This is a genomic window from Halodurantibacterium daqingense (genome assembly GCF_042666235.1).
Classification (GTDB): Bacteria; Pseudomonadota; Alphaproteobacteria; order Rhodobacterales; family Rhodobacteraceae; genus Halodurantibacterium; species Halodurantibacterium daqingensis.
Genome location: NZ_JBHTFQ010000012.1, coordinates 1 through 55,719, shown reverse-complemented (window position 1 = coordinate 55,719; position 55,719 = coordinate 1). Strand labels below are relative to the sequence as shown.

Genomic DNA, 55,719 nt, shown 5'->3' with positions numbered 1-55,719 from the left:
CGGGCCGAGCAAGACGAAGAAAAGGGTGACCGGCGCCAGCCAGAGCACAAGGAACACTGCCGAGATACGGAAAGCGTAGCCCCGGCTGACCTCGGTATGCTCGGGCGACTCCTCGCCAAGCAGCGTGTCGGCATCATCGACCTGGACCTTGCCGACCTTGCCGTGTCCGCCGCCCCCATGGAACGTGGGCAAGCCGGCGCGGGCGCCGAAGAACCCGATCAAACCAGCGATCAGGATGATGAGCGGAAACGGCACCGCGAAACCGAAGATCGCCACGAACGATGCGGCGGCGATGGCAATCATCGCGCCGTTCTTCAGCGCGCGCGAGCCTATGCGGATGACCGCCTGCACCACGATCGCCAGCACCGCGGCCTTGAGCCCGAAGAACAGCGCCTCGACAGGTCCGACATTGCCATAGAGCGCATAGATCCAGCTCAAGCCCATGATGGCGATGACGCCGGGCAACACGAACAGGACGCCCGCGATGATCCCGCCCAGCGTGCGATGCATCAGCCAGCCGATATAGACGGCCAGCTGCATCGCCTCCGGGCCGGGTAGCAGCATGCAGTAGTTCAGCGCGTGCAGGAACCGCTTCTCGCCCAGCCAGCGTTGTTCCTCGACAAGTATGCGATGCATCAGCGCGATCTGTCCGGCGGGGCCACCGAAGCTCAGAAGGCCGATGCGGGCCCAGATGCGCGTGGCCTCGGCCAAGGTGGGATAAGCGCGGTCCTGCATCAGTCTGCCTTCGGCTTGTTGGTGGGCCAGGTGTGGGTCTCGTCGGTTGCGTCCCGCGCCCATCGGTAGAAGGCGTCATAGAGCAGCATCCCGGCCTCCAGCTGCTCCAGATCGTCGGAGAACATGCGCGACAAGCCAAGCGAGGCCGCCAGCAGCCCCGCCGCCTCGGGCGCGAGGTCGAGCCGGGCGGTATCGGCGCTGCGCACGATAGTCGCGAGGCGGGCGAGCGCGGGAATGCTGAGGCCGAACTCCGCCAGCATCACGTCGAAGGTGCAGAGTTCGCCCCTATGGCTCCAGAACACGCCTTCGATGTCGAAGGGCGCGGCGTTGTAGCGTTCGGCGACGCCGATAACCTCGGCGGGCGCCACGAACAGGATGATGGCGCGGGGATCCAGAAACCGCCGGATCAGCCAGGGGCATGCGATGCGGTCGATCTTGGGGCGCGAGCGCGTGACCCAGGTGGTTCGGCCCTGCGCATCGCGCGCGGGCAGCTTCGCTGGATCGATCAGCGGCAGCCCGGCCGTTCGCCAGGCTTCGAACCCACCCTCGAGATACTCCGAAGGGCAGCTTTCGGCGCGCAGGATCGCGGCTGTGCCTTGGCTGCGCCGATGGCCGGCCTGACAAACGGCGATGGACGTCTGCCCGCCAAGCTGCACGGCAAGTGCAGCAAGATCCCGGTCGTCAGTCCTTATGGATCCGGGTAACAGGCGCGGATCGGTGGCGAAGTCTTCCTCGGACCGCACATCCAGCAAGAGCGGCGCGCGAGGTGTTCCAATGATGCGGGCAAGTTTCTCGGATGAAATAGCGTTAGGCGCAGGCATCTGCGTTCCTCCTCAGGTCAGGATATGCGGGAACGCGATCTTCGGCTGGCGCCTCGTGGGGCGGTCGCAAACCCCATGAACGGAAAATCCAATTTCAGGACAGGATTGTCAACCAAGGTCGCCAGGGGAGGAGGCGCGCGCCCGTGCGGCACATCGAAACAATCGCAAGAGGTTAACGCCGATGCGAAAGCCGACATCAGCCGGGCAAACTGCGCCGGACTGCCCGTTGCCTGCCCCGCGGCCCGGAATCGATTGCACCAGTGCGTTTCTCCAGCCTGTTGGACTCCTCTTCGGGCGCCTCCAGCTCCTTAAGGATAGGGCAATCAGGACGATCGTTGCCGTGGCAGCAGTCAGCGAGGTTTTCGAGGGTAGCGGCCATGTCCTGAAGCTCGGCAATCTTCAGGCGCAGGTCCGCGACATGGGCCAGAGCCAGACGTTTGACGTCTGCACTTTGCCGCGCGCGATCGCGCCAGAGGCCCAGCAACTCGCCGATGCCCTCGACGCTGAAACCCAGATCCCGCGCACGGCGAATGAAGCGCAGCATGTGCACGTCCTGATCCGAATAGATCCGATAGCCCGAAGCTGTCCGCGCAGCAGGTGGGATCAGCCCCGTTTCCTCGTAATACCGGATCATCTTGGCAGAGACGCCCGAGGCGCTGGCCGCATCGCCGATGTTCATGCCGTGCCCTCCTGCACCGGGGGTGTCCAACGCCTGAGCCGCAGCGCATTACCAAGCACAAAGACTGACGACAGTGCCATCGCCCCCGCCGCAAAGATTGGCGACAGAAGGATGCCGAATGCTGGCCACAAGAGCCCCGCCGCCACCGGGATCAGCGCGGTGTTGTACGCGAAGGCCCAGAACAGGTTCTGCCGGATGTTGCCGATCGTTGCCTTTGACAGCGCGATCGCAGCTGGCACACCCTTGAGCGAGCCCGACATCAGCACCACATCGGCGGCTTCGATGGCGACATCGGTGCCGGTGCCGATGGCGATGCCCACGTCAGCCTCGGCCAGCGCGGGTGCGTCGTTGATCCCGTCACCGACAAAGGCCAGTCGGCCATGTGCGGCCTTCAACTCGCGCACAGCTTCCACCTTGCCATCGGGCAGGACCTCGGCCACCACGGCGTCGATGCCCAGCTTGCGCGCGATGGCCTGTGCGGTGCGGGCGTTATCGCCCGTCACCATAGCCACGCGCAGGCCAAGCCCGTGCAGGGCGCGGATCGCGGCGGGGGTGGTTTCCTTGATCGGGTCAGCCACGGCGATGATCGCGGCGAGATTGCCGTCGATGGCGGCATAGAGTGGGGTCTTCCCCTCGTCCCCCAGCCGTTCGGCCGCAGCAGTGAAGGCCGCGACATCGAGGCCCAGCCGCGCCATGTAGCGGTCCGCGCCGATCTGGATGTGGGAGCCCCCGGCCTCGGCCGCGACGCCGAAGCCGGTCAGCCCCTCGAACTCCGTCACCGGGGGTAGAGATAGACCCTCTTCCAGCGCCGCCCTGTGAATAGCCTGCGCGATGGGGTGCTCGGACTTGCACTCGACCGCCGCGACAAGGGCCAGCACCTCGGCCCGTTCGAACCCCGGCGCAAGCTCCAGATCGGTCAGGCGCGGCTTGCCCTCGGTCAGGGTGCCGGTCTTGTCAAAGGCCACGACCCGGGTGCCCGACAAGAGTTGCAGCGCCTCACCCTTGCGAAACAGCACCCCCATTTCAGCCCCGCGCCCGGTGCCAACCATGATCGAGGTCGGCGTAGCCAGCCCCATCGCGCAGGGGCAGGCGATGATCAGCACCGCCACGGCATTGACCAGCCCGAAGGTCAGCGCCGGTTCGGGGCCGAAGGCGAACCAGATGGCAAAGGTCAGCAGCGCCACCCCGATGACGGCGGGGACGAACCACATCGTCACCTTGTCGACCAGCGCCTGGATCGGCAGCTTGCCGCCCTGCGCGGCCTCGACCATGCGGATGATCTGCGCCAGCATCGTGTCGGCCCCGACCGCGGTGGCACGAAAGGCCAGCGCGCCGGTCTGGTTGACGGTGCCGCCGACGACCACCGCGCCGACGCGCTTTTCCACCGGGACCGGCTCGCCGGTGATCATCGACTCATCGACCCAGCTCTCGCCCTCGATCACCTCGCCATCCACCGGCACCCGCTCGCCGGGGCGCAGTTCGACCAGATCGCCGGGCAGCACCTGATCGACCGCGATTTCCTGTGTGACCCCGTCCCGTCGTACCCGCGCGGTCTTCGCCTGCAGCCCGACCAGGCGCCCGATCGCCTGCGACGTGCGGCCTTTGGCGCGGGCCTCCAGATAGCGGCCCAGCAGGATCAGGGTGACGATCACCGCCGCAGCCTCGTAATACACGTTCACCGTGCCCGGCGGCAGCAGGCCGGGGGCGAAGGTCGCGACCATGGAATAGGCATAGGCGGCCATTGTGCCGACCGCGACCAGGCTGTTCATGTCTGGCGCCCCGCGCGCCAGCGCCGGAAAGCCGAGGGCGTAGAAGCGGATGCCGGGAAAGGCCAGGACCAGCGTGGTCAGGGCGAACTGGATCAGCCAGTTTGCCTGCATGCCGATGGTGGCCATGATCAGATGGTGCACGGGCGGGAAAAGATGCGCGCCCATCTCCAACACGAAGACCGGCAGGGTCAGCGCCCCGGCGATCAGCACATCGCGGCGCAGCCCCTGCGCCTCGGCCTCGCGCCGCTCGGCGGCACTGCCGTCGCTGGCCGCCTGCCGCTGGCGGGCGGTGTAACCAGCGCCCTCGACCGCTGCGATCAGGGCGGCGATGTCGGCGGTGCCGGTGACATTCGCGCGTTCGGTGGCAAGGTTGACCTGCGCTTCGGTCACGCCCGGCACGGCGGCCAGCGCGCGCTCGACCCGGCCGACGCAGGAGGCGCAGGTCATCCCCTCGATGGCCAGTTCCACCCGCGCGGCGGGCACGTCATAGCCCGCCCCCTCGATCACCTTGACCAGATCGGCGCGGCTCACAGGGGAGGACAGCCTGACCTCGGCCTTTTCAATGGCGAGGTTCACATTGGCCTCCGCGACACCCGGGACAGCCAGCAAAGCACGCTCTACTCGCCCGACGCAGGAAGCGCAGGTCATCCCTTCGATATCCAGAACTTGCGTTGGAAGCGGTCTCAGGGCGGTGTTCATGGGGTTCTCGCAGCAGCAGGGAAGGTGTCAGCGCCCAAGATGAGCCTTCCAACAATGGGAAGGTCAAGCCCTGTGTCAGAAAAGCTGAAACTTGCTTCTGCGCCCTTGACCTTCCAACGGTGGGAAGCCCTATCTGCCTTTTCATCAACCAGATAAAAGGTGCGCCTTATGCAGTTTCATATCGAGAACATGACCTGCGGCGGATGCGTTCGGGGCGTCGCCCGGGCCATTCAGACCGTGGATCCGACCGCGACCGTCGACGCCGATCCTGCCTCGCGCAGGGTCACGGTCCAGTCCAGCCAGCCCAGTACCGCCTTCCTGCCCGCCCTTGAAGCGGCCGGGTTTTCGGCAACGATCCAATAAGGAGAAACCTGATGAAAAAACTGTCCTTCGCATTTCTGCTTGGTGCCGCGATTGCGGCCGGCGGCTTGACCTACGCGCAGTCACAGATGAGCCAGGGTGGCCACGGGGCCATGAACCACGGCGCCATGGATCATGGAGCGCACGGCGCCCAGGTCGCGACCAGCGACAATCCGGTCATCGCCGCCTACATGGCCGCCAATGACCGGATGCACGCCGATATGGCCATCGAGTTCACCGGCGATGCCGATGTGGATTTCGTTCGCGGCATGATCCCCCACCACCAGGGCGCCATCGACATGGCCCGCGTGGTGCTGGAACATGGCTCCGACCCCGAGATCCGGGCCCTCGCCGAAGAGGTTATCGGTGCCCAGGAAGGCGAGATCGCCATGATGCGCGCATGGTTGGCCGCCCGTGGCTTGCAGTGAACGCTACGCGCCCGGCATTGGAGCGCCGGGCGCTGCCTTCGTCCTTATGGCCCTGCTCGGCACCATGGTCCTGGTGTCTCCGGTCAGCGCAGACGAGATTGCTGAAGGCCGAGCGCTCTACGTTGAACATTGTGCGGCCTGCCATGGTGTAAATCTCGAAGGTGCCCCCGACTGGCAAAGCCGTGGACCGGATGGCCGCTTTCCCGCCCCGCCGCATGACGAGACCGGCCACACCTGGCATCATGGCGACGCAATGCTGTTCGACTACACGCGCCGCGGCGGGCAGGCTTTTCTCGACGACCTGGGGGTGAGGTTCGATTCCGGCATGCCCGCCTTCGACGACGTACTGAGTGACGCCGAGATCGAGGCGATCTTGGCCTATATCAGGTCAACCTGGCCCGAGCGGATGCGCGCGTTTCAGGCAGAGCGCACCGCAGCGGAGGGCGCAGATTAGGTAAGGCACCGATTACGAGCCGAGGGGCCGCCCGACGCAGGAGAAAACGACGTGGCAACCAAGCCGCAATCTGCTGTGCTCGCCTGGCTCGACCGGCATTTCTCGGTCGAGCTGCCATTCCTGCGATTTGCCCGGAATGTCGTTCTGCTCTCGCTCGCCGGCCTCGCGCCGACCCTCGCGCTCTACATCGCGCTGTCGCCAGGACTGTGGCCGCATCTGCTGGCCACAGACGCGGCACTACCGCGCTTCGTGCGGCAGATCGCCACCAATGGCCTGCCGGTTGTCCTTGTCGTCAATGCCTTCGGTCTGATCCTCTTTGCGCAACTTCGGAGCCGCCGGCTGAGCCCGGCGCGCGCACTTGCCATCGACCTTCCTGCCCGCATCGGCGCCTTCATCGCGCTGCATGTGGTGATCTATCCGGCTTCGGCGCTCATGTTCGGCTCGTTCGGCGGCGACCCGGTGCAAGGGCTTCGCGTCGTCGGGCCGACGCTGACCCAGTCAGCCGCCTTCGCGAATCTCTCAGGCGTCTATCTCTATGCCACGCTCATCAGTGCCCTCCCGCTGCATATGGCGATGGTTGGCGGGGCGATGCAGGCGCGTGCCCTGTCGACGCCAACCATGCCGCTGCTGATCGCGCTGGCGCTGGCGATCTTCGGGCTGCAGGCGCTGCTGCTTACGGGGTTCTCGGCACTGCTGGCTGGGTATTTCTGATCCGGCACCATGCTGCCTGGCACAGACGAGATCATGCTGCCCGCAGACGGGAATGGGTGAAACTCAACGCAAGACTGAAAGTCGCCAGCATCGGCAACATGAAAAGGGCCGGCCAGATCCCATAACCCATGCGTAGTCCGAACAGGCCATGCCCTGCCAGGAGGAAGAACCCCGTGCTCATCGCGCCCCAGGCAATGAGCGCGAAACCGAGACCCTTTGCCCAGAAACTCCCGCCGGGGAGATGGGGGTGCAGCCGGGCATAGAGGAACCCCCAGATCATCGCGCCGGTCAGATAGGGCACGAGGCTTCCCAGCTGCGCACCCGCCCAGCCCCCCAGCAGGCGCTGGAAATCGTCGTAGGGCTGAAAGCCCGGCAGAATGCCAAAGGCGTCCTTGACCAGCATCAGCGTGCTGTGCACCGCCAACCCGGCAAGCCCGGCGAGGACTGCGGTGACCAGCGGTCGCAGCAGGCCCAAGGCTGGCGGCAGATCACCATGGTTCATGCATTGCCTTCCCGGATCGCTCGCGCCCCCAGCAGGTGCCGGCGGGTCAGCCAGATCACGAGCGGCGGGAGGATCAGCCATTGCATGAGCGGGCTGAATCCGGTGCCGAAGGGCGGCACCAGCGGCATCGCGTCCGAATAGGTCCAGCGCAGGCTGACGTTGGTGTAATAGTATTCGAACCCGACCGTCAGGGCGATGCCGATACCTATAAAGATCACGATGGGTAGCCTCGCCGGTCCAAAGAGCCAGTCCCGGCTGCGCGCCGCGAGGCTTGCGATCCAGAAAGCCGTCAGGGCGAAACCGACATCACCAAAGGTTGCCGACATGCAGAGCTTGATCGCCTCCCAATGCGCCATCTCGGCCATGTCTGCGAAGACCGGCACCTGCACGAACTCCCAGACGAAGTGCAGCAGGAAGGAAAAGAAAGCGACCGGCAATTCCGGCGCCTCCCAAAGACCGGCCGGGCGCGCGCCGGTGCCAGTAGCCTCGGCGCGCGCCGCGTTTCTGGAACCCGTGCCCATCAGGCGGCCTCGACCGCCTCGACCAGCATCTGCCGCACTTCGTCGGCAATCCTTTGCAGGTCCTTGTTGTCGATGGCCTGCATCGAGGCGACGGGGTCGATGGCGCTGATCTCCACGCCACCCTTCACTGCGCGCAGAATCACATTGCACGGCAGCATCGCGCCAACCCGCGGTTCGACCTGAATGGCCTTGTAGGCCATGGCCGGGCTGCAGGCGCCGAGGATGCGGTAATCATCGACCTCGGTGCCGATCTTGGCCTTCAGGGTGGCCTTGACGTCGATCTCGGTCAGCACGCCGAAGCCCTGCTCGCTCAGCGCCTTGCGGATGCGCGCGTCCACTGCGTCGATCGAAGCATCCGTGATCGTCCGGTCATGCGTGTAGCTCATGGTCCGTTCCTTTCATTTCATCAGATACTTGATCAGCGCCGCGATCGCGAGGCCGACAAGGATCAGGATCATCCAGATCCCGCCGAACCCCATTCCCCATCCGTTCATCATGGCAGTCTCCTTTCGGGTTGGTGCTACTGTTGGCCCTTGGCCGGGCAGGCCCGCGTCAGTCGATCTGCCGGAACAGGCCCGGATATCGGTTGAAGGCGAGGCGCTGGACGAGCGAGCCGTCCACCGTGACGATCTCGGCGATGATGCTGCCATCCTCGGCCTCGGTGATCTCGCCGATCTCGAGGCGCGGGTTGCCGTGGCGCTCGAGAAGATGCGCGAGGTACGTCTCGACGCGGGCCGGCGTCATCTCGCTGGGCGCACTGTGGTGCATGCCATAGAGCGCGCCGGGGCCGAGGGCGTGGCCGCCCATCTGCCCATGGAGGCCGTGCATCATCGGGCCCATCGGCATGCCGTGCATCCCCATCATGCCTTGGCCCATCATGCCGCGGCCCGGCATTCCCTCGGCCATCGGGCCGCCGCGCATGCCACCCATCATCCCGGGCATCCCGCCCTCGCCCATCATGCGCATCATCATCTGCATCATCTCGGGCGTCATCATGCCCATCATGCCAGGCATCCCGGAGGCGTCGGCAGGTCCCGCATCCCCCTCGGGCGCCGTCGCCTCGACCTCGGGGTGGTGGGCCGCATGGTCGTCATCAGTGGTCTGCGCCGTGGCGCTCATGCTCATCGCAAACAGGGCGGCGCCAGCGAGAAGGCCGGTCAGTGCGGTTCTGGTCGTCATGGTCTCTCTCCATTCATCGGGGTTGGTCTTGGAAGTCGCGCACGGATGAGGACCGCGCGCGGCGGGGTTATTCGATGCCCAGTCGGCGCCAGCTGCGTCCGCCATCCTCGGAAGCCAGCAATTCGCCGTGCTGGGTTGCCGCGAAGACGCGTTCCGGTGTCAGCGGATCGGCGGCGAAATAAAGCAGGAACCGATCCTGGAAGCCGGGGTGGAGGCTCTCCCAAGCCGTTTCATCCTCGGCCCGGCGCACGAGGCCCTCGCCTAGGATGAAGGCATGAAGGATGCCATCGGCCGTCACCTCGACAAAGCTCACCGGCGCCTGTGCGGGATGGGCGCGCTGCCAGTTCCGTGCATCGCCGGCGCTGACCCAGAGCCCGCCCTCGGTCGCAGCATAGAGCCGTTCCGGGTCGCGTGCCGAAGCGGCGATGTCGATCAGCCCGGTCGGCGCATCGGCCACCCGCTCCCAGGTCGCACCGCCGTCGCGGCTGCGCTGGAGCCCGCCATGGTTGCCCCAGACCACGGCCGGATCGGCCTTGCTGATGTCCATCTGGTGGAAATCCACCGGCCCGTTCACGCCGGCCGAAATCTGCACCCAGCGCTCGCCGCCGTCCGAACTGGCGATGACCCCCAGATTGCCGCCGCGCGCGGGATGGCCGCTGGCGAGGAAGGCACCGGGCTCCACGGGGTGGGCGACAAAACCCATCAGGTCGTCGCGGTGATCGGAGACCTGCATGGTCAACCCGCTGTCGATATCGAGCGCGTGCAGCCCGTGATGCGTGGCGATCAGCAGGCGGTGCGGGTCCTGCCGGTCGACCGCCAGCCCATGGACATGCGTGCGCGAAAGCAAAGTGGCAAGCGGTGTTTCGGCACGGGCAGGTGCACCGAAGCCGAGAGCAAATGCCCCGCCAAGACCAAGTGCGCCCAGACCCGAGGCCATGAGCATGCTGCGGCGGGTGATCTTGATATTGGTTCTCATTTGGTCATTCTCCGTCTTCCTAATTCGCCGCGGCGGTGTCATCGGCCGCCGCCGCCATGGCCGCGATGCATGAAGACATGCATCGCGAGGCAAATCCCAAGCGGCAGCATCAGTGGCAGGCTAGCCATCAGATGCACGCGATGCTCGAAAGCCAGTGCCAGCCCCAGCCCGGCCAGCACCACACAGGCGGCAACCACAGGTGGCGAGCTGTGCCAGCCCGGCTTCGGGGAGGCATCACCGGATTTCTGCTCTGAGGGATCCATCATTTGCCCACCCCGATTCTGGCTCGCCGCAAGAGCAGCGAATTGCCGATCACCGAGAGCGAGCTTGCGGTCATGGCGATGACGCCGATCATCGGATGCAGGAGGCCGAGCGCGGCGACAGGTATCGCCGCGAGATTGTAGAACCAGGCCCAGAAGAGGTTCTCAACGATCTTGCGGAACGTGGCTTTCGAAAGCTGGATTGCCTCGACCACCTTGGTCAGTTCGCCGGTGACCAGGGTGACATCGGCCGCCTCGATCGCCACATCGGCGCCTGCGCCGATCGCGATGCCGACATTGGCCTGCTTGAGCGCCGGGGCATCGTTGATCCCGTCACCGACCATGGCGACCTTCTCGCCATGCTGGGCCTGCAATGCGCGGATCGCCTCGACCTTGCCCTCGGGCAGAACACCGGCCTTGACCTCGTCCAGACCCACCTGCGCCGCGACATGACGCGCGGTGCGCTCGTTGTCGCCGGTGACCATGACAACGTGGATGCCAAGCGCCTGCATCGCGGCGATGGCGGCCTTGGAGTCTTCCTTGATCGTGTCGGCCACCGCCACCAGCCCCGCCGGCCGGTCGCCGATCGCGACCAGCATCGCGGTCTTGCCCTCGGTCTCCAGTATGACCAGCCGGCTCTCCAGCGCCTCGGGTGGGATGCCAGCCTCGGTCAGCAGCCGTCGGCTTCCAACGCAAACCATGCCGCCCTCGACCTCGCCCTGAACCCCGCGCGCGGTGATGGATCGGAACTTCGCAACCTCCGGAATGTCCAGCCCGCGTTCTCGCGCGCCCGCGACGATGGCCTGCGCAAGCGGGTGTTCGGACCCGGCCTCGACCGAGGCTGCAGAGCGCAGCACCTGTGCCTCGTCAAAGCCTTCCAGCGCGTGGACATCGGTCAGCGCGGGCTTGCCCTTGGTGACGGTGCCGGTCTTGTCGAGCACCACCACCTTGATGTCCTTCAGAGTCTGGATTGCCTCGCCCGAGCGGATCAGCACACCGCGCTCGGCCCCCATGCCGGAGCCCACCATCAAGGCCGTCGGCGTTGCCAGTCCCAGCGCGCAGGGACAGGCAATGACCAGCACCGCGACGCCCGAAAGAACCCCCACCATCAACGGCGCAAGGTCCGGATTGACCCAGGGCAGGAACCCCGCCCCCCAGCCGAGCACCGGCCGCAGGCTCTCACCGAGAACCAGCCACATGGCGAAGCTGGCAAGGCTGATGATGAGCACTGCCGGCACGAACTTGCCGGTCAACCAGTCGGCGAACTCCTGGATCGGCACCTTCGATCCCTGTGCTTCCTCGACCAGCCGGATGACCTGCGCAAGGAAGGTATCGGCACCGACGCGCGTGGCGCGCACCCTCAAAAGCCCCTCCTTGTTGATCGTGGCGCCGATCACGGCATCGCCCGGGCCCTTTTCGACAGGCACGGATTCACCCGTGGCGATGGATTCGTCCAGATGGCTGTTGCCCTCCACGATCTCGCCATCGGTGGGCACCTTGGCACCGGGGCGCACCACCATCACATCGCCGGGCTGCAATTCGGCCACCGGTAGCTCGACCTCCTGACCGTCGCGCAGCACCGAGGCGGTCTTGGCGCCCATGGTGATCAGCCGCTTGATCGCCTGGCTGGCGCGGCCCTTGGCGCGGGTTTCCAGATAGCGGCCCAGCAAGTGGAAAGTCATGATCGTCGCCGCCATCTCGATGAACGAGGTCATCGGATAGACGAAGCCGATCAACCCGATCAGATAGGGCGGCAGGCTGCCCATCGAGATCAGGACGTCCATATTGGCGGTGCGGTTGGTCAGTGACCGCCAGGCCGAGACATGTGTGGCCCAGCCACCGCGCAGGAAGACGACCGGAAAGGCCAGCACCGCGACGATCAGCAGATACCCCGGGATCTTCGCCCAGAACATGTGCGGGACCATGATCAGCATGATCAGCGTGGCCGGAACGGCGGCAAAGACCAGCCGGTTCCAGGCCTGCGACAGGTAGCGATCTTCGGACTCGGCGGCTCCCGCTGGCGACCGGCTTTCTGCGGTTTCGATCGCATCGACCTCATACCCAGCGCGCTCGACGGCGACCCGCATCGCGGCGGCATCGACCTTGCCCGGATCGTGGGACACCTCGACACGGTGGCTGGCAATGCTTGTCCGAACCGCGCCGATGCCATCCAGACGGCTGAGCGAGGTCTTGACGATTCCGGCACAATGATCGCTGCCCATACCGGGCACGGTGAGTGTGACGGTTGCACTGTGGGCGGTGGGTTTGGCTTGATCGGTCATGATCTGCCCTCCACTTTGAGATGGGCGGCGGATGCTCTCCGCAACGCCAACCCCAGTCCGAGGAACAGCGCCGCACCGAAGCCCCAGACCCAGGCATAGCCGATCATGCCCGACCAGGGCGCCAGCGCATAGGCCAGCGCCAGAACCGCCCAGACTGCTGCGACGGTGAAGATGAGCGTGATGTCGAATTTCATATCCTTGTCCTTTCCATCAATGGCCATGGGCGCCGCCCGCTGCCTCGATCGGCAGCGCGCGCATCAGTTCGAACCCGGTAGCGGTTGCGGCATACATGCCGATCACGATCACCAGCACTGCCAGCGGCCCGACCAGCGCGGCGGCACCGGGGCGCGGCGTGATGGCCGCATCCCAATGCGGCAAGGGGGGCACCGTCGCGCGCCCGGGCAGCAATGTCGCTGCAACCGAGAGCGAAAAAGCGGCCAAGGCCAGGGCCATCAGCAGCCCGCCCCCGGCGACCCAGCCCATCAGCGCGGGCCAGAGCGCGGGCGCGTCCCCGCCATAGCCGGCATCAATCACGCGCCGCGGCACACCCATGTCGCCCGCCGCCACCCCGGCCCCGCCAAAGGCCACAAGTCCCAAGGTCGCCAGATGCGGGGTGAAGCGCGCCAGCCCCGGCACGGCCAGACCGCGCCCGGTCAGCGCGGGCAGGATCAGTGCCAGTGCGGCCAGAAAACTCAGCGAAACCGTGCCGACGGTGAAGAAGTGGAAATAACCCGGCACCAAGAACGTATCCGACAGAAGCGGCGCCAGGTCCGCCTGGATCAGCACGAAGGCCAGCACGATCCCGAAGGCCATGTTGACCACTGCAAACCCCGCCGCCGCCATCGCTGGTTCCCGCCAGGGCAACGCCCGGATCCAGCCGAACAGGCCCCGGCCACCGCGCGTGCGGGCATGCACCTCAAGCGAGGCGACGATGATCAGGAAGGCGGTCAGCGTCGGCACGCTGACAAAGAGCGACAGGAGCGAGCCGGCGATACGCACCGCGCCCGGCAGGTCGGGCTCCAGGAACATGTGGTAAAGCGAGGTCGGTGGCACGAAGACCAGGTAAGCGGCGAAGACGAGCTTGGAGAACCGTGCGCCGAAGACTGACTTCACACCGATCAGTTCCTGCATCAGCACATACCAGACGATGACCGTGGCCATCAGCGGCAGGTAATGCATGTTGTGAAAGACGATGTGCCAGTTGGTGCTGTGATTGGCGGGCATCCCGCCCAGCCCCAGCGCCCAGAGGAGCCCCGGCGCGAAGACATAGACCAGCGCAAAGCCCGTCACCATCAGGAACCCCGCCCAGGCGAAGAGCGCGAAGCCGACCGCCGAGAATTCCCCCGCCCGCCGCACCGCAGCCAGGAGCGTCGCCACCCCGGTCGCCGGCAGCACGATCAACCCGAGTCCCAGCAGGATATAGCCGGCATTGAAGACGCCAAGCCGACCCAACTCGTATTCGGCAAGTTCGGGGTTGCCATTATAGAGAAGCGGCGTGCCGCCCGAAATCGCGCCCAGCGACAGCGCCATCCCGCCCAGCATCAGCGCAAATCCGCCCCAGGCCAAGCCGCGTGCGGCAAGCCCCCGCCCGGCCTCAATCGCGGCAAGCGCCAGCAGGATGGCGCCTTGCACAAGGTAAAGCCAGTAGAAGAATATCCCGACCCCGTGCAGGGTCAGAAGCCGGAAGCCCGTTTCAGGGATGAGGTCGATCCAGCCGGCACGCGCCAGCGCCACACCGGTGCCACCGACGATACCGGTGAGGAGCGCGAGGATGGCCAGACCAGAGAGCGCGATCAGCAGTCTGCGGTCGCCGGGAGAAAGATGGTCCAGCCGGTCACGAAGCGAGGCGGTCATGCCACACCCCCTTCCGTCACGCTGAGGCGCGCCTGCATCACGTCATGGGCTGCGCCGCAATAGTAGGTGCAATAGATCAGGAACTCGCCCGGCCGGTGCAGGGTGATGTCGGTCTCGACTAGTTGCCCCGGTCGCAGCCGGATCATCCGCCCGCCGCGGCCGAAATGGATCGAGGCTCCGTGTGACACATCGGTTGCCATCATGCGAAACCTGTAGGCTTGATGCGTTTCAAGCCGCAGATGTGCGGGCTCGAAGAAGAACTGGCCGGCCCGCAGCCAGATGTCGATCGGCGCGCTCGGGTCGTGGCGATGCGCGTCCGTAACGGGCTGGGGGGCATGCGCTGCCGCACCATGGCCGCCGTGGTCACCGTGGCCGCTATGGCCAACATGCCCCGTCCCCGTATGCGCCGCATGATCCGCCGTCTGGCCATCATGCGCGCCCTCGGCCATGGCGGAGCCTGAAACATCAGGATGACGCGGCCGCACGCTGCCGTCAGCCTCGCCGAAGCGGGCAACGAAGTCCTGCACCTGCGCCTCGAACTCCTGGCGTGTCAGCGACTGGCCCTCGGGCGCCGAATGGGCCGCATGATCATCATGGCCCCCTGCGTCCTCGGCATGCGTTGCGCCAAAGAGCGCCAACGGGCCGGGCGCTGCGCCATAGCCGACCCAGAGGGCATAAAGTGCCGTGCCGCCGAAGCCGGTCGCCGCGATAAAGCCGCGCCTGGTGGTTAAATGGGAAGTGTCGTGCATTGATGGAAACCTTCATCGCTGAGGGTTCCGGGTATCGCGGCAGCGTGGAATCCTGATCTCGGGCTGGGCTGCCTGCGTCACCGGAACGGCATTGCCGGACCGCAAGGGGCCTCACTGCACGCAGTGAACCGGAATGCGGTCGCTTTGCTCACGAAGCAGGTCGAGGTGCCGGATAGGCTCTACTGCCCGCTCGTGCGGCAGGAGCGCGATGCAACGCGACCGTGCTCCTGTCAGACCGTTCAGGCAGATTTCGGAGGGCGTCCGGCCGGATCCGAGGTCAAGCCCGCAGGCAGGACGATAAGGCGCGGGTCAGGACGTGCCTCGGGCGACAAGGCTGGCGCGAGTGTTCCCGCTGTCGAAGTCGCGCAGGCAACGCAATGTCCGGAAGTTGCGCAGGCACCTGCTGCATGCCCGGGATCCGCATCGTCACAGCACTCCGGGCTGCCAGGCGCGACATCGGACAAGGCTGTCGTCAAACCATGATCGGAATGATGCTGGACGGGATGGGCATCTGCCATCTGGATCGTCGCAAGTCCGAGGGACAGGAGGATCAACGACACCATGAACCAACGCAGCCAGCGCCAGCTCCATGCCCCCGTCTCGCTGTTGATCCGAACCCCTGTCATGCTGTCTCGTCCGAAAGTATGATCGCCCAGTACACCTCCCCGGCCTGGTCTTGCCTTGATCAAGATCAAACGCGCTGATTTCGCGGTCCCGATACGGACGGCCCTTCAATTTGCCATAAGGGCATGGCCTGCCTGAGAAGGGGCCGGCTGCAGCGCTTGCCAGCCAGCGGGGTTCACGCTCTTGTTGAAGCTGAGACAAGCATCCCTGCTGGACGGAGCAAGGGCACGCGCTTATCGTCGTCCTATGAACGATCGTTGTACGTACAGTTTCTGGCGGCCCTGGATCGCGGCAATCTTCGTCGCGATGTTGGTTTTTTCGCCGATCCTGCAGGGTCATGCCCTGGCAGCGCATCCGAATAACTTCGACGTTCAACTGCAACAAGAACATGCCGACACGCAGCGCGCAAACTGCTGTGTTGATGGCGAGAACCCGGACCACGCTCTGGATGCTGAGTGCAGCTCTTGCATCCTCCCTTGTATGTCAACGCTGCATTCGCTGCTACCGGACCCGACCTCGATAACGGTCTTCGCGTCCGTGCCTTACCTCCTCTCCGGCGGACAAATCATGGGCGGTCTTGCGGCCGCACCCGATCTCAGACCTCCCAAAACGCGCTCCTGAAACATCGCCCTCCGGTCGCATGGCCGGGACAAGTGATCGCCGACAAATCCGTCGGCAAACAGGAGCTTATCTGATGACCACTCGTTACACCCGTCGCCGGTTCATGGCGACAAGTGCTGCCTCGATGGCCGCGCTCTCGCTGCCTGTCGTTTTGCGCGCGCAGACCGCAGCACCCCAGCACCTGCTTCGCGCCGCAAGCCGTGTGCTGGACATCGGCGGTCGGGCCGCGAACGTCTTCGGGCTGGAAAACGCCCGGGGCGGGCAGGGGCTGATCCTCGATCCCGGCGAGCGGTTCAGCGTCCGGCTGGAAAACGCGCTCGATATCGAGACGATGATCCACTGGCACGGGCAGATCCCGCCCAATGATCAGGATGGCGTGCCCGACGCCCCCATGCCCGCCCTGCGGCCGGGCGAGGCGCGGGACTATGACTTTGCGCCGCTGGCGGGCACTCACTGGATGCACAGCCACATGCCCGTTCAGGAAATGCAGCTGCTCGCCGCGCCGCTCATCGTCCGCTCAGACGAAGATCTCGCTGAGGACCGGCAAGAAGTCGTCCTGATCCTGCAGGATTTCTCCTTCACATCTCCCGATGAACTGATGGCGAATATTGATCACGGGCCGGGGCATGGTGCCATGGATCACGGCGCGATGGGTGGCGGCATGATGAGCCGGATGATGGGAGGTGATCACGGCGGCATGGCCGGAATGAATGGCATGGAGATGGATCTCAACGATATCGACTTCGATGCCTATCTGGCCAACGACAGAACGCTTTCCGACCCCGAAATCGTCAGGGTCGAGCGGGGCGGCCGCGTCAAGCTGCGCATCATCAACGCAGCCTCGGCAACCGTGTTCTGGATCGATACGGGCGGTATCGAAGGGCGTCTGGTTGCTGTGGACGGCCATGCCGTCGAGCCGCTCTCCGGCCGTCGGTTCGGCTTTGCTATGGGGCAGCGGCTGGATATCGAACTCGATCTCCCCGCAGAGGAAGGTGCCTGGCCAATCCTTGCCCTGCGCGAAGGTGAGCGCGAGCGGACCGGGATCATCCTTGCCACCCCCTCGGCTCAGGTCTCGCACGTCGCCGAACTGGGCGACGAGGCCGCGCCGGCCTTTGACTACGACCTCGCACAGGAAGCCAGCCTGCAAGCCGCTGATGCGATGCCCCAGCGTGCCAAGGCACACAGCGAGATGGTCATGCTGGGCGGCACCATGTCCCCCTATCGCTGGACGATCAACGACCGGATCTGGGGCGAGCATGTGCCGATCCAGGTGCGCTCGGGCGGACGCGTCGAGCTAATGTTCCACAACATGTCGATGATGGCCCATCCGATGCATCTGCACGGTCATGTCTTCCAGGTGGTCGGCATCGGCGGGCCCGGCATCGGCATGCGGCGCATCAACGGCGCGATGCGCGACACGGTGCATATCCCGCCGATGTCGATGGTCACCATCGCCTTCGATGCGGGCGAGGCGGCGCGCTGGATGCTGCACTGCCACCACATGCCACATCTCATCACGGGCATGATGACCGAACTGGTCGTTTCGGCTTGAGACTCGCCGCGGCGGCAGTGATGCCGCTGCGGTCTTCCCGTCCTTGAAACTTCAATACGACAGCAAGTCATCAGGGGCGGGCAGGAAAGGAGATTTCCATGAAACAATCGACTCTGCGCTTCATTTTCGCGGTCATCTTTGGCGTGATGGGTGTCATCGCCTTGAACCTGTGGAACAATGGAAACGAAACCTCGCTTTCGGTTTCGGATTTACCCGATCTGCCGACAGAGCTTGCCCCGGCTCCCATAGTCGAAGTTGTCGTTCCGGCCAGCCTTTCCGAAACGGAAGCCATGGGCGAACGCGCCTTCGCGACCTTCTGCGCCGCGTGCCACGGAACGAATGCGGCCGGCCGGGAGGATATTGCGCCGCCGCTGGTGCACCGCATCTATCACCCGGGGCATCACTCCGATGAAGCCTTCCACATTGCCGTGCTGAACGGCGTTCGCGCGCATCACTGGCGATTTGGCAATATGCCCCCGATCGAAGGCGTCACGCGCGCCGAAGTGAACACCATCATCGCCTATATCCGCACGCTTCAGCGCGCGAACGGGATCGAGTGACACGCAAAGTGAAACCTGATCGAGCAATCACATCCAGCACCAAGTAGGAGAAACCGAATGAAAAAAGTCATGTTCAACCGCCGCCAGTTGCTGACGTTGGCAGGAAGCGGCCTTGTTTCGCTGAGCGCAAGCGCCTCTCTCGCTCAAAGCCTCGTCGGCGAGATCGAAGCCGACAGCACCCCCCGCGCCCGCCGCAACTCCATGGGCTTCCGAACCGTGCAATGGCGTGATCATTTCGATAGTCTGCGGCATGGTGCTATCATCTGCGACAGCGCTTCGCGCGCCGTCCATTACTGGTCCGAGGACGAGAGCACCTATCTGGTTTATCCCTGCTCGGTGCCGATGACCGAGGAATTCACCCGCCGCGGCCGCACTGAAATCGTTCTGAAGCGCATGAACCCAACCTGGATCCCGACTCCGAGCATGCGCGAACGCGACCCGACGCTGCCTGCAATTGTCCACCCGGGGCCGAACAACCCGCTTGGCACTCGAGCGCTGAACCTTTCCTGGCAATATTACCGGATCCATGGGATTGACGATGAACGAAAAATCGGGCGCCGAGCATCGAACGGTTGCTTCGGTCTGTTCAATCACCATGTCGAACAGCTTTATGATCTGGTCCGCATTGGAACCCAGGTTGTGGTTCTTTAGGCCATGAGGCTTTTTCGCACAGGGTTGATCGCGGTCCCGCTCGTGCTGGTCGCCGGGACCGTTGGGGCGTTCATGATCTTCGGTCTAACTGCAAACCGGGACCATATCGGCTCTCCGAATGCTGCCGAGACATTCGTTGCGGGGGATGTCGCCGGCGGTCGCCTTCTTGTCGCAGTGGAGGATGGTCAGGCATATGCCTTCGATATCACCGTATGGTTCGAAAGCAACGACGGCAGTAACGACGCGACGCTCATTCCACCAAGTGTATCAATGACCATGGTCGGCCACGACATGGGGCGCACGCCGGTGCAAATGTTCCGCCGATCCGACGGCACCTGGAGGGGAACCGGCAGCTTTCCCATGGGAGGGCGATGGCGCTTCCAGATCGCCCTCGACGGCGAAATCGTCCGGTTGGACCATACTGCTCGATAAGGAAATGTAATGTCGGTTAAAGAATCGATCTGGTTCTGGCCGCAAGTATGGCACCCGTTCCTGCGCGGTTGGTTGGGCGCAGTGCTTGTGTTCGCTTCGATGGGAACGGTTTCTGCTGTCTGGGCTAACCCGCTCTTCGTCCGGATGACGCCCGTCGGTGCGTGGGAATTTCCATCCCTGGTACTGCTCGCCGCATTGACAGGAACCTTCGTCGCTCTTCCGAGCGCCTGCGGGCTTCGGCGCGCCGCAGCAGGAGGAACGGTGGGTTTCGTCGGGATTGCCTGTCCGACCTGCAACAAGATCCTCATGCTGATCTTCGGCGGCGAAGCCCTGATGATCTGGTTCGATCCGATGCGGCCTTACCTCACCGCCGGCGGAATCGTTGTCTTGTCCATCGCCGTATGGCGGAGATGGCGCTCATTTCACACGCGAAGAATAAACTTCCCGAACGAGGCTTCTCAATGACCACTGCCATCAACTCGCCCATTACACCGTCACCATCATCTGCGAACCGGTGGCGGACACTCATGCGTCATGTCGTCGTTGTCATAACTGCCGCAGCGCTCGTGTATGCCTTCTCGCTCGTGCATGGTCAGTGGAGCCCGATGCATCGATGGAACCGCGCTTTCGGTGATGCGGCGGTCCTGCTGCTTGCCCTGACGATGACACTTGGTGCCGCACCACGTATTTTTCGCGTATGCGCGAGATGGCTTCCTTGGCGGCGGGAACTCGGAATTTACTCGGTCGCTCTGGCCATGGTACACACGGTGATCATTCTCGACGGTTGGGTGGAATGGAACCTCATTCGCCTGTTCGGTTTCGAATATCATCCGTTCGACTTGCGATACGTGATGCTGCAGCACGGATTCGGGCTCGCCAATGCCATTGGCATCCTCGCGCTCGGTATCGGCTTCATCCTTCTGATCACGTCCAATGATCGCGCAGTGCGCACCCTCGGCGCGGCGTCCTGGAAGACCGTCCAGATGACGGCGCTGGTCTTCTGGGCGCTGGTCGTCGCGCATACGGCCTACTTCCTCTACGCGCATTTCCTGAGCTTTCATCGGGCGACACCTGACCCGAACCCGTTGCGGCTCCCCTTCGCAATTCTGGTCCTCGGAGTTGTAGCACTCCGGGTCTCCGCCTTCGCCAGTACGACCCGCCATCGCCTGCGCAGGGAACCCAACTGATTAACCACTGGCAGTTCCCTTCCGTGCTCCTTTACAGCAAGCAAACGTGGGATGCTCGAGATTGCGCTTCGAATTGGCTTTGCCCACGCAATCCCCACACCAGACACGTGCGGATTTCGGACGCTATTCCTGGGCGCGCTGGAACTGCCCGTACTGTTCAGTAACCTCTCGTGCTTCAACAAACGCCCTTGCGCGTTCCTCGTCAAGGCAGCGGAAATAGGTCTGGACCTCGGCGATATAGGTCTCGAAGTCCGCGCGCAGCAGATCGGCGTAGAGGCGCATGTCCTCGCGCGACTGGGGCAGGAAGGGGCGTTCTGGTGCGATACAGGGCGCAGCCACAGCGTCTTGCGCTTGTGCCACCACGATCAGAGTCGCGAGGATAGCGTTGCGCGCACATGACATGTGCAGGGCAAAACTCCTTTTGCGCCTTTCATGTTGCAATCTCGTCCTGTAGCACCGTTATCAGAGCAAGGCGATTTTCGTCAAGTCGTTATTATTGTCTTGCTATCGTTCATGTTGTCTCGTATCGACCGCGGTGTTACGACCCCGCGGGCCGATGCTGCACCTCAGGCAGGAAAGGACCCGAAGCGGATGGCCCATATAGAAGAAGCCCCGAATGTGGTTACAGAAGACGGACTGCGAAGCCTGCTTGCCGATGGCTACCTCCTCGAGGTGGTCTGCAAGGAAGCTGGCGAAAAACGGCACAACAGCTGGTACGGCACATGGGTTGCGCGCGCCGTCGCGGAAGACGGTCGGGCCGACAAGATGCTTGTCACCAGCCGCAGTTACCTCAAGGTGCGCGAGTTCAAGACCATCGTCGGTCTTGTCAGCTTCCTCGCCGAAATGGGCTGCACAACCGCCAGCATTCCCCTTGAAGAAGGCGGACGCGAGCGTCACGCCGCCCCCGGCCGCGTGGCACAGCCGCGGACTGGCCCGGTTCTGGTCAAGGACGACTGACCGCGCGTTCGCGCTCGTCGTTGCATTGGGTACAGGTGTTTGTTCCGCACCCTTGGCCCTCGCCGACGGTTTCATCTTCCAGGTCAGCCCCGATGGGCAGCTGATCGATATCGCGAACGGCACGCAGTCGCTGCGGGCGTTCGACACCTCGGACGCCGCCCCGGATGGGACGCAGACGGACCGCCTCTTTCTTTTCGCAAGACCGCAACAGCCGGACGCAGGTCAGCCAGTGGCTCAGGTTGCGGCCGCTGCCGTGACACCGCTTGCTGTCCGCGCCTCCCCCGAAATCCTCCACGCCATCGAGACCACCGCGCTGCGCTACGGCAGCCATGACGCCCTGCGTCAGGCTGGTCTGTCGGTCACCGATTGGACGCTGTTCTACCGCGCCAATATCGAAGTCGAGAGTGCCTATAACCCGCGCGCGCTGAGCCCTGTTGGGGCCATCGGGCTTGGCCAGCTCATGCCCGGAACCGCGCGTGATCTTGGCGTCGATCCCCATGACATCGCGCATAACCTCGACGGCTCGGCCCGGTACCTTCTGATGATGCTCGAGCGCTTCGGCGATCCTGCGCTGGCGTTGGCCGCCTACAATGCCGGGCCCGAGGCGGTCACCCGCCATGGCGGCATTCCCCCTTTTCGCGAAACCCAGGGCCATGTGGCCCGTGTGACTGCCGTGTTCCAACGGCTCAGAGGAGATCTCTCGTGACATCCAGACTTTCCCCCGTTGCCGCCCGCGCGGTGACTTGCGCGCTCATGGGCGCAATGGCGCTCATCATGCTCGCAGATCCCGCACTGGCGCAGAGCATCGATCTCTCGCCGGTCCAGACCTTGCTGCAGGGCATCGTGAACGCCATCACCGGCCCCTTGGGCATCGTGATCGGCACGCTGGCGCTGATCGGCGTGTTCCTCTCCTGGCTCTTCGGCATCCTCGATTTCCGCCAAGCGCTCTGGGTCGTGGTCGCGATCGCGGGCATCGCCGCAGCCCCCACCATCGTTGCCGCCATCTGGACGACTTGAGCCAGAGCTTCCGGAGGTCTCGGCCATGTCCGACCAGTCCCGCGTGTTCATCGGCCTTCTGAGGCCACCCAAGCTTATGGGCTTGCCGATCATGTACGCCATGGTCTGGCTCTTCGGCTCGACGCTTCTGTTCCTCTGGGTGCAGAGCTGGGTGGTAGCCGTCTTCGCGGGGCTGGCCTGGCCGGCGCTTTGGAAAGCCGCGGATTGGGATCCGAACTTCCTCGACGTCCTGGTCATTACCTTGCAGGAAACCCCGCCGACCTCGAACCGCAAGCTCCACGGGGGCGACAGCTATGCCCCGTGACGGTGTTGCCGATGACGTCGCAGACGCCCTCGATCCGCTGACCGCGCTGCCCGCATGGGTCAAGGGCGAGAAGCGGCTCTCGTCCATGCTGCCTTACGTCAGCCTCGTGACCGACCGAACGATCCGGACGCGCGGCAACGAGCTGATGCAGTGCATCCGGCTCGAAGGGGTGAACAGCATCACGAGCGAGGACGCCCATCTCGACCGGATCGGCGGGCTCCTGGCAGGCATCGTCGCGCAGGTGGGGACCGAGTTCTCCTTCTACCTGCATAAGGTGTCGAAAGCGGTCGATGTGACCCTACCGCCCATCCCGGGCGAGGGGTTCACCGCCGCCGTCGATCAGCGCTGGCGGGCGCATCTGGGTCAATCTGGCCTGCGCGACAAGACACTGACCTTGACCGTGCTGAAGCGCCCGGAGGCGGGCAGCCGTCTGCCCTTCGGTCTGGGCGCGTCGCGTGCGCGTCATGCAGCGGACACAACACGCCGCTTGCGCAAGCTGGACGAGGTCGTGGGGTTTCTCCTGTCGTCCTTCGATGAGCTGAAGCCCCGCCTGCTTGCTGCCAGCACCGGCGAGCTTCTGGGCTTCGTTGGCTCGCTCAACACGGGCGAAGAGCACCCGCTCTTCCCGCGCTCGCGCCTGGGCGTGATCGCCGAGGATGTTGCCAACACCCGCGTCACCTTCCGCGGCACGACCATCGCGCTGTCAGACGGCGCCGTGGGCGACAAGCTCGGCACGATCTTCGCGGTCAAGAACTACCCTGCCAAGACCGACAGCCTGATGCTCGACGAACTGAACCTGCCCGTCGACATGGTGGTCACCCATTCCTTCGTGCCGATCAACGCCAACATCATGGCAGGCCGGATCAAGCGGCAGCTGCGGCTGATGCAGGCCGCCAATGACGGTGCCGTCAGCCTCGCGCAGGAACTCGAACTCGCACAGGACGATCTGGAGTCGAAACGCCTGATCTTCGGCGAGCATCACATGACGGTGGCGGTCTATGCCCGCACCCAGGCTGCCCTCGACGACATCGCGGCCGAAATCCGCAACATCTCCGCCACCTCCGGCATCAACCTGATCTCGGAAGCCTTCGGCGCGCGGGCGCATTTCATGGCGCAGCATCCCGGGAACACAGGGGCGCGCAGCCGCAAGGCCGCGATCACGAACCACAATTTCGCCGATCTCGCCACTTTCCACCGCACCCCGCTCGGCAAGACTGGCCGGGAAGTGCCCTGGGGCGTGCCGATCACTCTCTTCCCGACGCCCGAGCGCAGCGGGTTTCGCTTCAACTTCCACGAACAGGGCGCACCGGATCGCGAGCCTACCGGTGGCCACACGCTGATCCTGGGCCGCCCCGGGTCGGGCAAATCCGTGCTGGCGGCGTTCCTCATGACCATGGCAAGGCGCGCAGGCGCGCGGCTTTTCGTCTTCGATTATCGTGCCGGCATGGAAATGGCCGTCCGCGCGCTTGGCGGCAGCTATTCGACGGTGCGGGCGGGGCGGCCCACGGGCCTCAATCCCCTGCAGACCGAGATCGACCCGCGCGGTCAGGCGTGGCTGGCCGACTGGCTCGCAAGCCTTCTCGAGCGCCGGGACCGACCCCTGACCCCGGTGCAGACCAACCGTCTGCAGGAGGTCGTGCGCCAAAACGCCAGCGCCGGAAACGCAGGCCTCAGGAACTGGTCGGACTTCGCCTCGCTCCTCGTCTCGACCGATGATGAGGGCGATCTTTTCGAGCGGATGCAGGAATGGACGGCGGAGGGCCGCTATGGCTGGATCTTCGGGGCCAATGCCGAGGACAGCTTCAGCATCGACGGGGACGTCGCGGGCTTCGATCTGACCGGTATCCTCGATTCCGAGAGCGAGCGCGAACGCATGGCGGTCCTGTCCTACCTCTTCCGCCGCGTCGAGCGGGTGATCGAGGACCGCAAGCCCACGATCATCGTGATCGACGAGGCCTGGAAGGCGCTCGACAACGCGTATTTCGCGGAGCGGCTCTCGAACTGGCTGGTGACCGCCCGCAAGCAGAACGCCGTCGTCGTGATGATGACGCAATATGCCAGCCAGCTCGAGCGCACCCGGACCGGCAAGACCATCGTCGAAGCCGTGCCGACCCAGGTGCTCCTGCCCAACATCCGCGCATCGGCTGCGGATTACGCGATGCTCGGCCTCAGCGAGAAGGAACTCGACGTGCTTTTGGGCGTCGGCTCGGCCTCGCGGCTCGCGCTTGTACGCGACGACCGTGGCTCGGTCGTGATCGATGCCGATCTGAGCGCGCTCGGCCCCCTCGTGACCATCCTCGGCGGCATGGAGAAGGGCGAGGCCCTTGTCGGCCCCGGCTACCGTGACCGCCCCGATTTCTGGAGAGTGACATGACCCGTATCCTCACCCGCAGCGCCGTGCTGCTCGGCCTCGGCCTGACCCTGACAGCCTGCGCCCAGCATAACCCCGCGCAGGCCAACTGCTTCAACTTCCGTGACGCGCCCGCGCGCTCCGCCTCCGCGGTGACGGTCTCGACCAGCGGCGAGATCGCGACCCGGCGCGATACATCCTGCGATTTCGTGCTGCTGGGGGCGGGCGGCTGATCCGATGACCGCCGCCTGCATCCGAAACCTGGCCAGCACTGCATTCCTCTCGAGTGTGATTGCCGGCGCCTGCAGCGTCTGGCTCGGGGCCCCGGCCAACGCACAGGGCGTGCCGACCTTCGATCTGCGCCTTTTCGCGGGCCGGCAGGCGATCATCGACCAGCGTGAACAGGATCTGGCGCTGCAGCAAGATCGCCTGACCCGCGAGGAGGAACTGGCCGAAATCGAGCGCCAGCAACTCGCGGCCCTGAACGGGATCATGGATGCGATGACCCTGCGCGCGGGCGATGTCGCAGGCACGGTCGCGGGGCTTGAGGCAGGGCAGGGTGATGCCGGTGGCGTCAGCACGGCCGCGGCCAGCCTCTATGCGCCCGAGGACAACAACCCGGCGGCAGCACGGATGTTCGGCGATGCCCGGGAAGGGGTGGAGGAGTTGATCATCCGCGCTGCACGCCACACCCATAGCCTGCCCGGGGTGAGCCGCGCAGGCCTCACGCTCGTGCAATGGCGCTGCCTGTTGCAGGCGCTGATCTGGCAGGAAAGCCGGTTCCAGGTGGGGGCGCGCTCGCCCGTGGGGGCGTTTGGTCTCACTCAGATCATGCCCGGTACGGCGGGCGATCTCGGGATTTACCCGGCTTATTACGACGACCCCTGGCTGCAGGTCACGGGCGGCGCACGCTACCTCGCGCAGATGCTGAACATGTTCGATGGCAACATCATCCACGCGCTCGCGGCCTATAACGCGGGCCCTGGACGGGTGCAGCAATATGGCGGCGTGCCCCCTTTCGCGGAGACCCAGCACTACGTCGTGGTGATCCCGCAGCAATACAACCGCTACCTCGCCGCGGTCGGCGGCATCGATGCCTTGGGCACCATTGATCCGGCCCTTCTGGCGAATGCGAGCTTCAGCCTCTCGGCCCATGGCGCGGGCGTCTATGGCGACTATTCGCTGGTCTCCGTCCAAGCGGCCGCGCTGCGGGTCCAGGACATCATCCGCCGCGTCAGTGAGACCGAAGACATCCACGAGGCCATCGCGCTCAATACCTATGCGCGCGCCGAACTGGCCCGGCTGGTCGCGATCCGCACCCGTATCAAGGCCGCCCACACCCAGCCGCTGAGCGAGGAGCAACTCGCCATGGCCGCAGCCCAAGCCGCCGAGCGGCAGTTCATGAATTTCACCCTGGAGAGTTTGCGATGATCAGGCGCTTGTCCCGTTCCCTTGCCAGCGGTGCGGCAACGCTCGCGCTGGCCACCGCCCTTGCGGGTCCTGTGAGCGCACAAGGCGTGCCGACGGTCGACACCCAGAACATCGCCCAGGAAATCCGCCAGCTTCAGCAGATGCTGCAGGATTTCGGGATCCAGACTGACCTGCTCGACAACGCGCTCGAGCAGCTCGAGGTCGTCCAGAACCAGCTCGACCAGTTGCAAGAGATGTATGCTTCGCTCACCGGGCCGCGCAGCATCCTCGGCATGGTGATGGGCGACGGCCTCGACGGTCTGCTCGAGGCCAAGTTCCGCGATCTGCCTGGCCTGATCCGGGGCATCCAGACAGGGGACTGGAGCAACCTTCTGGGCATCACTGCGGGCCCCATGCGCACGCAGATGGAGCAGGTGCTCGCGCGCGCAGGCTTTGACGAGAACTCGCTGCGCGAGATCGCAACCAGCGGCAATCCTGGCGCGGAAGGGGTTGCCACGCGCGCCACGACCGGGGCCGTCATGTCGGCCGCGGCGCAGAACAGTCATGCCGAAGCCGCGCAATCCCTCGAACGCGTCGAGCGGCTCGTCACGATGATCCCCCAGATGGAGGATCTCAAGGCCGCGATGGACCACAATACCCGTGTCACCGCAGAACTCGCCATCGCCATGACGCGGATGTGGGAGCTTGAAGCGATCCAGACGCTCGGCGCGGGCAATGCGGGCGTGGTCGATGCCGCGACCATCGCCGAGGAGCGTCGCTACATGGACTTCACCCTGCCGAGCTTGCGACCATGACCGGGGTGCCTGACATGACCACTGGCCTGAGTACCCGCGAACTCGTCGAGGAGGAGCTGATCCACGGCGCGCTGCGCCGCGAGCGGCTCTGGCAGATGATCGGGATCGGCGGCGCGGGGTTCGGCGTGATCGGCTGTCTTGCCGCCGCCGCCGTCGCCCTGATGATCGAGATCCCGCCCCCCGTGGTCGTACCCTATGACCCGGAAACCGGCATGGCGCTCCCGAATGCCACGGTCGCAGCCGTCTCGCTCGCCGAGCGGCCCGCCGTGATCGAGGCACAGATCTACCGCTACATCCTCGACCGCGAAGCCTATAACCAGCTCGACAACGACTTGCGCGTGCGCCGCGTGCTGGCCCAGTCCACCGGAGCGGCCGAGGCCAGCATGCGCGCCATGTGGACCTCGGGCCAGGAGAGCTATCCGCCGACGCGCTACGGCCCTTCGGCGGAGATGGCCGTCGAGATCGCCTCGATCACGCTGATCGGCGACAACCGCGCCCAGGTTCGCTTGCGCAAGCGCCTGACCAGCCCGCAGGGCGCGCAGGCGGGCATGTTCACCGCCACGCTGATGTTTGCCTTCCGCCCCGAACGGACCCGCTCGATCGATGATGTCTGGCAGAACCCCTTCGGCTTCACCGTCACCCAATATGCCATCCGATCGGACCGTTCCGAATGACCCGTGCTCTTTTGCCCGTCGTGCTCATCGCCAGCGCGATTTCAGCCTCCGCAGCCTTCGCCGAAGTGACCCCGCGCCCCGGCCCTCATGACAACCGCGTCCGGATCGCCACCTGGACCGAGGGGCAGGTCTACCGCGTGGTGACCAGCCTTACCCGCGTGACCACGGTCGAGTTCGGCGAGGGCGAGACCATCCGTTCGATCATCGCGGGCGACACGGTGGGCTTCCAGTTCGACGGTGTGCCCGGCGGACGCGCCTTCGCGATCAAGCCTGCCGCCTCGGGCGTGGCCACCAACATCACGGTCTATACGAACCGCCGCTCCTACTACTTCCACGTCGTCGAGGCGCGCGAGACGCCGCATTACGTCGTGCAGTTCCGCTACCCCGAGGCCCGAGTCCAGCCCGCGCGCGCCGTGGCGGCCGATGCCCCGAACGCCAACTATGCCGTCAGCAGCAGCCGCGAGTTCACGCCCACGGCCATCTGGGATGACGGCACCTTCACCTATTTCCGCTTTGCGCGGAACGCGCCGGTCCCCGCGATCTTCCGCTACACCAATGGCGGTGAGCGGGCGGTCAACAGCACGGTCCTCAGCGATGGCGTCATCCGTGTCTCCGGCGTCAACCGCCAATGGGTTCTGCGCTTGGGCGATGACGAGGTCTGTGTGCAGGACATGCGGGCGCCAACGTCATGAGCCAGGACACCGAAGACCTCGCCACCCGCCTTGCAGCCCTCGAAAGTGCGACCGGCAAGCGCCGCGCGCGCGGCAGTGCCAGCGTTCTGACGGCCCTTCTCGGGGTCGGCGGGATCGCCACGCTTGGCGGGGTAATGTGGATCGCGCTGCAGCCCAAGCCCGAGGCCATGCTGGTGACCGCTGCCCCGGATGAGTTCCAGACCCTGGGCTCAGGCTTTGGCGATCTGGCACCGATGCGCCAGCCCGATCCGCCTGCCGCCCCGGACCCGGTCGAGACTGGCCCGTCCAGCGCCGAGCTTGCCCTGATGGAGAGCCTCGCAACCCTGCGGGCCGAGCTTGAGGAGCTGCGTGCGCGTCCGACCGAGGTGCCCGATGATCGCACCGAGGCCGCGATTGCCGATCTGACCGCCCAGATCGCGGCACTCCAATCGGCATCGACCGAGGCGCAGCGCGCGCTGGAACGACAGTTGACCGAACGCGACCGCCAGCTTGATCAGTTGCGCATGGAGCTTGAGGTCGCGCGCCTGACGCCGCCCACCCCCGCCCGGATCGGACCGGACGAGGAGGAACTGCGTCTGGCCGAACTCGAGCGCCGTCGCCTGGCCGAGCTTGAGGCGCAGGCCGCCCGCGTGGCCTCGCCGATGATCGCCTGGTCCGGGGCCGGACAGGCCGCTGATCGCGGCGATGCGCAGGAGCAGGCGCGGCTCAGTGCGGACGAGGCTTTCGTGCGCGCCGGCGCAAGGCCGGCACCGGTCACACGGGCCGAGGTGATCGTGAACCCGTCGCACACGGTGGTGCAGGGTACGATGATCCAGGCTGTGACGGAAACAGCCCTCGACAGCACGCTGCCCGGCGCGATCCGGGCCATTGTCTCGGAGGATGTGCATTCCTTCGACGGCAGCCGCGTCCTGATCCCGCGCGGGGCACGGCTGATCGGGCGCTACCGCTCAGATGTCGCGCTGGCACAGTCGCGCGTCATGGTGGCCTGGGACCGGATCGTCCTGCCCGACAACCAGACCGTGGAGATCAGTGCCTTTGGCGGGGACGAGCTCGGCCGCACCGGCACCACCGGCTTTGTCGACACCCGCTTCGCGCAGCGGTTTGGCTCGGCCGCGCTCATCTCGCTCATCGGCGCGTTGCCTTCGGTCGCGGCAGGCCAGATCGAGGATACAACAACTGCGGGTGCTGCGCGCGATGTCTCGGGCGATCTGCGCGATGCGACCCAAGGCGTGATGCAGGACTATCTCGCGATCCGCCCCGTGATCCATGTCGAGCAGGGCACGCGCATCACGGTCATGGTCGACCGCGATCTGGAGATCTTGTGACATGACGGCGAGCTATCTCGAAGCCTCGCTCGACCGCCTTGGCGCAACCGTGCAGCGCGATGACACGATCGAGGTCTGCATCAACCCCGATGGGCAGGTCTGGGGCGAGTTTCAGGGCGATCATTTCATGCGCGGCCTCGGCACCCCGCTGACCCAGACCGAGATCAAGGACCTCGGCAACCAGATCGCTTCGGCCGCCTCGACCACGCTCAGCACCAAGAAGCCCATCGTCTCGGTCTCGATCCTCTATCGCGATCGTCCGATCCGGGCGCAGGTGATCCAACCGCCGGCCGTGGAAGGGGGGGTTTCCATATCGCTGCGGTTCTTTTCCTCTCTGCCGCTGGAGACGATCAAGCTTGGCTTCCTCTATGGCAAGGAGCGCAGCCTCGAAGGCCTCCGCCGTGAACGGAACGCCGCCCTGCGCGATGTGGTGGCCTCCGGCGATATCGACGCAGCCCTGCGGTTTTGCGTCGAGAACAAGCTCAACATGATCGTCTCGGGGGGCACCTCGACCGGCAAGACGGTGGCGGCGCGCAAGATCCTCTCGCTGATCCCACCCGAGGAGCGGATCATCACCATCGAGGAGGCAGCAGAACTGCGCCCTGAGCAGCCGAATGCCGTGACACTGATCGCCGACCGGGACACCGAGGCCCGTAGCGCCGATGTGCTTCTGGCATCGACGCTACGCATGCGGCCCGACCGGATCGTCCTGGGCGAGGTCCGGGGACGCGAGGCCATGACTTTCCTCGAAGCGATCAACACCGGGCATGGCGGCTCGCTGACCACCCTGCATGCCGAGACCCCGCAGCTCGCCGTCCGCCGCCTCGCCATCGCTGCGCTCAAGACCGATGTGCCGATGACCTATGCGGACATGGTCGATTACATCGAGGGCTCCATCGACGTGATCATCCAGGCTGGGCGCCACGATGGCGCGCGCGGCATCACCGAGTTCTTCCTGCCGGGGCAGGCAAGGCATCCAGACCAGAACACGGGTCAGACAGAGGGTGCTGCGCGCCCCGCTGTCGCGGCCGAATGAACCGAAAGGAACTTCCCATGCGCAAGATCACCCTCGCCGCAGCTGTCACCCTGCTGGCCGCGCCCCTCGCGGCACAGACCTCGCCGCAGGTCACGAATGATCTCACCGTGACCATCACGCCCCAGCAGTACCGGATCTGCAACGACCGGCCCGCACGGCCGACTTGGATGGACGAGGTTCACCCGCGCGAGGCCTACAAGGCGCTGACGCTGATGGACCTATATGAACTGCGGGCATGGGAACAGATCGTCGAGACAAGCAACTGCGGCTGCGACGTCCGCTTCCCGGCATGGGAAGATGCCTCAGAAGAGTTTGATGAACGGTACCTTCTGGCCTCAGCTGCGGAACACACAGCTGCGCAGCGGGACATCAGACGGCAGCGCAATGATCTGCGCGACACAGTTCATGATGTCTGCGAAGCTCAGGGCAACTGGTAATGAGTGTCGTCAGTTGGATGGTCGAAACCGCTGACGGTTTCCTGGCCGATGCAGCCCAGTCCCAGTTCGGGGCGGTGGCCAGCAATACCGGCACGATTGTCCTGCTGATGGTCACGCTCTCGCTGATCGGCGTCTGCATCAACATGGCCTTCCAGTTCCGCAGCATGGATGGCGCGAGCTTCTTCTGGTATCTAATCAAGCTGACGCTGATCGGGCTCTTCGCCTTCAACTGGGCCAACTTTAACGCAGTGGCCAGTGCCGTGATCGGCGGCCTCGACTATGTCGCCGGTGCGCTGGTTTCGTCCGTCGGTGGAGGAGGGGCAGGGGCCAGCCACTTCGCGGGCGAGTTCGACAATCTGATCGAGCGCTTCGCCACATACCTCAACGCAATTGGAAGCAACCTTAACTGGATGACGGGCGCCATCCTTGGCGGCATCGGCTTGATCCTCCTCAGCCTGCTCGGGTTCATGACCGGCATCGTCCTCATCTTCGCCAAGATGATGCTGACCCTGATGCTGGGCCTCGCGCCGATCATGATCGCGCTTTCGCTCTTCGATTCGACCAAGGACTTCTTTCACAGATGGGTCTCGACGACGATCAGCTACGCCTTCTACCCAATCGTCATTGCCGCCATGTTCTCGACCGTCGTCGGCATGGCGAACTCGCTGCTGGCCCAGCTCGGCGACCCGAACTCGGCCACCAACATCGGCTCGCTGGTGCCGTTCTTCGTGATGGTGTTCCTAGCGAAGGGGTTCGTCGCAGCCACGCCGTTGATCGTGCGGGGGATCTCGGGGAACCTGATGGTGGCTGCAGCACCTGCAATCGTCAGCGGGTCAGCAGGGGTGTTGCGGGGGCTAATGAACACCTCGGGTGTGCAGGGCCGGGCGAGGATCGGCGCACTGACGACGGGTGAGGCGATCGGGCGGGGTGCGGTGCAGACGCCTGGCGCCGTGCGGAGCGCCGCGGCAACCGCAAGCGCGCAGGTGGTACGGATGGCCGAGAGGGCGAAGCGGCTGGGGGGGTGAGGTCATACAGTTCTTTCACGATGAACAAGGTTTTTTGGTCGTTCAATCATCATGTTGAGTGACGCGGCCACGCACCGTTGAAGAAGGACGAAAAGAACACACCATGAACAATCCGGGGGCTTACCCCGGATTGCTTTGGGCAAAATTCCCGGATAATGTGGTGCCATGCGTTACACTCAGAGCCAGATCCGTGAACTCCTGTCCATTTCTGTGGACGCCTTTCGATCGTGGCGGGAAGCCATCCCGGCGTTGGCTGCGCACAGAGGTCATGCGCCGAGCTTCACACCCGGTGAAGTCGTTTGTTTGGCGATCATGGCTGAGTTGATCAGGGATTTCGGTATGCGTGTGGGAACAGCGAGCGACCGTTTCGATCAACTCTTCACGGAATGCCGAGGAAAGTCTTGGCTCTCGCTTGAAGACTGTGTGTGCTTGATTGATGCCGATAGCTTCTCCTTAGTCAACGTAAGTTCTGTCCAAGGCCGCCTATGGGACGTGTCAACAATCTGTGTTCCATGTGGACCCATCATTGCGCGTCTGCGCGTGACGCTTACGGCAACTGAAGTCGATCAAGTCCAAGGCAATCTGAAGTTTCCGCCGACTTCATTGCCCATGAGGCCGGAACGCAGCGGTAAACGAGCATGACAGATATCGTGCGATCCACGTTGGCACCGGAGTGGAAGGATCGTTTGGGGCTGACACGCCGACGCGCACCCGAACTCTACGAGTCAGCCGAGAGCGTCAGCGACGTGCCGCATGCGGCGGCCATCCGCGCCGCCCTGACCGAAATGGGCGTATCTGCAGTTTTCTGCGTCCAAGGTGTCCCAACTGTCGCGATCCTCGAAGCCGATCAATACGACCGTGCGAGGATAATCGACCTTCACGGCGCACTGTGGAATCAGGGACTGGCGAGCCTCTTGTTGGTCATTGCCGAGAATAAGCTCAGAGCGTTTTCGCTCGCCCGTACTCCGTTGAGCGATCCCGGTGATGCCTTCGAGACGCGCTGTCTTGTCGACAGTCTGAGCTTGACCACAGAAACACTTAGATTTCAAAATCTCATCTACGGTGCAGAGTCTGGGCGTCTCTGGAAGGACTTCTGCGAGTTTTTCCCGCAAAAAGAACGCATCGATCAGGTCTTGCTCGACAATCTGAATGAGTCCCACAATCTCCTGCAGAAAGCAGCGCTTGCCCCCGACGCAGCACAAGCGCTGCTCATACAGGCGATGTTTATCGCCTATCTTGAAGACCGGGACATCGTAACGCCTGCCTATTTTGGAGCCGTCTCTGCCAATAGAGTCGAGAGTTTTTCGGCGCTGTTGGAAAGCGGTGACGTCGATCTCTTCCGGTCTTTCTTTCGAACGCTCCATGCGGATTTCAACGGCGATCTGTTCGTCGCGCCATGCTCTTTTGAGCCCAAGGACGAGGCACCAGAAGTCACGTCCGACCATTTAAAGATTCTGGCTGTCTTCCGATCAGGCCGCGAAGAGATAGCGAATTCCGGCCAGCAGCGGTTCTGGGGCTATGATTTCCGCTATATCCCGATAGAACTGGTCAGCGCCGTCTATGATCGCTTTCTAGGTGAGCGCGAGGCCGAACGCCGCGCCAACGGCGCGTTCTACACACCCATGTTCCTTGCCGACACCGTCATTTCCCAAGTCTGGGAGATGTTGCCGGATTCAACTAGGACGACCGGGAACTTCCTTGACCCTGCCTGCGGGTCTGGCGTGTTCCTCGTTCGCTCGTTTCAGAGGATGTGTGAGAATTGGCGGGCTAAACACAAAACGCAGACGATTTCATGGAAGACTTTGCTATCGCTGCTGAGCCAAATCCATGGCTGGGACTTGAACAGCGGCGCAGTTCGGGTCGCTGTATTCTCGCTCTACGTTGCCCTCCTCGAGGAGGTGTCGCCACGCGACATCCGAAAACTCATCACCCGCGGAAAGCTCCTCCCGGAACTCTGGGGCAAGACACTTGTTTGCCGTGACTTTTTTGAAGTGTCGCCGGACAGCGACCGGTACGAGGTCATCATCGGCAATCCACCGTGGACTAGTCGGCGCGGTCAGGCACGTTCGTCCGTGAAGTGGACCAAGAAAGCAGGGTACCCGATGCCGGGTGGCGAGGACGCTTGGGCATTCAGTTGGAAAGCCCTCTCGCATCTTGCCGACGGTGGACTGGTTGCGTTCCTCCTGCCGGCGATGGGGTTTTTGCACAACCATGCAAAAAACACTGTTGAAGCACGTGATGCATTTTTCCGGAAATCCCGAGTCCGTCGCGTCGTCAACTTTGCCGACCTTCGCTTTCAGCTTTTCGAGAAAGCCCATCGCCCTACGGCTCTGATCATCTATGGCAGCGCGAATGCGGGTGATTTCCCGTATCGCTTCGACTACTGGGCGCCGAAGGCAGACCTCAACCTGCGCATCAAGCGTGTCATCACTCTGAGCAGCGCAGACAAGGCCTCGCTCGGGGTAGGTGCGGTGCTCGACAATCCGCTGATCTTCAAGCAGCGCCTTTGGATGCGCGAACCGGACGCCAAGCTTTTCGGCTATCTCTCACGGCTTCCCAAGTTAGAGGACTTCATCAATGATTTTGGTAGCCTAAGCCGTCGGCGCGAAGAGCCGGGCGATCGCTGGGTGATAGGGCAAGGCTATCAACCTTTCAATGACGACAGCGATAGCGATGCGCCGCCACTAGAAAGCGCGTATGTGGGCCGACTGCCGGACCTACCCATCGCGGCCTACTCACGCCTAGCTCAGACAGTGGAAGGCTTGATTCCGGCCGCATCGTCGACGGTTCGCCGTCGCGGATTCGAGGCCGGGTTCAATGGCCCGCGGATCCTTATCCCGCGTGGGGTCGAGACATCGCAGAACCGTCTTCGCGCCGCCTATTGTGATCAGCCTCTGTCCTTCCAGCATATCTTTCAGGCGATCGTGGTGCCGGACGGCGAGAGCGACCGTGCCAAGCTCCTGACCGCGATACTCAATAGTCGCATCGCGGTTTGGTACGCTTTTCATGGCACTGCATCATTCGGGTCAGATCGACCCGAGGTTCAGCAGGCCGACCTACTCCGCTTGCCATTCCCATCACCTGACGATGTCCCAGATCGAGCCGGAGCAGCCCGAGCGGCGTTGGAGCTGATCGCAATCGTGGACGATGCACGAAAACGTTCCAACGAGCCGTTTTCAGTTCAGGTCGATGACATCGAGATCCTTCGGACGATCGACCGGCTTGCATACCAATATTTTTGCTTGTCTCCTGATGAAATCGTTCTGATTGACGATACCGTCGAGGCGATCCTTCCTGCGCTTCAGCCCCATGAAGGCCACTTCCCGAAGCTCTGGGGCGCGCCTGACGAACTGCAACGCGCTCAATATGCGCACACATTGTCGGCGAGCCTCGCGGAATGGTTCAAAGGCAAGAAGATCGATGCGCGCCTTGTCGCGCGCGGCGCTGACCTCGCGATCCTGCGCCTGCACCTTGGCGGTCATGAAGATTATGCCGAAGACGCGGCAGGCGAGCTCAGCGACGTGCTAGAGCAACTTGCCGCCCACATTCACAGGCCCCTCAACGGCAATTTCCAGCTCATGCCAGAACTGCGCGTTTTCGTCGGTAACTGCCTCTACCTCATAAAGCCTATGCAGATGCGCTTCTGGCTACGCTCCACGGCGCTCGCCGACGCCGATGGAATAGCGCTCGACCTTCAGCAAGCCGCCGCCGCGCCCCAGCAGCGGGGCGCGGATTGATGTTGATCGGTGATGTGCAGGGATGGGTCGACAATTTCGTTTCGTTTGACGATCGCTTCATGGAGAGGATCGTGGCGGTGTGGCCAGAGTGCATGGCTGTTCTTCCTGAACAACCAGGGGAAGATGACATCACCATCAACCTCGTCGACCGACTCGCCAAGGACGTCGTAGTGCGTCGGCTATGCCATTGGGTTGAGTATCAGTTCGAGCCGTTCGGCCTAGCGGCTGACGGGTCGAAATACAGCAAGGGTATCATCGACATCGCCGTGCTCTTCGACTGGGATCGGGAGCGATACTTGGCCTATGAGTGCAAGCGGCTCAACGTGATCAATGGCGGAAACCGCAGTTCCTTGGCTACTGTGTACGTCACGCAGGGCATGATGCGTTTTCTCACCGAACAGTACGCCGAGCAACTACCTGTAGGGTGCATGGTGGGTTATGTGATCGACGGCGACGTACACTTCGCACTTTCGCGTATTGCAGACGCAATCAGCGGCCATCGCCCTCTTGAACTCGCTGAGGGGCCTACACCCCTTGCCGCCATCCAAACGATAGAACGTTTCCGCACAGTGCACACTCGCCCATCTGGGTCGAAAATCGAACTTCGACACGCGCTGCTTTCGAAGATATCAGCGGCGGCGGAAAAATGCTAACGGGGTTAGCTGCAAGCAACTCGAACTACAGCTTGCCGGAGTGCTGCGCGGCTGCTTGCCGAACGCACTACCAGTTGGTTTGGGTTGATCACGCGAACTCCGCGATGATCGCCCGCGTCGTCTGAACCGCTGCAGCCAGCTCGGTCCTGTCAGCCCCATTTAGCCCCAGCCCTCCCAGATCGAGCGACAGTTGACCTGACCCACCGCCACCAGCCGCAGCTCGTGCTGCACGGCCGCGCGCCCGACCGGATAGCGCCGGCTGCGGATTTTGCGTCTCCATTGCAGGTGTCTTAATCGTATTCGACGAAAATGCAGTCCCAGACCCCTGCGCGCCCGCGGCCGCCCTCACCTCCTGCAGTTCCAGCTTCAGCTTCTCCACCGTCTCCCGCGTCTCGTTCATCTGCCGATCCCGCCTCAGCCCGTCCTCATCGGGGTACGGAAAACTCCCAGCCTGACCGGCGTGAAGCACCTTCAGCGCCGGGTCCTCGAAGTATTTGATCCGCCTTGCTCGGATCGGCATCTGCGCGTCGATGACGAGGATCACCTCGTCGAGGTCCATGCGCCGGGCCTGGTCCTCGGTCAGGAGCGGCGTGTCCTCTGTCCGCTCGGAAACGCTGCGCCCCTCGAACGGGTTGCGGCCGACCGCGCGGGAGCGGGTGATCACGCGCTTGGTGGTCTTGCCCACGGCCTGGCTCAGCTCCTCGATGGTCTTTTGCTCGGACGGGGTGAGGTAGAGCTTCACGCCCGCGCCACCCTGAAGCGACCGGCGGGTGTTCTCGCCATAGATCTCGTCCAGCGCCGGTATGGTCTGGGTGACAATGGCCAGATTTCCGCCGAAGGATCGCAGCGTCTTGATGCTTTCAGCGACGATCGGCATCTTCCCCAACCTGTCGAACTCGTCGAGCATGATCATCACGGGCCAAGGCTCGTCGTCCCTCGGTTCTTGCGCCTGCAGCGAGGCGATCAGGTCCGAGAAAAAGAGCCGGATCAGCGGGGCCAGCGGGCGGATCATCTCGGACTCGACCACGAGATAGATTGCGTGGGGACGCCGCCGGATGTCCCGGAAGGAGAAGTGCGAGGTCGCGGTGGCCGCGTCGATCGCGCGGTTGTCCCAGGTGTCGAGACCCGAGGTCATCAGGAGCGACAGGTAAGAGGTCAGGGTGTCGTTGTTGGTCGAAGCCATGCGCTCGAAGATCAGCTTGGCCGAGGTGTTCTTCACCTCCTGCGAGCGTTTCAGGTATTCCTTCTGCTTGTCGCCACCCGAGGCGGTGATGCGATAGATCTCGCCGATGGTCGGCACGCCGCGCTCGAAGGCCAGAAGACCGGCCGCCACGAACAGATCGATGCCGCCTGCCAGAAGTCCGCTCAGCTTTTCGTTGTCGGTCTGCAGGAAGAGCTTCGCAGTGAGCTTCAGTTCCATCTGTTGCCGGTCGGGATTGGTCATCGCCGCGATACGCGCCAGCGGGTTATAGCGATGCGTCGGGCGGTCCCAGTCGGTCGGCGCGAACCGGAACACCTTGTCGCCCATGCTGGCGCGGAAGCGCGATGTCTCGCGGAAGTTCTCTCCCTTCACGTCAAGCACCACGGCCGAGCCCTTGTAGGTGAGCAGGTTCGGAATCACGAAGCCTACGCCCTTGCCCCGACCCGTGGGTGCCACAATCAGTGCGTGTGGGAAGGTCTTGGAGACGAGGAAGGGACGCTTCGATTTCGGGGGGCCGAGCTTGCCCAGAAGGAAGCCGCCGCCCGGCTTGGCGAAGAAGCCATTGCGCTTCATCTCGCCCCGGGTTTGCCAATGCGTCGTGCCGAAGCGGGTCAGCGCCTCACCCAGAAGCGTGATGCTGAGCAGAAACGCCGCCAGACCAAACACAGCAAAGATCAGGTTTACCCAGACAAAGTCGCGCGGGGCGCTGGACCCCAGTGCGCGGTATTCCCGTGCGAGCAAGGTGAAATCGATGCGCTCGGTCGACAACCCATAGCGCAGGATGAGATACCCCGTGGCCACGACATAGCCGATGGCAAGGCCAATCAGGGTCAGGCTCAGGATGCCACCCGCGATCTTGCCCTTATCCATGGGTGATCCCCTTTTCGCCGTGGGCCACGGCATGGCGGGCACGCTGTGCCTCGATCTGTTCATCGGCCAGGGCATCCAGCACCCGCTCCATGGCTGGGCCATGCGCAGTCACCTCGCTGCTCTCCAGATAGGCTTTGGCAAGCTCCAGCTGCCGCAGCGGATGCTCGGTGAACTTTTCCAGCACATCAGCATGGCCAGCACGCAAGGCAGTCACCGCGTTCGGCGTGAGGTTGCGGTCGATCTGGGCGGCGAGGCGCTGCCCATCCGTCTCGGTGAGCGGCTTCGCGTCCTCGGCCTCGGCCCGCTGCAGGTAGGTCAGCACATCCGGGGCAGTCTCGACCATGAAGCGCCGTTCGGCATAATCCTGCCGGGCCTTGTCCTCGATGTCGAAGCTCCGCTCGCTGATATAGGCGCGTGAGGCGCCCATGGCGCGCAGCTGGTTGATCTCTTTCTGCACGGCTGCCCCGAACTCGTCATCCGGCATTTCCGCGCGGTAGCGGGCGAGGGTGCGCGCGTCTTCCGTGATGGGCCTAAGATCATCCGAAGGATGGCGCAGGGCCAGGTCCATATCTCCCGCGTGGAGCCTGCGGTCCTTTTCATCGACGGCAAACTCCTGCGGTTTGCGGCTGTCGGTGATCTTGTCCCAGGCCATCGAAGCCAGCTCGGCATGATCGGGCGATCGCTGCGCGAAGGCGTTGAAGGCGGCGCGGGCTTCTTCCACCTCGACGGCACCGGCCCGGCGCACGGAAGGGTCGTCCGAGAAGGGGTGGTCGAAATCCGTCCGGCGGAACTGGGCGACGAGGTCTTGGAAATCCCGGCGCTCGGACGCGGCGAAGATGTCAGGTTCGCCCGCCGCGCGCTCGCGCTCAGGCAGTGTCACCCGTTCGGCCAGGGCAACCGGGTCATCCTTGGTGTCGTCCACCTCATCAACGGCCCGCAAGATGCGCGCATTGGTCAGGGTGTCGCCCAGACGGACATGGACGGCTTCCAGCCGGTCCAGTGCTTCCTCGCGGTCCTCGCCCTTTTCCAGATCGAGATCGCCTGCCTTGGCGATGGCGCGCAGATCCTGCGCCAGCCATTGCCGTTCGAGCGCGGCATTGCCGGCACCCTCGCGCATGCGGGCGGCCACGGCTTCGGGATCGATGCCCGTGCCCTGCAGCGCCTCGGTGAGGCGTGCCTTGACCGCATCGTCGTCGAGACGATCCATCTGATCCTCGCGCATGTTGGCCCGCGCGTAGACGCCGTCGCGGGAGGGCGCATCAAGCAGAGCGGCCGAGCGGTCCCCGAGCGGATTGAGATGCGCGACCGATGCCAGCACATCGGTGAGCTTGCGCTCGATCTCCGGCCGCTCCGCCGCAGGCGCTCGGTCAATCGCCGCCTCGATCTGACGGATGTTCTGGGAAAACTCGGTGATCAGCGTGTCGAACGCTGTTTCGTCTTGGGACATGTAGATGGCTCCGTCAGATTGGATCTGACCGCCACTGGCAAGGATGGTGCTGGCCCGCTCAAGCGCCTCGGCCACGTCATCGAAGTTCGACCGGGATGCCTCGGCCGCCAGACCCCGATAGGTCAGCGCATTGCGCGCCACCGTCTCCAGGGCTGCGGTGAGATCAGCGCCTGTGCGCTGGCGCTCGACGGGCGCTCGGCCTTCGTCACGGGCCTTATAGACCTCGTCGATCTCGGCGCGGTAGGTCGTGACCCCCCGGTCAAGACGCCGTGTCGCCTCGAGCCGGATCCCGTGGACCTGCGCCGCGTCAACCATCGCCGCCCGGAAGGCGTCGTAGTTGAAGTGGTGATCCTTCCCGAGAAAGAACATTTCGCCATCCTTACTGCGGCGGTTCAGAACGATATGCGCATGTGGATGCGCGCGATCTTGGTGTATTGCAGCAATGTAGTCGAATTGCGACCCCTCACCTTGAAAGAACCGCTCGCACACCGCCTCGGCGATCGCGCGCACCTCTTCGCCGCTGGTGCCCACGGGAAACGCCATCAGAAGATGCGAGGTATGGCCGAGCTTCGGGCTGTGCCGCTCGCCCCACTGGTTCTCGAAGCGGCGTACGACCCGGTTGATCTCGGCCTCGGTCAGGGTCTTTTTGCCGTCATGGGTGCCGCGGCTGTCGAGGATATGGCTCGACTTGGTTGTGAGATAGGTAAGCTGGGCCTTCAGCTGCGCGCCCGTGTGGCACCCGCCTTTCGAGATCGGCTTGAAGATGGCCGGCGAATAGCCCCGCGCTGCCCGGACCATCTGGGCATTCCTGGCCAGCCCCTGCCAGCTGCCCGAGACCCGGCTCCAGTCGCGATCGAAGAGGGCGGGGCTGACACCGCGCGCTTCACTCCGCGCCATGCTCGGCTCCCTGCCGTGCCAGACCGGCAAGGGCCTTGGTGACCTCGAGGTCCAGGACGCGGCGCCGACCGCGGAACATCTCCTGAATCTGGTCGGCCATGTCGAAGACGAGCACCGCGAGGTCACGGATCTCGGCATGGCTCGCGGGGGTGTAGGGCAGACGCTCCCCCTTGAGCTTTGCCTCGTTCAGACGGCGTGCGACCTGGTTCACGTTGTTGCCGACCCGATTCAGCGCCGCGCTCAGCCCTCTGAGCTCATCCGTCATGCCCTCATCCGGGCGCAGGAGATCGTCGGCGGCCAAGATAAGACAGCGCAGAGCATCCGAGCGATGGACGACACCGTGGCTCGCAAGGGCATCGTCGAAGCGCTGTAGCTCCTTCGGGCTGACGCGCACGCCAATCACCTTCGGTCGACTGCCGTTCGCCGTCTGGCGATCTGCAGCGTGGTTGGCCGCGTTGTAGACGGACTTGAGACTGACCCCGTAGCGGGTGGCGAGATCGCCAGCGGCAACGCCCTGCAATCGCTCTTGGGCGATGTTCAGGCGCTCGGTCTCGGTCAGTCTGCGGCCGCGTGACATTTTGAAGTTAACGTTCCTATTTCTTGCCAACTTCGTACAAGCCCGCCTTCTCCCAGCACAAGCGGAGAAGGCACCAAGGGCTTGTACTCAATGTAGAAAATCGGCCCAGGGGGCCGATTTGACGTCTTCTGTCAAATGCATCGCGCAGGGCGCTCATTGCATCGCGTTTCGCGTCTTCCGCACTGCGTTTCCCGCGCATTGCACCGCGCATCGCGTCCTTTGCAACGCGTCTTCCGCGCCCCGCTTCGCGTCGTCTGGCAAGTGGCAAATGGCCTGCGCATCCCGCATCGCGCAGCGTGGCCTTTGCATCCCGTCCCACGTCTTGCGTCCCGCGTTCCCTGCATCGCGCCCTCTGGAGGGTGGGAACTGGAGCACGCTTGCTGCAGCCCGCCTCGTGTTCCGTGTCTCGCGTCCGCTGTTTCATGGATCGCGTCGTCTGGATTCCGCTCATTGGCCGGGCGCATCACGTCTTCCGCTTGACGCGCGCAACTCAACCGTCTAGCGACGATCACGCATTATCGTTTTGCTCCACCATCCTTGCTGAAAGCCTCCGCCCCATGCCGAACGACAATCTCGTGGTCATCGCCACGATGGCCCGGAAAGGGGGGAGTGGCAAAACCACACTCTCGCGCGCCTTGATCAGTGCTGCTGTTGCCGCCGGCCGTCGGGTTCTGCTGATCGACACCGATAGCACCGGAGTGCTTGGCGCCTGGCACGAACGAGCCGAAGCGGCGGGTCTGGGGTCGCCTCTGCTGCGGTCAATCTCGGTCGAGAGTGTAGGAGCCGTCGATCGCAAGATCGAGCAGGTCTATGATGCGGACTCGGCGGATTTCGTCTTCATCGACACGGCAGGCGTCGGCGCGGAATGGTCGGACGGAATCGCGGTTCTCGCCGATCACATCGTAACGCCGGTCATGCTCTCGACCTCGGATCTTGATGTGGGTGCGCAGACCGCCGACTGGTTCGAGCGGTTGCGCGCGCGCGTCGATGACCCGGCGAGCTTGCCGCGCCACCATGTCGTTCTGAACATGGTTGACCCGAAAGCCACGCGCGCGGATGCCGCCTTGATCGAAGCAGCGATCGCCCGGTTTCCCGTGGTTGAGACGGTGATGATGCGCCGCAACGTCTACAAGGAGATGGACGAGAAAGGCCTGCTCCACGCCATCGCGCTGCAAAAGCAGGCCGATCCAAACCCACTCATGCGCCCGCATGTCCGTCATGTCGTCGAGGCCCTTGAGGAGGCCACCGACATCCTCAACAACATCCTGGCCGCGTGAGGGCGGGGCGTTGAGAAAGAAGATTCCAACCATCACCCGGCCCGATCCAGCCTATGCCGCGTCCCTTCGGCCAGAGGAGGAGAAAGACCCGGGAAGGGAAGAGGCGGATCGGGAAGAGACCGTCCTGATGCCGATGAGCGTGACGGCAGACGTGGCGGATGAAGATCAAGCGCCGGTGCCAAGCAGGCCTTCCTTGCCTTCGCCGCAACCAAGCCCGGAGACAATAGCAGAGATCATAACAGCGCCCACGGCGTCGCCGCCGAGGGTCCGGCGCATTCCGGCCACCCGCAAGATCGATATCCGGGTGAACGCGCTGGAACGGCAGGAAGAAGCCCTGATCGACTGCGGCGTCGACCCCGCCCATGTCATCCGGGCTGCTCTGCGCCGTGCCGTGAAGACCTGGCAGCTGGGGCCAGAGTTCGTCCCACCTTCCGAAGAGCAGAGAACGCGGATCACCGAATGGCGCGCGCGCACTTCACTGGCCGTCGATGCCAATGCGCTGACTTCCATCCTGCACGCCCATGACCCCCTAGATGTGCTCAGCAAGTGGGCCTTGATCCGCGGCCAGATCGAGCCGCGCGTCTGGGCCGAGATCGACACGATCCTGGACGAGATCGCCGCCAATGCTGCGGTGCCGCGTGAAGGTGGCGACCATTAACCCCTTGTTTGGGCGTGTTTCCGCCATGCGGCTGATCACAATTTTCCCGAAAGTGCCCGCTCATCTTGCAGTTGCAGAAACCAGTCATTAACAACTCTGCCAAGGATAGAGTGGCCTCCTTGTTCCCGGTGCAGAGGTCCAGGTAGAGGAGCCGATTATGTCCAACACAGCCCGCCTGACAGGCGAACCCATCATGCGCATCCTCTGCAAGAAGACCGACGCCCTCGTGGGCTATCTCTACCAGTGGAACAACGGCGATCTGCAACCGGCATGGATCAACGAGGCCATGGCCGAGGTGCGCTACGAGCCCATGGTGCAGGCCGCTTGAAGGGGGGAGACGTCCAGCTGGTTAGACGCCAGCACTCGGTTGATGCATAAAATTCGCTTTCATGCATCACGATTTGCGAGTATTGTGAGTTATAGAAATGGATCCTATAGCTCATGCGCTGGAACTGGACTCAACCCGACTGGCCGAATTTCCGGTACGACAGCGCTGTCGTCGAACATCTCGAGCGGCGGTTCCTGCTGACATCCGGCGAGATCCTAGGTGCCGTCCGCCATGTGACCGACGATGAACGCGACCGCCTGCGTATCGAACTTCTCAGTGAAGAGGCGATGCGGACCAGCGCCATCGAAGGAGAGATGCTGGACAGGGCCAGCGTGCAATCCTCCCTGCGCCGTCAGTTCGGCTTGACCGCCGACGGCGCACCATCAAGGCCGCGCGAGAAAGGCGTCGCGGAGATGATGGTCGACGTCTACTCGACCTACGCCGCGCCTCTGACCCACGAGACCCTCAGCCGGTGGCATGGGATGCTTCTGGCCCATGACCGCGGCCTTGAAACCATCGGGGCTTATCGGAGGCATGCCGACGCGATGCAGATCGTCTCCGGCAGGATCGACCGACCGACGGTGCATTTCGAAGCACCACCCTCAGCGCAGGTCCAAGCCGAGATGGAGGTGTTCGTCGACTGGTTCAACCGTACAGCGGCAGACGGTCCAACGCCCCTACCTGCGCTGACCCGCGCGGCGCTAGGCCATCTCTGGTTCGAGAGCATCCACCCCTTCGAGGATGGCAATGGCCGCCTCGGCCGCGCCCTGGCCGAAAAGTCCCTCGCCCAGAATATCGGCCAGCCGAGCCTGATCGCGCTGGCCTACACGATCGAACGGGAACGGAAGGCCTACTACGACCAGCTCGAGACCCACCAGAAAACGCTGGATGTGACAGCCTGGCTGATCTGGTTCGCCGACATCGTTCTGAAGGCGCAGCAAGTGACTCTGACACGGGTCGCCTTCTTCATCGCAAAGGCGAAGTTCTACTACCAGTTCCGTGATCGGCTGAACGACAGGCAGGCCAAAGTGATAGACCGGATGTTCCGCGAAGGACCGGACGGGTTCAAAGGCGGCCTCAGCGCCGAGAACTATATCGCCATGACCGGCACGTCACGCGCCACCACGACCCGCGATCTGCAGGACCTGGTGGAGATGGGTGCGCTTAGCCGTACTGGGGAGCGGCGGCATACGCGGTATTGGCTGAAGCACGTTACAAGCGCTGTAGGTCCGCCTACAGCGCGATTCTCATTGACTCCTTCAACTTGATGCACTATCTGCTGTAGAAGTTCCTACAGAGAAGACATCAATGCTACTTCCCGATGCTTGCACCATTCATAGCGGATACACAGCTCGGGGCCGCCTCGAAGCAGCCGAGGGCGGTGGCGTACTAGCGATCCAACTGCGGGACATTTCAGCTGATGGTTTCATCCACCCAGAACGACTAACGCGCGTTCCGCTGGATGACTTGCCTGATCGTTATTTCGTACGGCCTGGCGACGTTGTGTTTCGGTCGCGGGGAGAACGCAACACGGCGTCCGTTATTGACAAACGCTTCCGAGAACCTGCGCTCGCTGTTTTGCCCCTGCTGGTGCTCCGCCCAAACATTGATGTTGTACTGCCGGAGTATTTGGCATGGGCCATCAATCAGCCGCCGGCGCAACGCCATTTTGACTTGGCAGCGCGTGGCACAAACATCCGGATGATCCCCAGATCTAGCCTCGACGACCTTGATCTTGAGATTCCCGACATCGGAACACAGGAAAAGATCGTGGCGATTGATGCCCTTGCTGAACAGGAACGGGCGCTAGCCATTCTAGTCGCTGAAACACGCAGAAAAATGCTGAGCATGATCCTCGCTGAACGAGCGAACAGGCTTCGACCCGCAACACGGCAAGAAAGGACGTCCAAATGACCGACCAACTCACGCAGCAACAGGTCAACCAGACGGCTTGGGCCGCTTGCGACACTTTCCGAGGCGTCGTCGATGCTGGGCAGTACAAGGATTACATCCTAGTAATGCTGTTCCTGAAGTACATCTCTGACCACTGGAACGATCACCTCGAAACCTATCGCAAGCAGTATGGCGGAGATGAAACCCGGATCCGCCGCAGGCTCGAGCGCGAACGTTTCGTCCTTCCCGAAGGCGCCAGCTTCTACGACCTCTACGAGGCCCGGAACGAACCCAATATCGGCGAGCGGATCAACATCGCGCTGGAACGGATCGAGGACGCCAACCGCGCCAAGCTCGAAGGCGTGTTCCGCAACATCGACTTCAACTCCGAAGCCAACCTCGGGCGCGTCAAGGATCGCAACCGGCGCCTCAAGAACGTTCTGGAGGACTTCGCCAAGCCTGCGCTCGATCTGCGCCCTAGTCGCGTGACTGAGGACATCATCGGTGAGTGCTACATCTACCTGATCTCGCGCTTTGCCTCCGACGCGGGCAAGAAGGCTGGCGAGTTCTACACGCCCTCCGCTGTCTCCCGCCTGCTCGCGAAACTGGCGGCGCCCAAGCCGGGCGACACGATCTGCGACCCGGCCTGCGGGTCCGGGTCGCTGCTGATCCGAGCAGCCGAGGAAGTCGGATCCGAGAACTTCGCCCTCTACGGCCAGGAAGTGAACGGCGCGACTTGGGCGCTGGCGCGGATGAACATGTTCCTCCACGCCAAGGATGCCGCGCGCATCGAGTGGTGCGACACGCTCAACAGCCCGGCACTGGTCGAGGGCGACCACCTGATGAAGTTCGACGTGGTCGTGGCCAACCCACCGTTCAGCCTCGACAAGTGGGGCGCGGAAAACGCGGATACCGACCAGTTCAAGCGGTACTGGCGCGGCATCCCACCGAAGTCCAAGGGCGACTACGGCTTCATTACCCACATGATCGAGATCGCCAAGCGCCAGAGCGGCCGGGTGGCCGTCATCGTTCCGCATGGCGTGCTGTTCAGGGGTGGGGCCGAGGGGCGTATCCGCCAGGCACTGATCGAGGAGAACCTGCTCGACGCGGTGGTGGGCCTGCCCGCAAACCTATTCACGACCACGGGCATTCCGGTGGCCATCCTGGTCTTCGACCGCTCCCGCGAACAGGGCGGCGCGAACGAGGACCGGCGCGATGTCCTGTTCATCGATGCCAGCAAGGAGTTCACGCCAGGCAAGACCCAGAACGTGATGGACGAGGCACATATCAATAAGGTGCTGGAAACATACGCTGCGCGGGCGGAGATCGAGAAATACTCTCACCGCGCCAGCCCTGAGGAGATCGCCGAGAACGACTTCAACCTCAACATCCCCCGCTACGTCGACACCTTCGAGCCGGAGGAGGAAATCGACGTGGCCGCCCTGCAGAAGCAGATCAACAGCATCGAGGCCGAGCTGGCCGAGGTGCGTGGCAAGATGGCTGGCTACCTGAAGGAGCTGGGCGTCGATGTCTAAGGGCGAACTGATCCTTTACAGCACCGAGGACGGCGCTGCGACCATCGGTCTGCGGGCCGTGGACGGGACCGTATGGCTGAGCCAGCGGGAGATCGCGGAGCTGTTCGACAAGGACGTGCGCACTGTCAACGAGCACATCAAGAACGTCTTCGCCGAGGGTGAATGCGATCCGGCTGCAACTATCCGGAAATTCCGGATAGTTCAAACCGAGGGCTCAAGGCAGGTCGAACGCGAGGTCGACACCTACAACCTCGACGTCATCCTGTCGGTCGGCTACCGCGTTCGCTCGACTCGCGGCACCCAGTTCCGTCGGTGGGCCACCACCGTCCTGCGCGAATACCTAGTCAAGGGCTTCGCCATGGACGATGCCCGACTGAAGCAAGCCGAGCAATGGGACTACTTCGATGAGTGGCTTGCCCGCATCCGGGACATCCGCGCCTCAGAGAAGCGCTTCTACCAGAAGGTCCGTGACCTCTACACGACCGCCGTTGACTACGACAAGACGTCCGACCAGGCGCAGGCCTTCTTCAAGAAGGTGCAGAACAAAATGCTCTGGGCGATCACGGGCAAGACGGCCGCCGAACTGATCGAGAACCGCAGCGATCCGAGCGCCCCCAACATGGGCCTGACTAGCTGGAAAGGTTCGGTCGTGCGCAAGGGCGACGTTGGCACCGCCAAGAACTACCTGAGGGCCGAGGAGGTCGAGGAACTCAACCGCATCGTTGTGATGTATCTCGACTATGCCGAGGACCAAGCGAGGCGCCGCCGCCCGGTCGCCATGGCCGAATGGGCCGACAAGCTCGACGCCTTCCTGTCCTTCAACGAACGCGACGTGCTGACCCATGCCGGGCGGCTGCGGATGGACGTGGCGCAGAAGCTGGCCGTCGAGCGGTTCGAGGTGTTCGACGCCAACCGCCGCGCCGCCGAGGCACTGGCAGCGGATGAGGCTGATATCGCTCAACTTGAGGAGATGGAAAAGGCTGCGAAGGAGCGGAAGAAAGGGGGCGAGGATGCGTGAAGGCTGGAAAAGCGTCGCGCTCTCCGAGCTAGCAACGTTCCACTCAGGAGGCACGCCCAATAAAGAGCAGTCATCTTTTTGGGGTGGTCCGATCCCGTGGGTGACCGTCAAGGACATGAAGGCCATGCGCCTAAATGGGGTGGGTGAAAGCCTTACCAACGAGGGTGCCGATACCGTTCGAGTCGTCCCAAGCGGGTCGGTCTTGGTGCTTGTGCGTGGGATGGGCCTATTCAAGGACTTGCCGGTAGTGCTGTGCGACCGGCCCGTGACCTTCAATCAGGACATCAAGGCTCTAATAGCGAAGGAGGGTGTCGACAGCGAGTATCTTGCGTTCGCTCTCATCGCCAGAAAGTCCGATATTCTTCGGCATGTTGATAGCGCAGGGCACGGCACAGGTCGGCTCGATACTGATCTATTGAAATCGACGCCGCTCCCGCTCCCCCCGCTCCCCGAACAGCGCAAGATCGCTGAAATCCTCCGGACGTGGGACGAGGCCATCGCGAAGCTGGAGGCGCTGCGGGCGGCGAAGCATGACCGGCTGACAGGACTGACGCAAAAGCTACTCGGCCTTGGTGGGGCCTTCCCCGACAGATGGAAGCAGCGTCCGCTGTCAGCTATCTCGACCCGCGTGCGTCGCCAGAATGGCGGCGGCGATCATCCGGTAATGACCATTTCGGCGAAATCCGGTTTTCGTCTGCAATCCGACAAGTTCAGCCGCGATATGGCTGGCAGAAGCGTTGATCGCTACATCGTTCTGCACGAGGGCGAGTTTGCCTACAACAAGGGCAACTCCCTTACGGCGCCGCATGGCTGCATCTTCCCGCTGGATCGCCCGACTGCGCTCGTGCCGTTCGTCTACTTCTGCTTTGCGCTCAAGGCAGACCTGAACCGCGAGTTCTTCGCCCACCTGTTTGCGGCTGGAGTTCTGAACCACCAATTGTCGCGCCTGATCAATTCCGGCGTCCGGAACGATGGCCTTCTGAACCTCAGCCCGGAGGATTTCTTCGGCTGCAAGGTGCCGGTTCCCCCTGCCGACGAACAATCGGCTATCGCGTCGGCCCTGACGACCGCCAAGCAGGAGATCGGTCTACTTGAGACCGAAATCGAGGCCCTCACCCGCCAGAAACGAGGCCTGATGCAGAAGCTGCTGACGGGCGAATGGAGGGTGTCATGCTGAACTGGCTAGCGAAGCTCCTGCTCACCAGCACCGCGATCGCGCCAGTGCTCATCACCTATGCTTGGGTGGCGTATCAGGCAGACGAAGGAATGCAGGCCGCCGTCTTAATGGGAGCCTGCTTGGTCCTCATCGTTATCTGCATCTTGATGCTCAGATACTCCAAAAAGCATCTTGAACGGGTGAAGTTTTCCGCGACCACGGTGGAAGCTGCTGACCGTGAGAACATGGGCTTCCTGCTTCTCTACCTGCTTCCTCTTTTTACCGCACAGTTCACCGCCCTGAATTGGCAGGTCTGGGTGCCCGCGATTGTAATCTTCGCAGCGGTCGTGGCGACTGGCTACAGCTATCATTTCAACCCTCTTCTTGGCCTGATGGGCTGGCACTTCTACAAGGTCAGCACCAAAGAAGGTGTGACCTACGTCCTTGTCACGAAGAGGCAACTTCGAAACGCAACCGAGACGATAGAAGTCGGCCAATTGACCGAATACATCGTCATAGATGTAGGAGGTCGCTGAATATGCCCCAAAACCTTTTTGCCGCTTGCCGCGACAACGGAGGACAGCTGATCGCAAAGCGCGTTCGCTTGGATGCTGCTGTGCAGCAGGCAATCGAAGCAATATTCGCTGATCAGGAAGCCGCATTCCGGCACGGCGTGACCAGTGAGGTCCCATTCGACGGTAGCTGGACTCCCGATGAGGATGAATTCCTCACAATTGACATACCGGCGGAGGCGCAGGTTTTCGCAGACACGATAAATGCGAACGCGATGGCCATTGCGGACATCAACGCCGCGGCGTTTGCGGGGGAGGGGATCAAGGCACTCTTCACGGGTGTATCGAACAATGGTGCGACCAGGGTTCTGGTACAACGATTTACGTCGCAACAGGTTCTCGAACGTCGGTTCGCTCTCCTTCAGCAAGGCAACGCCTTTCGGCGCCTGACGGAACCAGCATTCACCCTCGACAATACTCTAGCCTGCATAATTGAGGGCGGACGTATCAAGTTCAAGAGCCAGCACAAGTTGCGCTCGATCATCAATATGCTCGACATCTACCGGGCGGCGACAGACCAAGAGGTACAGGCTTTTGCAGGGCACCCCAACCTACACGTCGCGGATGTGGCCGCATTCGTGGGCGTAACCAATCAAGTTAGCCGGAAGCTAATTCATGCAATTTCCAACAATGGTACGCTCGACAATTACACGCCGGCAGATATCCAGGCAGCCGCGCAGCAAACTAACCTTGTGATTGATGTCCAAAACGGCCGAATTGTGATGCCGGCGGCGCACGGGGACATCAAGGCCCTACTCCAGTTCTTGAACGAGAGCCGCTATTCTGGGCCGTTGTCAGGTCAAGCGTTTGTGACAAATTCGCAGAGACCTGCATGAGTGAAACAGTGAGAGGGTTCGACGCCGCCGAAAAGCACCAGTCTCAGATCCCCGCCCTGCAGCTCTTGGTGGCGCTGGGGTTCACGCCCCTGTCTCAAGCCGATGCGGTGCGCCTGCGCGGCGGTCGCCTGCGGAACGTGGTGCTCGACGACGTCCTTGCTGACCAGCTTCTGCGGATCAACAGCTTTACCCATCGCGGCCGGGAGTATCCGTTTGACCTCGAGGATGCGCATGAGGCCATCCGACGGCTGAAGCCCACGCCTGACCGGCAGAAGGGCCTGCGCGGGACCAACCAAGACATCTACGACACCCTCGTACTCGGGACGACCATCACCAAGACGATCCAGGGAGACTCCAAGTCCTATTCGTTCCGATACGTCGATTGGGAGCGGCCTGCGAACAACGTCTATCACGTCACGGCCGAAGTCTCTGTCGAGCGGACGGCCAGCACCCAGACCAAGCGGTGCGACATCGTCGCTTACGTGAACGGCATCCCGTTCCTCGTGATCGAGAACAAGCGACCGACCGAGAGCCTGAAGAAGGCCGGCAGCCAGCTGATCGGCTATCAGAACGAAGATAACATCCCGCAGCTGTTCCACTTCGCGCAGCTTCTCATGGTGATGAACCGTGTCGAGGCGCGCTACGCCACCGTGGGCACGCCGCGGCAGTTCTGGCAGACGTGGCGGGACGAGGAAGACCGGGACGAGATCATCGATCCGCTGGCCAACCGGCCGCTCACGGCAACGGAGGCGGACGCGGTCTTCTCGGGCGACTTCGCCTTCGCCCGCGCCCATTTCGAAGCTCTGGCGGCCGAAGGTACGCGCGCGATCACGGCGCAGGATCGCGCAATCCATGCGATGTGCAGGCCGGAACGCCTGCTGGACCTGATCCGTCGCTTCACCGTGTTCGATGGCGGCGCGCACAAGGTCGCGCGCCATCAGCAGTTCTTCGGCATCCGGAAGGCTGTCGAACGCGCCCGCCAGTTCAATCTGGACGGCCGCCGCAAGGGTGGCGTGATCTGGCACACCCAAGGGTCGGGCAAGTCGCTGACCATGGTGATGCTGGGGCGCTCTCTCGCGCTCGACAGGGCCATCCCCAATCCGCGCATTCTGATAGTCACCGACCGCGACGATCTCGACAAGCAGATCAAGGACACATTCAAGTCCTGCGAACTGGAACCCGTGCGGGCAACCAGCGGCGCCCATCTGATCGAGCTAATCCGAAATCGGACGCCGCTTGTGACGACCATCATCAACAAGTTCGATACGGCCGCCAAAGCTGCGGAAGATGTCGATCAGGATGCCAACGTGTTCGTCCTGGTCGACGAGAGCCATCGCTCACAGACCGGCCGGTATGGCGGCCACAGCCAGTTCGCCACACGAATGCGCCGGCTGCTGCCGAAGGCCTGCTATCTCGGCTTCACCGGAACGCCGCTCCTGAAGAAGGAGAAGAATACGCTCTCGACCTTCGGCGGCCTGATCCACAAATACGCGATCGACGAGGCTGTCGCCGACGGGGCCGTTGTGCCGCTCCTCTATGAGGGACGGCTTGTCGAGCAGCAGGTCAATGGCGGCGTGATCGACAAGTGGTTCGACAAGATCAGCGAGGGCTTGACCCCGAGCCAGAAGGCCGACCTGAAGCGCAAGTTTTCCCGCATGGACGCGCTCTCAAAGACGGGCCAGGCGATCCGGGCGAAAGCTTTCGATATCTCGGAGCACTTCCGCCAGCACTGGCAAGGCACGGGATTCAAGGCGCAGCTTGTGGCGCCGTCCAAGGCAGCGGCCGTCCGCTTCAAGGAGGTGCTCGACGAGATCGGGCACGTCACCAGCGAAATCGTCATCTCGCCGCCCGATGACAACGAGGGCAACGAGGAGGTCGACAAGGAATCGAAGGACCTCGTGCGCGGGTTCTGGGCGCGGATGATGGCCCGGTACAAGACCGAGGACGAATACACCCGCCAGATCATCGATGCATTCAAGGGCTCGGACGATCCGGAGATCCTCATCGTCGTGTCAAAGTTGCTGACCGGGTTCGATGCCCCGCGCAATACCGTGCTCTATGTGTGCAAGTCGCTGCGCGAACATAACCTGCTTCAGGCGATCGCCCGCGTGAACCGGCTCTACGAAGACGGCGCGACCGAAAAGCAGTTTGGCTTCATCATCGACTACGAGGGGCTGCTCGGAGAACTCGACACGGCGCTGACGACCTACAGCGCGTTCGAGGGCTTCGACGCCGCCGATCTCGCAGGCACGGTCCACGATGTGCGCGAGGAAATCCGGAAGCTGCCCCAACTGCACGATCAGCTCTGGGACCAGTTCAAGCCGGTCAAGAACAAGAAGGACATGGAGCAGTTCGAACAGTTCCTGGCCGATGAGGCGATCCGGCAGGAGTTCTATGAACGACTGAAGGCGTTCAGCCGCTGCCTCCATATCTCGCTGTCGTCGGACAAGCTCTTCGAAGTCTTCGAAGAGGCGAAGATTGACGCCATGAAGAAGGACTGGAAGCAGTTCTCCGAGCTGCGGCGCTCGGTCCAGCTGCGCTACCAAGAGACCGTCGACGTCAAGGAGTTCGAGCCGAAGATCCAGAAGCTGCTCGACGACCATGTGGTTGCCATGCCGGCCGAGACGATCATCGAAATGGTCAACATCAACGACCCGGACGCGCTGAAAGCGGTAGTGGAGGAGACGGGCGTCTCCGAGGCGTCGAGGGCGGACCGGATCGCCAGCGCGACGCGCCGGACCATCACCGAAAAGATGGACGAGGACCCGACCTTCTACCGCAGTTTCTCGGAACTTCTGGAGGAAACCATCCGCGACTATCGGGCCAAACGGATTTCCGAACGGGACTACCTCAAGCACGTTGTCGATCTCGCGAACAAGGTCGCGCGCAAGGACCGGGGGCGCGAGGTGCCGGATGCGATCAAGGGTAACGACGACGGGCAGGCGTTCTTCGGTGTCCTTGAAGGCGTGCTCGCGACCGACGGCGGCAAACCGATTGCGGCAGATGAGGTTGCCGTCATTGCGCTCACGATCATCGACATCATCAAGTCCCATCATATCGTCGACGTCTGGTCCAACGACATCGCTCAAAACAAGATGCGCAACGCCATCGACGATTACTTCTTTGATGTCCTTCGCGATGAGCTGGGCATCGAACTGACCCTCGAGGTGATGGATGATCTCGAACTCAAGATCATGGACCTGGCACGGGCACGGTTTCCTGGATGACAGCGGAACGACACAGCGTCCGATATGGTGAACACCAGATCGATTTCGCCATCGTGCGCCGTGACCGAACGACGCTGGAAATCGCCGTAGAGCCAGATGCCTCTGTTGTGGTCGCTGCGCCACGGGATGCTCAGCTGGCGGCTATCGAGGAGAAAGTGCGCAAGCGCGCCGCGTGGATCCGGCGCCAACAACGGTATTTCATCCAGTTCCTGCCACGCACCCCGGATCGCCAGTATGTGGCGGGCGAGACCCATCTTTATCTCGGGCGCCAATATCGGCTGAAGATAGTGCCACACGTGCAAGCGACGGTGAAGCTCATCCGGGGCTTCCTAGTGGTCCAAACGCACAGGCCCGAACGACCCGAAGTCACACGCGAGCTCGTAGAGGCGTGGTATCGGGGAAAGGCTCAAAACAAATTTGCAGAACGTCTCGAGGTGAACTTGCTGCGGTTCCCGGTACCCGAGGAGTTTCGGCCTAAAGGACTGATTGTGCGACAACTTCAACAAAGATGGGGGTCGATGTCACCTTCTTCGCGACTCATGCTCAATCGCAGACTGATTGAAGCATCCGTGGACTCCATAGACTACGTGATCACCCACGAACTTTGTCACATTGCTGTCCCGCACCATGGGCCGGAGTTCTTTGAGCTCTTGGGTAGGGTCCTTCCCGATTGGCCAGATCGGAAAGACAAGCTCGAAAAGAAGATGGCCTAAGCTGGGTCACTTTTTCTGGCAACGGCCCGTGTCTGTCGACGTACCCGCGCCGCTTCTTCGCCTCTGCGAGCTTCATCAAAGCCGTGACGGCCTTGCCTTCATCAGGGTGCGTCTCGACCATCATCTGGCCCCGAAAGCCGATCCGGCCCCACTCGCGCACCAGGCTTGCGCGACCGAAGAGGTCGCGCTGAACGCTCAGCCGATAGAAGCGACGCATGTTGCGCGCCAGATCGATCCGGCGCATCTGCACGTCGGTTGGGAAGACATCAAGCTGGATCGGGCTGTGGTACATGTAGTGATCGGGTAAGGTTTTCTCCACAATATCAGGTAGAAGCTTGCGCTTCCACCTTGATTTCCCCGCAAGGGGAAAAGGGGGCTTACGCCCCCTTCTCGAACTTCATGACCGGAATACCGAGCTTCTTAGCCTTGTCGGCGAGGTTCTCTTGGATGCCATTGCCCGGGAAGACGAGGACGCC

At 63.3% G+C, this 55,719-nt stretch carries 57 protein-coding genes and 1 pseudogene (1 of these 58 only partly in view); 39 read left to right on the top strand and 19 right to left on the bottom strand.

All coding sequences use genetic code 11. The features are described 5' to 3' along the window. The 4 genes from chrA to ACFQXB_RS17575 all read right to left on the bottom strand — a co-directional run. Positions 1-735: the 5' portion of a chromate efflux transporter gene (gene chrA, locus ACFQXB_RS17590; RefSeq protein ID WP_377406490.1), read on the bottom strand. It extends 633 nt beyond the left edge of the window; 735 of the gene's 1,368 nt are visible here — the first part of the coding sequence; the start codon lies at positions 733-735; the stop codon falls past the left edge of the window. Beyond that, entirely contained in the window at positions 735-1,556 is an 822-nt protein-coding gene (locus ACFQXB_RS17585) for a chromate resistance protein ChrB domain-containing protein (protein WP_377406488.1), read from the bottom strand. Before ACFQXB_RS17585 ends, chrA begins: the two co-directional genes overlap by 1 nt. A 196-nt stretch (positions 1,557-1,752) precedes the next feature. After that, the gene (gene cueR, locus ACFQXB_RS17580; protein ID WP_076534144.1) at positions 1,753-2,235 is read right to left on the bottom strand and encodes a Cu(I)-responsive transcriptional regulator; all 483 of its coding nucleotides are present in this window, start codon (positions 2,233-2,235) and stop codon (positions 1,753-1,755) included. Beyond that, a complete protein-coding gene (locus tag ACFQXB_RS17575; protein WP_377406485.1) occupies positions 2,232-4,703 on the bottom strand; it encodes a heavy metal translocating P-type ATPase in 2,472 nt (823 codons plus the stop codon). Before ACFQXB_RS17575 ends, cueR begins: the two co-directional genes overlap by 4 nt. Before the next feature lie 168 nt (positions 4,704-4,871). Between ACFQXB_RS17575 and ACFQXB_RS17570 the strand changes: the two genes are divergently transcribed. The 4 genes from ACFQXB_RS17570 (at position 4,872) to ACFQXB_RS17555 (ending at position 6,656) form a co-directional block, all read left to right on the top strand. Then, entirely contained in the window at positions 4,872-5,066 is a 195-nt protein-coding gene (locus ACFQXB_RS17570) for a heavy-metal-associated domain-containing protein (RefSeq protein WP_076534148.1), read from the top strand. Positions 5,067-5,152: 86 nt separating this feature from the next. After that, positions 5,153-5,491, top strand: a complete 339-nt coding sequence (copM, locus tag ACFQXB_RS17565; RefSeq protein ID WP_443093465.1) for a CopM family metallochaperone — start codon at positions 5,153-5,155, stop codon at positions 5,489-5,491. Between the two features lie 46 nt (positions 5,492-5,537). Then, positions 5,538-5,945: a c-type cytochrome gene (locus ACFQXB_RS17560; protein ID WP_083701371.1), complete on the top strand. Its 408-nt coding sequence runs from the start codon at positions 5,538-5,540 to the stop codon at positions 5,943-5,945. Positions 5,946-5,996: 51 nt separating this feature from the next. Then, positions 5,997-6,656 carry a hypothetical protein gene (locus ACFQXB_RS17555; RefSeq protein ID WP_377406481.1) on the top strand — a complete coding sequence of 220 codons (660 nt, stop codon included), beginning with the start codon at positions 5,997-5,999 and terminating at the stop codon, positions 6,654-6,656. Positions 6,657-6,687: 31 nt separating this feature from the next. On the opposite strand, the gene ACFQXB_RS17550 is transcribed toward ACFQXB_RS17555, so the two are convergent. From ACFQXB_RS17550 to ACFQXB_RS17505, 10 genes are all read right to left on the bottom strand, one after another. Next, the gene (locus tag ACFQXB_RS17550) at positions 6,688-7,158 is read right to left on the bottom strand and encodes a DUF6789 family protein (RefSeq protein ID WP_076534153.1); all 471 of its coding nucleotides are present in this window, start codon (positions 7,156-7,158) and stop codon (positions 6,688-6,690) included. Further along, complete coding sequence (locus ACFQXB_RS17545; RefSeq protein ID WP_144039021.1) at positions 7,155-7,679, bottom strand: hypothetical protein; 525 nt, start codon at positions 7,677-7,679, stop codon at positions 7,155-7,157. Before ACFQXB_RS17545 ends, ACFQXB_RS17550 begins: the two co-directional genes overlap by 4 nt. After that, a complete protein-coding gene (locus ACFQXB_RS17540) occupies positions 7,679-8,065 on the bottom strand; it encodes a DUF302 domain-containing protein (protein WP_076534156.1) in 387 nt (128 codons plus the stop codon). Before ACFQXB_RS17540 ends, ACFQXB_RS17545 begins: the two co-directional genes overlap by 1 nt. 166 nt (positions 8,066-8,231) lie before the next feature. Continuing rightward, entirely contained in the window at positions 8,232-8,858 is a 627-nt protein-coding gene (locus ACFQXB_RS17535) for a hypothetical protein (RefSeq protein ID WP_076534158.1), read from the bottom strand. A 67-nt stretch (positions 8,859-8,925) separates the two neighbouring features. Further along, positions 8,926-9,834: a WD40/YVTN/BNR-like repeat-containing protein gene (locus ACFQXB_RS17530; protein ID WP_083701373.1), complete on the bottom strand. Its 909-nt coding sequence runs from the start codon at positions 9,832-9,834 to the stop codon at positions 8,926-8,928. A 38-nt stretch (positions 9,835-9,872) separates the two neighbouring features. Further along, positions 9,873-10,100, bottom strand: a complete 228-nt coding sequence (locus ACFQXB_RS17525) for a DUF2933 domain-containing protein (protein ID WP_076534160.1) — start codon at positions 10,098-10,100, stop codon at positions 9,873-9,875. Beyond that, positions 10,097-12,376: a heavy metal translocating P-type ATPase gene (locus ACFQXB_RS17520; RefSeq protein WP_377406476.1), complete on the bottom strand. Its 2,280-nt coding sequence runs from the start codon at positions 12,374-12,376 to the stop codon at positions 10,097-10,099. The genes ACFQXB_RS17525 and ACFQXB_RS17520 overlap by 4 nt, the downstream gene beginning before the upstream one ends. Continuing rightward, positions 12,373-12,570 (bottom strand): hypothetical protein, encoded by a 198-nt coding sequence (locus ACFQXB_RS17515; RefSeq protein ID WP_377406473.1) that lies wholly within the window; start codon positions 12,568-12,570, stop codon positions 12,373-12,375. Before ACFQXB_RS17515 ends, ACFQXB_RS17520 begins: the two co-directional genes overlap by 4 nt. Positions 12,571-12,586: 16 nt before the next feature. Then, entirely contained in the window at positions 12,587-14,230 is a 1,644-nt protein-coding gene (locus ACFQXB_RS17510; RefSeq protein ID WP_377406470.1) for a cbb3-type cytochrome c oxidase subunit I, read from the bottom strand. Continuing rightward, a complete protein-coding gene (locus ACFQXB_RS17505) occupies positions 14,227-14,979 on the bottom strand; it encodes a hypothetical protein (protein WP_377406468.1) in 753 nt (250 codons plus the stop codon). The genes ACFQXB_RS17510 and ACFQXB_RS17505 overlap by 4 nt, the downstream gene beginning before the upstream one ends. 870 nt (positions 14,980-15,849) lie before the next feature. On the opposite strand from ACFQXB_RS17505, the gene ACFQXB_RS17500 reads away from it, so the two are divergent. The 7 genes from ACFQXB_RS17500 (at position 15,850) to ACFQXB_RS17470 (ending at position 20,606) form a co-directional block, all read left to right on the top strand. Then, the gene (locus ACFQXB_RS17500) at positions 15,850-16,224 is read left to right on the top strand and encodes a hypothetical protein (protein WP_377406465.1); all 375 of its coding nucleotides are present in this window, start codon (positions 15,850-15,852) and stop codon (positions 16,222-16,224) included. 73 nt (positions 16,225-16,297) lie between these two features. Further along, the gene (locus ACFQXB_RS17495; RefSeq protein WP_377406462.1) at positions 16,298-17,776 is read left to right on the top strand and encodes a multicopper oxidase family protein; all 1,479 of its coding nucleotides are present in this window, start codon (positions 16,298-16,300) and stop codon (positions 17,774-17,776) included. Between the two features lie 98 nt (positions 17,777-17,874). Then, positions 17,875-18,336, top strand: a complete 462-nt coding sequence (locus tag ACFQXB_RS17490; RefSeq protein WP_377406460.1) for a c-type cytochrome — start codon at positions 17,875-17,877, stop codon at positions 18,334-18,336. A gap of 57 nt (positions 18,337-18,393) precedes the next feature. Next, positions 18,394-18,987, top strand: coding sequence for a L,D-transpeptidase (locus ACFQXB_RS17485; protein WP_377406458.1), 594 nt, complete (start codon positions 18,394-18,396; stop codon positions 18,985-18,987). Positions 18,988-18,990: 3 nt separating this feature from the next. Beyond that, complete coding sequence (locus ACFQXB_RS17480) at positions 18,991-19,419, top strand: hypothetical protein (protein WP_377406456.1); 429 nt, start codon at positions 18,991-18,993, stop codon at positions 19,417-19,419. A gap of 9 nt (positions 19,420-19,428) precedes the next feature. Continuing rightward, positions 19,429-19,884: a hypothetical protein gene (locus ACFQXB_RS17475; RefSeq protein ID WP_076534177.1), complete on the top strand. Its 456-nt coding sequence runs from the start codon at positions 19,429-19,431 to the stop codon at positions 19,882-19,884. Then, complete coding sequence (locus ACFQXB_RS17470; protein ID WP_377406454.1) at positions 19,881-20,606, top strand: ferric reductase-like transmembrane domain-containing protein; 726 nt, start codon at positions 19,881-19,883, stop codon at positions 20,604-20,606. Before ACFQXB_RS17475 ends, ACFQXB_RS17470 begins: the two co-directional genes overlap by 4 nt. A 123-nt stretch (positions 20,607-20,729) precedes the next feature. Here ACFQXB_RS17470 and ACFQXB_RS17465 read toward each other — a convergent pair whose 3' ends face one another. Beyond that, positions 20,730-20,945: a hypothetical protein gene (locus ACFQXB_RS17465; RefSeq protein ID WP_377406451.1), complete on the bottom strand. Its 216-nt coding sequence runs from the start codon at positions 20,943-20,945 to the stop codon at positions 20,730-20,732. Between the two features lie 252 nt (positions 20,946-21,197). On the opposite strand from ACFQXB_RS17465, the gene ACFQXB_RS17460 reads away from it, so the two are divergent. From ACFQXB_RS17460 to ACFQXB_RS17385, 16 genes are all read left to right on the top strand, one after another. After that, a complete protein-coding gene (locus ACFQXB_RS17460; protein ID WP_377406449.1) occupies positions 21,198-21,563 on the top strand; it encodes a hypothetical protein in 366 nt (121 codons plus the stop codon). Next, a complete protein-coding gene (locus ACFQXB_RS17455; RefSeq protein WP_377406532.1) occupies positions 21,535-22,269 on the top strand; it encodes a lytic transglycosylase domain-containing protein in 735 nt (244 codons plus the stop codon). Before ACFQXB_RS17460 ends, ACFQXB_RS17455 begins: the two co-directional genes overlap by 29 nt. A 32-nt stretch (positions 22,270-22,301) precedes the next feature. Beyond that, positions 22,302-22,580 (top strand): TrbC/VirB2 family protein, encoded by a 279-nt coding sequence (locus tag ACFQXB_RS17450; protein WP_377406530.1) that lies wholly within the window; start codon positions 22,302-22,304, stop codon positions 22,578-22,580. A 25-nt stretch (positions 22,581-22,605) separates the two neighbouring features. Beyond that, the gene (locus ACFQXB_RS17445) at positions 22,606-22,884 is read left to right on the top strand and encodes a type IV secretion system protein VirB3 (protein ID WP_377406447.1); all 279 of its coding nucleotides are present in this window, start codon (positions 22,606-22,608) and stop codon (positions 22,882-22,884) included. Beyond that, positions 22,874-25,258, top strand: a complete 2,385-nt coding sequence (locus ACFQXB_RS17440) for a VirB4 family type IV secretion/conjugal transfer ATPase (RefSeq protein ID WP_377406445.1) — start codon at positions 22,874-22,876, stop codon at positions 25,256-25,258. The genes ACFQXB_RS17445 and ACFQXB_RS17440 overlap by 11 nt, the downstream gene beginning before the upstream one ends. Next, on the top strand, positions 25,255-25,467 hold the full coding sequence (locus ACFQXB_RS17435; RefSeq protein ID WP_323020488.1) for a hypothetical protein: 213 nt from the start codon (positions 25,255-25,257) through the stop codon (positions 25,465-25,467). Before ACFQXB_RS17440 ends, ACFQXB_RS17435 begins: the two co-directional genes overlap by 4 nt. A 4-nt stretch (positions 25,468-25,471) precedes the next feature. Then, positions 25,472-26,665: a lytic transglycosylase domain-containing protein gene (locus ACFQXB_RS17430; RefSeq protein WP_377406442.1), complete on the top strand. Its 1,194-nt coding sequence runs from the start codon at positions 25,472-25,474 to the stop codon at positions 26,663-26,665. Continuing rightward, a complete protein-coding gene (locus ACFQXB_RS17425; RefSeq protein WP_377406440.1) occupies positions 26,662-27,459 on the top strand; it encodes a type IV secretion system protein in 798 nt (265 codons plus the stop codon). The genes ACFQXB_RS17430 and ACFQXB_RS17425 overlap by 4 nt, the downstream gene beginning before the upstream one ends. Before the next feature lie 14 nt (positions 27,460-27,473). Continuing rightward, positions 27,474-28,133 (top strand): virB8 family protein, encoded by a 660-nt coding sequence (locus ACFQXB_RS17420; RefSeq protein WP_377406437.1) that lies wholly within the window; start codon positions 27,474-27,476, stop codon positions 28,131-28,133. Beyond that, on the top strand, positions 28,130-28,825 hold the full coding sequence (locus ACFQXB_RS17415) for a TrbG/VirB9 family P-type conjugative transfer protein (RefSeq protein ID WP_377406434.1): 696 nt from the start codon (positions 28,130-28,132) through the stop codon (positions 28,823-28,825). The genes ACFQXB_RS17420 and ACFQXB_RS17415 overlap by 4 nt, the downstream gene beginning before the upstream one ends. Next, the gene (locus ACFQXB_RS17410; RefSeq protein WP_377406431.1) at positions 28,822-30,150 is read left to right on the top strand and encodes a TrbI/VirB10 family protein; all 1,329 of its coding nucleotides are present in this window, start codon (positions 28,822-28,824) and stop codon (positions 30,148-30,150) included. Before ACFQXB_RS17415 ends, ACFQXB_RS17410 begins: the two co-directional genes overlap by 4 nt. Before the next feature lies 1 nt (position 30,151). Continuing rightward, the gene (locus ACFQXB_RS17405) at positions 30,152-31,186 is read left to right on the top strand and encodes an ATPase, T2SS/T4P/T4SS family (RefSeq protein ID WP_377406429.1); all 1,035 of its coding nucleotides are present in this window, start codon (positions 30,152-30,154) and stop codon (positions 31,184-31,186) included. 17 nt (positions 31,187-31,203) lie between these two features. After that, complete coding sequence (locus ACFQXB_RS17400; RefSeq protein WP_377406426.1) at positions 31,204-31,623, top strand: hypothetical protein; 420 nt, start codon at positions 31,204-31,206, stop codon at positions 31,621-31,623. After that, positions 31,623-32,648 (top strand): type IV secretion system protein, encoded by a 1,026-nt coding sequence (locus ACFQXB_RS17395; protein ID WP_377406424.1) that lies wholly within the window; start codon positions 31,623-31,625, stop codon positions 32,646-32,648. The genes ACFQXB_RS17400 and ACFQXB_RS17395 overlap by 1 nt, the downstream gene beginning before the upstream one ends. Positions 32,649-33,286: 638 nt before the next feature. Then, entirely contained in the window at positions 33,287-36,385 is a 3,099-nt protein-coding gene (locus ACFQXB_RS17390; protein ID WP_377406421.1) for an HsdM family class I SAM-dependent methyltransferase, read from the top strand. Further along, a complete protein-coding gene (locus tag ACFQXB_RS17385; RefSeq protein WP_377406528.1) occupies positions 36,385-37,038 on the top strand; it encodes a hypothetical protein in 654 nt (217 codons plus the stop codon). The genes ACFQXB_RS17390 and ACFQXB_RS17385 overlap by 1 nt, the downstream gene beginning before the upstream one ends. A gap of 88 nt (positions 37,039-37,126) precedes the next feature. Here the strand turns inward: ACFQXB_RS17385 and ACFQXB_RS17380 are convergent, their stop codons facing one another. Genes ACFQXB_RS17380 through mobC form a run of 3 tightly spaced genes read right to left on the bottom strand, consistent with a single transcriptional unit; the run spans position 37,127 to position 42,030 of the window. Continuing rightward, positions 37,127-39,109, bottom strand: coding sequence for a type IV secretory system conjugative DNA transfer family protein (locus tag ACFQXB_RS17380; protein WP_377406418.1), 1,983 nt, complete (start codon positions 39,107-39,109; stop codon positions 37,127-37,129). Further along, positions 39,102-41,453: a relaxase/mobilization nuclease domain-containing protein gene (locus tag ACFQXB_RS17375; protein WP_377406415.1), complete on the bottom strand. Its 2,352-nt coding sequence runs from the start codon at positions 41,451-41,453 to the stop codon at positions 39,102-39,104. The genes ACFQXB_RS17380 and ACFQXB_RS17375 overlap by 8 nt, the downstream gene beginning before the upstream one ends. Beyond that, the gene (mobC, locus tag ACFQXB_RS17370; RefSeq protein WP_377406413.1) at positions 41,440-42,030 is read right to left on the bottom strand and encodes a plasmid mobilization relaxosome protein MobC; all 591 of its coding nucleotides are present in this window, start codon (positions 42,028-42,030) and stop codon (positions 41,440-41,442) included. The genes ACFQXB_RS17375 and mobC overlap by 14 nt, the downstream gene beginning before the upstream one ends. A gap of 422 nt (positions 42,031-42,452) precedes the next feature. Here mobC and ACFQXB_RS17365 point away from each other — a divergent pair, with 422 nt between their 5' ends. The 12 genes from ACFQXB_RS17365 to ACFQXB_RS17310 all read left to right on the top strand — a co-directional run bounded on the left by ACFQXB_RS17365 (position 42,453) and on the right by ACFQXB_RS17310 (position 55,243). Next, positions 42,453-43,307 carry a ParA family protein gene (locus tag ACFQXB_RS17365; protein ID WP_377406411.1) on the top strand — a complete coding sequence of 285 codons (855 nt, stop codon included), beginning with the start codon at positions 42,453-42,455 and terminating at the stop codon, positions 43,305-43,307. A 10-nt stretch (positions 43,308-43,317) separates the two neighbouring features. Continuing rightward, positions 43,318-43,965: a hypothetical protein gene (locus ACFQXB_RS17360; protein ID WP_377406408.1), complete on the top strand. Its 648-nt coding sequence runs from the start codon at positions 43,318-43,320 to the stop codon at positions 43,963-43,965. A 157-nt stretch (positions 43,966-44,122) separates the two neighbouring features. Further along, on the top strand, positions 44,123-44,293 hold the full coding sequence (locus tag ACFQXB_RS17355) for a hypothetical protein (protein WP_018065929.1): 171 nt from the start codon (positions 44,123-44,125) through the stop codon (positions 44,291-44,293). Between the two features lie 113 nt (positions 44,294-44,406). Continuing rightward, a complete protein-coding gene (locus ACFQXB_RS17350) occupies positions 44,407-45,561 on the top strand; it encodes a Fic family protein (protein WP_377406405.1) in 1,155 nt (384 codons plus the stop codon). 40 nt (positions 45,562-45,601) lie between these two features. After that, the gene (locus ACFQXB_RS17345; RefSeq protein ID WP_377406403.1) at positions 45,602-46,207 is read left to right on the top strand and encodes a restriction endonuclease subunit S; all 606 of its coding nucleotides are present in this window, start codon (positions 45,602-45,604) and stop codon (positions 46,205-46,207) included. Continuing rightward, on the top strand, positions 46,204-47,721 hold the full coding sequence (locus ACFQXB_RS17340; RefSeq protein WP_377406400.1) for a type I restriction-modification system subunit M: 1,518 nt from the start codon (positions 46,204-46,206) through the stop codon (positions 47,719-47,721). Before ACFQXB_RS17345 ends, ACFQXB_RS17340 begins: the two co-directional genes overlap by 4 nt. Next, positions 47,714-48,739, top strand: coding sequence for a virulence RhuM family protein (locus ACFQXB_RS17335; protein WP_377406398.1), 1,026 nt, complete (start codon positions 47,714-47,716; stop codon positions 48,737-48,739). Before ACFQXB_RS17340 ends, ACFQXB_RS17335 begins: the two co-directional genes overlap by 8 nt. Continuing rightward, complete coding sequence (locus tag ACFQXB_RS17330) at positions 48,732-49,916, top strand: restriction endonuclease subunit S (RefSeq protein WP_377406395.1); 1,185 nt, start codon at positions 48,732-48,734, stop codon at positions 49,914-49,916. Before ACFQXB_RS17335 ends, ACFQXB_RS17330 begins: the two co-directional genes overlap by 8 nt. Then, entirely contained in the window at positions 49,910-50,431 is a 522-nt protein-coding gene (locus tag ACFQXB_RS17325; protein ID WP_377406394.1) for a hypothetical protein, read from the top strand. The genes ACFQXB_RS17330 and ACFQXB_RS17325 overlap by 7 nt, the downstream gene beginning before the upstream one ends. A 2-nt stretch (positions 50,432-50,433) precedes the next feature. After that, positions 50,434-51,303 carry a hypothetical protein gene (locus ACFQXB_RS17320; RefSeq protein ID WP_377406392.1) on the top strand — a complete coding sequence of 290 codons (870 nt, stop codon included), beginning with the start codon at positions 50,434-50,436 and terminating at the stop codon, positions 51,301-51,303. After that, positions 51,300-54,530, top strand: a complete 3,231-nt coding sequence (locus ACFQXB_RS17315) for a type I restriction endonuclease subunit R (protein ID WP_377406389.1) — start codon at positions 51,300-51,302, stop codon at positions 54,528-54,530. The genes ACFQXB_RS17320 and ACFQXB_RS17315 overlap by 4 nt, the downstream gene beginning before the upstream one ends. Then, positions 54,527-55,243: a M48 family metallopeptidase gene (locus ACFQXB_RS17310; protein WP_377406386.1), complete on the top strand. Its 717-nt coding sequence runs from the start codon at positions 54,527-54,529 to the stop codon at positions 55,241-55,243. The genes ACFQXB_RS17315 and ACFQXB_RS17310 overlap by 4 nt, the downstream gene beginning before the upstream one ends. A 40-nt stretch (positions 55,244-55,283) precedes the next feature. On the opposite strand, the pseudogene ACFQXB_RS17305 reads toward ACFQXB_RS17310, so the two are convergent. Next, positions 55,284-55,535 (bottom strand): annotated as a pseudogene (locus tag ACFQXB_RS17305) (WGR domain-containing protein); the annotation flags it as partial. Between the last annotated feature and the right edge of the window lie 184 nt (positions 55,536-55,719).

Coding starts and splice junctions, on each gene's coding strand:
- ACFQXB_RS17585 (WP_377406488.1), bottom strand. CDS start 1,556: ATGCCTGCGCCTAACGCTATTTCATCCGAGAAACTTGCCCGCATCATT.
- cueR (WP_076534144.1), bottom strand. CDS start 2,235: ATGAACATCGGCGATGCGGCCAGCGCCTCGGGCGTCTCTGCCAAGATG.
- ACFQXB_RS17575 (WP_377406485.1), bottom strand. CDS start 4,703: ATGAACACCGCCCTGAGACCGCTTCCAACGCAAGTTCTGGATATCGAA.
- ACFQXB_RS17570 (WP_076534148.1), top strand. CDS start 4,872: ATGCAGTTTCATATCGAGAACATGACCTGCGGCGGATGCGTTCGGGGC.
- copM (WP_443093465.1), top strand. CDS start 5,153: ATGAGCCAGGGTGGCCACGGGGCCATGAACCACGGCGCCATGGATCAT.
- ACFQXB_RS17560 (WP_083701371.1), top strand. CDS start 5,538: ATGGCCCTGCTCGGCACCATGGTCCTGGTGTCTCCGGTCAGCGCAGAC.
- ACFQXB_RS17550 (WP_076534153.1), bottom strand. CDS start 7,158: ATGAACCATGGTGATCTGCCGCCAGCCTTGGGCCTGCTGCGACCGCTG.
- ACFQXB_RS17545 (WP_144039021.1), bottom strand. CDS start 7,679: ATGGGCACGGGTTCCAGAAACGCGGCGCGCGCCGAGGCTACTGGCACC.
- ACFQXB_RS17540 (WP_076534156.1), bottom strand. CDS start 8,065: ATGAGCTACACGCATGACCGGACGATCACGGATGCTTCGATCGACGCA.
- ACFQXB_RS17535 (WP_076534158.1), bottom strand. CDS start 8,858: ATGACGACCAGAACCGCACTGACCGGCCTTCTCGCTGGCGCCGCCCTG.
- ACFQXB_RS17530 (WP_083701373.1), bottom strand. CDS start 9,834: ATGAGAACCAATATCAAGATCACCCGCCGCAGCATGCTCATGGCCTCG.
- ACFQXB_RS17525 (WP_076534160.1), bottom strand. CDS start 10,100: ATGATGGATCCCTCAGAGCAGAAATCCGGTGATGCCTCCCCGAAGCCG.
- ACFQXB_RS17520 (WP_377406476.1), bottom strand. CDS start 12,376: ATGACCGATCAAGCCAAACCCACCGCCCACAGTGCAACCGTCACACTC.
- ACFQXB_RS17515 (WP_377406473.1), bottom strand. CDS start 12,570: ATGAAATTCGACATCACGCTCATCTTCACCGTCGCAGCAGTCTGGGCG.
- ACFQXB_RS17510 (WP_377406470.1), bottom strand. CDS start 14,230: ATGACCGCCTCGCTTCGTGACCGGCTGGACCATCTTTCTCCCGGCGAC.
- ACFQXB_RS17505 (WP_377406468.1), bottom strand. CDS start 14,979: ATGCACGACACTTCCCATTTAACCACCAGGCGCGGCTTTATCGCGGCG.
- ACFQXB_RS17500 (WP_377406465.1), top strand. CDS start 15,850: ATGAACGATCGTTGTACGTACAGTTTCTGGCGGCCCTGGATCGCGGCA.
- ACFQXB_RS17495 (WP_377406462.1), top strand. CDS start 16,298: ATGACCACTCGTTACACCCGTCGCCGGTTCATGGCGACAAGTGCTGCC.
- ACFQXB_RS17490 (WP_377406460.1), top strand. CDS start 17,875: ATGAAACAATCGACTCTGCGCTTCATTTTCGCGGTCATCTTTGGCGTG.
- ACFQXB_RS17485 (WP_377406458.1), top strand. CDS start 18,394: ATGAAAAAAGTCATGTTCAACCGCCGCCAGTTGCTGACGTTGGCAGGA.
- ACFQXB_RS17480 (WP_377406456.1), top strand. CDS start 18,991: ATGAGGCTTTTTCGCACAGGGTTGATCGCGGTCCCGCTCGTGCTGGTC.
- ACFQXB_RS17475 (WP_076534177.1), top strand. CDS start 19,429: ATGTCGGTTAAAGAATCGATCTGGTTCTGGCCGCAAGTATGGCACCCG.
- ACFQXB_RS17470 (WP_377406454.1), top strand. CDS start 19,881: ATGACCACTGCCATCAACTCGCCCATTACACCGTCACCATCATCTGCG.
- ACFQXB_RS17460 (WP_377406449.1), top strand. CDS start 21,198: ATGGCCCATATAGAAGAAGCCCCGAATGTGGTTACAGAAGACGGACTG.
- ACFQXB_RS17445 (WP_377406447.1), top strand. CDS start 22,606: ATGTCCGACCAGTCCCGCGTGTTCATCGGCCTTCTGAGGCCACCCAAG.
- ACFQXB_RS17440 (WP_377406445.1), top strand. CDS start 22,874: ATGCCCCGTGACGGTGTTGCCGATGACGTCGCAGACGCCCTCGATCCG.
- ACFQXB_RS17435 (WP_323020488.1), top strand. CDS start 25,255: ATGACCCGTATCCTCACCCGCAGCGCCGTGCTGCTCGGCCTCGGCCTG.
- ACFQXB_RS17430 (WP_377406442.1), top strand. CDS start 25,472: ATGACCGCCGCCTGCATCCGAAACCTGGCCAGCACTGCATTCCTCTCG.
- ACFQXB_RS17425 (WP_377406440.1), top strand. CDS start 26,662: ATGATCAGGCGCTTGTCCCGTTCCCTTGCCAGCGGTGCGGCAACGCTC.
- ACFQXB_RS17420 (WP_377406437.1), top strand. CDS start 27,474: ATGACCACTGGCCTGAGTACCCGCGAACTCGTCGAGGAGGAGCTGATC.
- ACFQXB_RS17415 (WP_377406434.1), top strand. CDS start 28,130: ATGACCCGTGCTCTTTTGCCCGTCGTGCTCATCGCCAGCGCGATTTCA.
- ACFQXB_RS17410 (WP_377406431.1), top strand. CDS start 28,822: ATGAGCCAGGACACCGAAGACCTCGCCACCCGCCTTGCAGCCCTCGAA.
- ACFQXB_RS17405 (WP_377406429.1), top strand. CDS start 30,152: ATGACGGCGAGCTATCTCGAAGCCTCGCTCGACCGCCTTGGCGCAACC.
- ACFQXB_RS17400 (WP_377406426.1), top strand. CDS start 31,204: ATGCGCAAGATCACCCTCGCCGCAGCTGTCACCCTGCTGGCCGCGCCC.
- ACFQXB_RS17395 (WP_377406424.1), top strand. CDS start 31,623: ATGAGTGTCGTCAGTTGGATGGTCGAAACCGCTGACGGTTTCCTGGCC.
- ACFQXB_RS17390 (WP_377406421.1), top strand. CDS start 33,287: ATGACAGATATCGTGCGATCCACGTTGGCACCGGAGTGGAAGGATCGT.
- ACFQXB_RS17385 (WP_377406528.1), top strand. CDS start 36,385: ATGTTGATCGGTGATGTGCAGGGATGGGTCGACAATTTCGTTTCGTTT.
- ACFQXB_RS17380 (WP_377406418.1), bottom strand. CDS start 39,109: ATGGATAAGGGCAAGATCGCGGGTGGCATCCTGAGCCTGACCCTGATT.
- ACFQXB_RS17375 (WP_377406415.1), bottom strand. CDS start 41,453: ATGGCGCGGAGTGAAGCGCGCGGTGTCAGCCCCGCCCTCTTCGATCGC.
- mobC (WP_377406413.1), bottom strand. CDS start 42,030: ATGTCACGCGGCCGCAGACTGACCGAGACCGAGCGCCTGAACATCGCC.
- ACFQXB_RS17365 (WP_377406411.1), top strand. CDS start 42,453: ATGGATCGCGTCGTCTGGATTCCGCTCATTGGCCGGGCGCATCACGTC.
- ACFQXB_RS17355 (WP_018065929.1), top strand. CDS start 44,123: ATGTCCAACACAGCCCGCCTGACAGGCGAACCCATCATGCGCATCCTC.
- ACFQXB_RS17350 (WP_377406405.1), top strand. CDS start 44,407: ATGCGCTGGAACTGGACTCAACCCGACTGGCCGAATTTCCGGTACGAC.
- ACFQXB_RS17345 (WP_377406403.1), top strand. CDS start 45,602: ATGCTACTTCCCGATGCTTGCACCATTCATAGCGGATACACAGCTCGG.
- ACFQXB_RS17340 (WP_377406400.1), top strand. CDS start 46,204: ATGACCGACCAACTCACGCAGCAACAGGTCAACCAGACGGCTTGGGCC.
- ACFQXB_RS17335 (WP_377406398.1), top strand. CDS start 47,714: ATGTCTAAGGGCGAACTGATCCTTTACAGCACCGAGGACGGCGCTGCG.
- ACFQXB_RS17330 (WP_377406395.1), top strand. CDS start 48,732: ATGCGTGAAGGCTGGAAAAGCGTCGCGCTCTCCGAGCTAGCAACGTTC.
- ACFQXB_RS17325 (WP_377406394.1), top strand. CDS start 49,910: ATGCTGAACTGGCTAGCGAAGCTCCTGCTCACCAGCACCGCGATCGCG.
- ACFQXB_RS17320 (WP_377406392.1), top strand. CDS start 50,434: ATGCCCCAAAACCTTTTTGCCGCTTGCCGCGACAACGGAGGACAGCTG.
- ACFQXB_RS17315 (WP_377406389.1), top strand. CDS start 51,300: ATGAGTGAAACAGTGAGAGGGTTCGACGCCGCCGAAAAGCACCAGTCT.
- ACFQXB_RS17310 (WP_377406386.1), top strand. CDS start 54,527: ATGACAGCGGAACGACACAGCGTCCGATATGGTGAACACCAGATCGAT.